Below are 57,671 nucleotides of genomic sequence, written 5' to 3' on the forward strand. Positions count from 1 at the left end.
ATCGACAAGGCAATGGTCGCCCTTGGAAACCATGATGATTACGCGGCGCGGCCGCTCGCTCGACACGATTTCCCAATCCATTGCATAGTCGCGCGCAATCTTTCCAAATTGAGCGCGAAGCTCATCGGCCCTCGTCCCAAGGGGATCAAATGCCACGCGCATGAAGAAACGATCGGATGTCTCATCACGAAACTGCTGCGCATCAAGAATGTTGCTTCCGCGCTCAAACAGGAAGGCGGTCACGCGCGCGGTGATGCCCGGCTGGTCAGCGCAGTCGAGCGTGAGGATCAGGGGGGCGCTCATATGGGCTTGCCTTACATTTTCATGCGCGCAGACTGACCGTCATCGACCTTGATAACCGCGCCGGTCACACACTCGCTTGCAGGGCTCACCAGATAAAGCAGCGTTGTGTCCATTTGCGCTGGCACGGGCACGCGTTTGCGCGCGAGCATCGGGCGTGGGTCGCCGATCCGCTCAAACATACCATCGGTCATTTCAGTCACGAACATACCGGGGCAGATCGCATTGACGTTGATGTTGGCATATGACCACTCAACGCTCAGCGTCTCTGTCATCCGGGCAAGCGCGGTTTTGGTCGTGGCGTAAAGAGCAGCGCCGCCCCCGTCATAGCGGTAATGTGCAGTCGAAGAGATATTGACGATCCGCCCGGGTTTCTTGGCGGCCAAGAGCCTGCGCGCCACTTCGCACGAGAGGATCCAAGGCGCGCGAAGGTTCACGCCCAGAACCCGATCGATCAGCTCCAGCTCCATCTTATGCGCGCGCTGAGCATCGGGAATGCCAGCGTTGTTGATGAGGATGTCGACAAGGCCAAGCTCGGCTTGCGCTGTCTCAACCGCATTGATCAAATCATCCGCGTCGGTCGCGTCCATTTTGATGGCGACCGCTTTGCCGCCAGATGCGTTGATTTCGTCCGCCAGCGCTTCCAAGCGATCACCCCGGCGCGCGCATAGTGCAACGCTTGCGCCCTGACTGGCTAAAACGCGGGCAAATCTCTCACCAAAGCCGGAAGATGCGCCTGTCACCAATGCCACATGGCCCGCAAGGTCCATCGACGTGTTAGGAAGGTCAAACTCTTGTGTGTGCTCCTCGCCCATATTGTCCAGTTATCTCCCCGAAAGCGCCGCTTCGCATTGTTCCATCAGCTCAGTGATGATGTCAGCCACAGGCTCTTCTTTCGTCACCATGCCGACGGATTGGCCCGCCATGATCGAGCCGTTTTCAATGTCGCCATCGACAACTGCGCGGCGAAGCGCCCCTGCCCAAAAGTGCTCAATCTCAAGCTGCGCGGCACCCATGTCGACCTCTTGGCGGTCGAGCATTCCAGCAACTTCAATCTGCTTTTTCGTAAACTCTTCTGTGCCCTTGTTTTTAAGAGCGCGCACGGGGATCACTGGCAAGCGCGGATCGACTTGGACGCTCGCCTCTGCATCGCGGGCCTTTGCGCGGAAGAAGGCTTTCTTAAAGTCCGGGTGCGCGATGCTCTCGGTCGCGCAGGCGAAGCGTGTGCCAAGCTGCACACCGCTAGCGCCCATCTCTAGATAGCTTGCAATCGCCTCTCCCCGGCCAATGCCGCCCGCGACAAAGACAACGTGGTCCTCAGCGAGCGCGGGCAGAAACTCCTGTGCCAGAACGCTGGTTGCAACAGGACCAATATGGCCGCCTGCTTCCATCCCTTCGATCACCAGAGCATCGCCACCGGAGCGCAGGAGCTTTTTCGCCAGCGCTAGTGTGGGTGCAAAAACGATGACTTTACCGCCAAACGCCTTGATCGCTTCGACCGAACCCTTAGGCGGAATACCGCCAGCAAGCACAACATGGGTCACACCGTATTTGTTGCAGACCTCGATCAGGTCGAACAATTGCGGGTGCATCGTAATGAGGTTCACGCCAAACGGCTTATCGGTCAGCTCTTTGGTCGCCGCGATTTCAGCATCCAGAAGCTCAGGCGTCATCGCACCGCAGGCAATCACGCCAAAACCGCCGGCATTCGAAATCGCCGAAACGAGGTTGCGTTCGGAAACCCAGCTCATCGCGCCGCACATAATGGCGGTTTCGCAGCCCAGGAAATCAATACCGCGCTGCATCATGGCGCGGGATTTTGAATAGTTTGTCATAGAAAGGAGCGATTAGGCCCGCCTTGTTGAAAGATCAATCAAGAGTAGCTGATACGCACGCAGCGTGCCGTAGCGGCGGCAAGCTTGCGCGCTTCATCGGTGTCTTTGCCGCGCGCAAGGGCAACCGCCATCCGGCGATAGGGCCGCGTTGTCGGTTTGCCAAAAACGCGCACGTCACTGCTTGGATCGGTGGCTAAAGCGTCAGCCAGTCCCTCGATTTTGAAGCTCTCACTCTCTTGCTCAGCAAGGATTACAGCAGAGGCCGCTGGCACAGCTTCGATTGTCTCTGGCACAGGAAGTCCAAGGATCGCACGCGCGTGCAGGTCAAATTCAGTTAGACTTTGGCTCGCCATCGTCACCATGCCCGTGTCGTGGGGGCGCGGGGATAGCTCAGAAAAGATCACCTCTTCACCGCGCACAAAGAATTCGACACCAAATAAGCCCCAGCCTTTGCCAGCGCCTTGCAAGGCCTCGACCACCTTGACTGCCATCTCTTGCGCCTTTGTGATGGAGCCATCCGACATCGCAATTGGCTGCCAGCTTTCCTGATAATCTCCGCGCTCTTGCCTGTGGCCGATGGGCGGGCAAAAGCTGATCCCGCCTTTATGGCGCACAGTCAGAAGCGTGATCTCATAGTCGAAGGCGATAAACTCCTCGACGATCACCCGCGCACGGTCGCCGCGCATATTGGCGCAGGCATAATCCCATGCCTCTTCGAGCCCGTCGGCATTTTCCACCTTGCTTTGACCTTTGCCCGATGAACTCATCACCGGTTTGATCACGCAAGGAAACCCTGCATATTGCGCCGCTGCGCGAACCTCTTCCAATGTCGTCGCATAGCGATAGCGCGAGGTGGTGAGGCCAAGCTCTCCTGCCGCCAGATCGCGTATGGCATCACGGTTCATGGTGAGCTGAGCTGCTCTGGCTGAAGGGACGACGTTAAAGCCCTCTGTTTCGAGCTCGCCCAGCACTTCGGTGCGGATCGCCTCAATTTCCGGGACGATGAATTCGGGTTTATGTTTCACGACTGCTGCGCGCAAAGCTGCGCCATCAAGCATGGAGAACACTTCGCGCTCGTCAGCCACCTGCATGGCCGGCGCATTGTCATAAGCATCGCAGGCAATGACCCGCGCACCCAAACGTTTGGCAGAGATGACAAATTCCCGGCCCAGTTCACCTGAGCCAAGAAGAAGAATGGTGGCATTAAAAGACATGGGACAGCCCTAGCAGGGGGGCCGCGCCACTCCAAGCCTTCAGGATGCGCGTTTCTTCGCCTGCCGGTCGAATTGTCCTCCCGCCTGGTGAGCCGCGCGCCCAATCGCCCTTGCAACCGAATTGCCATCCGAAAGGCGCGCGTTCGCACGGCAATATCCAGTTTGCATACCGCCTGCCGACCTTGCCATGATAAGGCCTAGTTCGGCTTGCCGAAGGCTCCATTCCGCGCTGACTTGAACCGACGAAATCCCTGCGCTGGCGCTCAGATCGCTTCCACGACCCGCTGGCGATACGGTGAGCCCGGCGAAAAGTTGGAGCACATCGGCGGCCCATTCGCGTGCTTCTCGCGGGGTCATTGCAGGCAGGATAACACCAAAGCGCTCCTCATCGACCTGAGCCAAAAAGTGCTGGCTTTCCGTCACCGCTTCAAGGAAGCGGGCAAAGCCCCAGCGCACTTCATCTGCGGTGCTTTGACCATAAGTCATGTAAATCGCCTTCATCCCGTCAACCGCAAACAATGCGATGGAGGCGGCCTTGGCATCCTTGATCGAGTGTGTGAGGCGGTCTGTAAATCCGCGCCTTGTGCAGATCCCCGTCACGCTATCGGTGGTAGCAGCGTCGGGGAAGGCTTCGCCATTCGAAACAGGAATGGCCGTTAGCGCGTATTTGTCCTGAACACACCGCAGCGTCCCAAGCGCCTCAAATTGTCCCGCTTCATCCGCCTCAACTCGCACCAGTTTCAAAGAGTACCAATGTTGGTTGGGAGCGCATGAGGCGGAAACTGTTTGTTTTGTATCTTCACCCAAACCATCTTGCGCGAGCAGATCATCACCCTGCAGGCGAAGGGGAAATTCCACCCCGGATGTATGCTTCGGCGTATCGTCTTTGCCCGCGATGACCTGATTGAAATATTGGGTAACCCCTGCATGAGCCTTTGCGTCGAAAACATCGGCGATGTGCGGCTTCACAAGCAGCGCATCCAGCTCCAACCCCAGACGCTCCGCATTTTGCGATGCATTGACAATGAAACCTGCATTATCGAGGCGGATCAGGATGTCATCCGCCGTGTTACATTTATTTATTGCCCGCATCTGAGCGACCGCATCTTTTGGCTGCATTGTCATGCATTCAGCCCCCGAAATATCAATAAAGACCCGAACGATCCGCAAGGTCAATCAGTCACCGGTCAACTAACAAAATTTTGCCTGGTTTTGAGAAACCCCCCGTTTCTCAAAGGCATAGGAAAAATGTCGTTATCCCCTGTTAAGTCACTGATATAATTTACGAATCACTAATGTTTTCGTTTACCATAAAATGGCAGAAGAAAGTGCGAAATTGATGGTGTCGGCCCATCGAATCGCGCCTCAGACTTCGATCATTATTCGTACATTCTCAGGGTCGGTTTCAAACTCCGAGGCGATACGTAAGCGACATTGCGCAAGTAGATTTTCACGGTTCCCCTGAGGCGCATTTTCTGCCAGCTCACCCGCCGACACTCCAAGCACTTCGGCGATCCCCTCGATCCTTTCAGGGATAGGGTTCGCCTTGCCTTTTTCCCATGCCCATACCGTCGGCTTGCTTACACCCAGAGCCGTTGCAACCTGATCAAGGGTAAGCCCTTTTTCGCGGCGCAAGCGATTGAGACGGGTGCCAAATGAGCCACCTCGCGCTTTGAAACCGGGCAAGGGAGCAGGCGTGTTTGGCTTGCGCGCCAAAGGCACACCGATTCGCGCCGGAGTGGCGGCAAGTTCACTTGCCGCAAGCGCGGCCTCGCCAAGTGCCTGTTCGAATGCGCATCCGTAAAGCCGCTCACTCACCCACACGATTTCAGCGCCAACCGGCCCCACATCGGGAAGCCCGATGGCAAGCCGGTCACCGGGCACAAGATCGAGATCGGTTTCGATCAGGAGGCCTGCGGCGGACAAATTGTGAATGGTAACATTGGCAGGCGCGCCGTTTGGCGCAATGCCGCTGGTGATGAGGGTCAAAGACCGGCGGGTGTGCCGCCTGTTCTCTACCGAGCCTTCTTGAGCAGTAGAAAGGGGTTCAAGGTGGGCTTTGAGCGCCATAACGTGCAGACTCCTCGTGTAGGAGCTTCACGATTTGGTAAAATGGCTTAGGAAAGTGTTGGCAGATATGCTTAACGCAGCCCAAGCACCTCGCCTATGCGGCGAGGCGTTAGCTGCCTTTGCTAATCGGCGTGACTAATCTTCGGCATCAAGCCCATAGGCTGTGTGCAAGACCCGCACGGCAAGCTCGGTTTCATCCTCATCGATCAGCACACTGACTTTGATCTCAGACGTGGTGATCGCAAGAATGTTGATCCCGCGCTCTGACAATGCGCTGAACATTGTGCTGGCAACGCCGGCATGGCTTTTCATACCCACGCCAACGACGCTGATCTTCGCAACTTTTGTGTCAGCGATGATGCGATTGAAGCCAATGCTCTCACGCTTGTCTTCCAGAAGCGCCTCTGCGCGCGCGAGGTCGGCACCGGGAACGGTGAAGGTCACATCGGTTTCGCCTTTGTCGCGCCCAACGTTCTGAATGATCATATCAACATTGATCGACGCATCGGCAAGCGGGCTGAAAATTTCGGCCACAGCGCCCGGTTTGTCAGGTACGCGGGTGAGCGTCACTTTTGCCTCGTTCTTGTCGTGAGCAATCCCGGTTACAAGTTGGCGTTCCATTTCGCCCCTTTCGACCATGAGTTCCATTTCATCATCCGACACGATCAGCGTGCCGGGCAGTTCATCAGCGGGCACCGCGTCATCGCCCACAAAGCTGGAGAGCACTTGAATGCGCACGCCCTCTTTCATCGCAAGGCCAACAGAGCGCGTCTGCAAAACCTTTGCCCCGACAGAAGCGAGTTCGAGCATCTCTTCGTAAGTGACGGCTTTCAACTTGCGCGCCTTGGCAACGATGCGTGGGTCGGTGGTGTAGACCCCGTCGACATCAGTGTAGATGTCGCAGCGATCCGCTTTTACTGCTGCTGCGACTGCGACAGCTGATGTGTCCGAGCCGCCGCGCCCCAATGTCGTCACGCGGCCTTCATCGGAAATGCCTTGAAAACCGGGGCACACCGCAATTTCGCCGGCCTCCATACTCGCGACCATTTCGGGCGCATCAATGCTGGAAATGCGTGCCTTGGCGTGCGCCTCAACCGTCTTTACCGGCATTTGCCAGCCGAGCCAGCTGCGCGCTTTGCAGCCGAGCGATTGCAGGGTGAGCGCGAGCAGGCCGCTCGTGACTTGCTCACCGCTGGAGACGACCACGTCGTATTCCGCCGGATCGTAAAGAGCATTGGCTTCGCGGCAGAAATTGACAAGGCGATCAGTTTCGCCTGCCATCGCGCTGACGACAACACCAACTTCGCTGTTCTGAGCCTGCGCGCGAACGATATTGGCGACGCGGCGAATCCGCTCGGTCCCCGCCATCGAGGTGCCGCCAAATTTCATCACAACACGCTGTTTTTTATTGGGCGTTTCTGAGGCCAAGGCCACTCGCTCCCCTTCGATGTGTTCCCGCTAGTTATGTGCTGCTGGCGCTGCTAACGAGGGTGGATGGGAAACGCAAACGTATCAAATGTTACTATCCGGCCCGAAGAGGCCGCGTTCTTCGCTGATCTTGCAAAAGATTGGTGGAATCCGAAGGGAAAGATGGCGAGCCTGCATCAGGTAAACCCTGTGCGGCTTCAATTCATTCGCGAGGCAGTAGATGCGCATTTTGATACCGACCCGCGCTCGATAAAGCCGCTTGGCGGTAAAACCGCGCTCGACATCGGCTGCGGTGCGGGCTTGGTTTGCGAACCTCTCGCCCGGCTTGGCGCTCAGGTGACCGGCGTTGACGCTGCAAGCGATAATGTGGCCGCAGCGAGCGCCCACGCAAAGGCAAGCGGGCTCGATATTCGATATATGGCAGGCGAGGTCGCCAGCCTCGACATCGGCACATTTGATCTCGTCACAAGCCTTGAGGTGGTCGAGCACGTCGCGGACAAGCGCGCCTTTCTTGCCGATGTGGCTGCGCGCCTTGCCCCTGGCGGATTGCTGGTGCTTTCCACCCCCAACCGCACGCCCGCCTCGCGCCTGCTTCTGGTCGGTGCTGCGGAAGCGGTGGGATATGTTCCCAAAGGCACGCACCATTGGGAAGACTTTGTGACGCCTGAAGAGCTGGAGGAACTGCTCGCAGAGGTCGGACTAGAAGTGACCCATCGGCGCGGCATCGCGTGGCGTCCGGGCAAGGGGCTGCACCTTAGCGATGATGAAGCGCTCAACTACATTTTGAGCGCGCGGGCTAAGGGTTAATCGCCTTCACCCACCAGACCTACAAACTCTTTCACATTGTCGGTGAAGAAACCGTCTGCGCCGCTTTTGATCGCTGCCCCCCATAGAAGACGCCATTGACCATCATCGGCAGGGCCCCCTTCGCCTTGCAGCGATGCTGGCAGAAAACCGTTTTCCTTGCGCAAGGTCCAGGGGTGAACCTTGAGGCCGAGCGCCTTTGCATCAGTGACCAGCGTCGTTTGCGCCATGGTTTGCGGGTCGAGAACATAGCCAAGCCAGGGGCCAATCCCGTCGGCGTAAGTTGCAAGTTCTTCCAAACCGCTTGGCGTCACCATTTCGGCATAGCGCATGTCGGGTTCATCCACCGGGCCACCTTCCGGGTGGATAAGCTGGATAAGCTTGTAGTCGCTGCGTTGATTGAGGCGGCGAAGCGTGGTCACTTCAAAACATTGGATGAATATCGGATCGGTGGGCTCAATCCCCAAATCGCGTAGCTCGCGAAGGATGAGATCGACCATATCGATCCCTTCGACTTCGAGCATGAAATTGGGGTGTTTAAGCTCAGGATAAAGGCCAATCTTTCGCCCAGTCTCCGCTTCTTTGGCGCGGACCAGCTTCACAATCTCTTTAAAGGTCGGCACCTGATATAGACCATTATACCGCGTGTTTGCTGGGCGGCTTGCGGGCACACGCTCCTTCGCGCGAAGGGTGCGCAGCTCAGCGAGGGTGAAGTCCTCGGCGAACCATCCCGCGACCCGTTGACCATCAATCGTCTTTTCACGGCGGAGGTGTTCGAACTCTTCCCGATTTGCGACATCGGTGGTGCCTGAAAGCTCATTCTCATGGCGTGAGACGAGTTTCAGATCCTTCGTCACAACAAGATCGGGTTCGATGTAATCGGCCCCCTGATCAATCGCGAGTTCATAGGCTGCCAGAGTGTGCTCAGGCCGGTCACCGCTTGCCCCGCGATGAGCGATAATCAGCGGATCGCTATTTGCCATCGCGGGAATCGGTGCAAGCATCAGCGCAGTTAACGCGGTTACAAAAGCGAAGCGGACCATTCATCTTCCTTAAAACCCACCAGAATACCGTTTTGGTGCTCGACCACTGGCCGTTTGATCATTGAAGGGTGCTGAACGAGAAGCGTGACCGCCTTATGACTGTCTGCGGCATCGGCCTTCTCTTGATCGGACAGCTTGCGGTATGTTGTGCCACGCTTGTTCAACACGGTGTCAACGCCCTTATCCGCGATCCACGCTGCAACCTTGGCTTCGTCCGCGCCCTCTTTCTTGTAATCGTGAAAGACATAGGCAAGGCCGTTTTCATCGAGCCACTTCCTTGCCTTTTTGACGGTGTCGCAATTGGGAATGCCGTAGAATTGAAGGGTCATAGGGAAAATGGATCCTGACGCTAAAGCTTTTCGCCAGCCGCCATATCCTACCCGCCACGCGCTGCACAGAGCCTTAGGCGACGATTTGCCGTGATATGATGGGGTTAACTCCCCCTTTAGTGTTTCCGCTTAGAGAGCGCTGAACTCTCAGGGATTTGCTATGTCACGCACTGTTTCAAAATTCGCGATTCTCTCCGGCGCAACAGCGCTTGCGCTTACCCCCGTGGCGGCCTCGGCTGGCACGCGCGCTGGCGATGATACGAGCGTTTATTCATCGAGCGCCGCTCAGCCCGGCATGGGCCGCGAAGCCAAAGGTGAGAGCGCGGTTGGCGGGGGCTTTTCCTTCGTTTCGATCCTGATCGGTGCCTATATCGGCGCATGGACGACTTTGTTCGTGAGCGAAATCACCGAAGACGATGAGTTCCAATCAGCTGGCATCTGATCGCTAGCCTAGGTGCGCATCGGCAATCGCTGCCGCCAGCGCATCGGCTGCATCGCTTCCTGCAACCTTGGCGCCGGGCAGCAGCACTTTGATCATGGCCGCGACCTGATCCTTATCCGCAGAGCCCGTTCCAACCACCGCCTTTTTGACGAGCCTTGCAGCGTGTTCATTGACGCTGAGCGAGGCCGCTCCGCAAGCTGCAAGCACAGCGCCGCGCGCTTGAGCGAGCTTGAGCGTTGATTTCGGGTTTTCGTTGACGAACACCTCCTCGCAGGCCGCGCGGTCGGGCTTATGCTCAGCGATAACCTTCGCCACTTCGGCATGGAGCAGCGCGAGCCGCTCCACCATAGGCGCTTTGGCGCTGGTTTTGATCTGCCCGTTGGCGATATGGGTGAGGCGCGAGCCCTGGCTGCGCACCACGCCCCAGCCCGTGCAGGTAAGCGAGGGATCAAGGCCCAAAATAATCATGGCTTTACAACCATCTAAAGCCCGATCATCCAATCTGGCAACCAGCCCAGCCGCCACACGATCGCAAGCGCGAAGGCAGCGAGAAGCGCGGCGAGAAAGACTGGCTCCAGCCTATTCAAACGTCGAGCTTGTCCATGACCTCGTCAGAGATCTCATAATTGCCCCAAACGGTTTGCACATCGTCATCATCTTCAAGCGTGTCGATGAGCTTCAAAAGCGTGCCCGCGCCTTTTTCATCCATCTCGACAGTGAGGTTCGGCTTCCATGCAAGCTTGACCTCTTTGGCTTCCCCCAAAGCTTTCTCAAGCTCGGATGAAACGGAGTGCAAATCCTCTGCTGCGGTCCAGATGATGTGACCGTCTTCGCTCGATTCGATGTCTTGCGCGCCCGCTTCCATTGCGGCCATGAGTACGGTGTCTTCATCACCAGCCTCTGCGCTGTATTCGATATAACCGAGGCGTTCGAACCCATGAGCCACCGACCCCTCAGTGCCCAGATTGCCGCCGTTTTTAGAGAAAGCTGTCCGCACAGCGGTTGCGGTGCGGTTGCGGTTGTCGGTTAGCGTCTCGACGATAATCGCGCTGCCACCGGGGCCATATCCCTCATAGCGCACTTCTTCGTAGTTCTCACCATCCGCCGCGCTCGCCTTGTCGATTGCGCGCTGGATATTGTCCTTGGGCATGGACTGCGCTTTGGCGGTGTTAATCGCGAGGCGCAGGCGCGGGTTCATGTCCGGGTCCGGCGTCCCCATCTTGGCTGCCACCGTAATTTCACGGGAAAGCTTGGAAAACAGGTTTGAGCGTTTCTTGTCCTGCGCACCCTTGCGGTGCATGATGTTTTTGAATTTGGAATGGCCTGCCATTGAAAAACTCTTCTCAGCGATTTTGCTTTGCGCCCGTATCTTTTTGGGCGTGCGTGTTTTCGCGACACGCTTAAGCTTGAATTAGTGGCACCGCCTTAACCCCATGAGCGACATGACGACAACCCCTATAACCGCAAGCGAATCGCGCATCCCCTCCGCTGGCACTGGCCCGGCTGCAAACATGACTGAGGAATGGCGCATATTCGCTGCCTTTCTGAGACGCCCGACCCTTGATGTGGGCACCAAAAGCGAGGGTGCATTGACCGTGCTTGCACGCATATATGCGCTCGATCTGTGTGCAATGGCGGTACTGATCGGGCTTGCCAGCCTTTTGATCGCGGCAGGCGTTTACATCCCTGCAACCGCCTTGGCGGGGATGGAGTTCACGCTGGGCATTGTCGCCATGGTCGTGATCGGAGCGCCGGTGATGGAAGAGATCGCCTTCCGCAGCTGGCTATCGGGAAAGCCCGCTATAATTGCCGCTTTATTGGTATTTTTGGCAGGCGCGCTTGGCTTTGGTCTTGCGCATATGGCTGTGCCAGCGCTTGGCCTCACACTTGCGGTCATTGGGATTGCAGGAGGGGGCGCTTCGCTGTTTTTCCTGCGCAACAAACCCACTTTGGGATGGTTCGCGCGCGGCTTTCCAGTGTTCTTCTGGCTTTCCACCGTGGCTTTCGCTCTGGTGCACCTTGCCAATTTCGACGAGGGATCTCTCGGTATTTTGCTGCCTCTCGTCCTGCCCCAGTTTATCCTTGGCTCGATGCTTGGCTTTGTTCGGGTACGCTTTGGCCTTTGGGCAGCGATAGCCCTCCACGCAGCGCACAACGCAACCGCGGTCACTATAGCCGCGCTGGCGGGACAGCTTAGCTAGAAGCCCGCCAACACCGCAAAATCACATCATGCCAAGCGCAGATTTGTAAGTTTCGAGCACCATATCCTGTTCGGACCGCTCATCAGGCTTCATTTTGCGAAGCTTGATGATCTGGCGCATGATCTTTGTGTCATAGCCCACCGCTTTTGCCTCGGCATAAACATCGCGGATGTCATCAGCGATGCCCTTCTTCTCTTCTTCAAGGCGTTCGATACGCTCAATCAGCAAGCGCAGGCGATCATCAGTGGCTTCGGCCAAGGTCATATATCCTTCTGTTCAGGAGAATCGGTTTGAAACTAAGCCAAGCGCTCTAACAGCCCTTCGCAGACTTGGCAGCTTTTGCGTGAGGCTTTCTCCACTAATCTACCCACAACTTGCGCGAAGACGCCGATCTTGTAGAGTTGGATCTGCAGGTGCGCGTGATAGGCGTCAGGGGGAAGCCAGTGGACAGGCCAGTCGAATTGACACCGGACGAATTGGAAGCCGTCCCCGAGGAAACCGGGGCTAGCGGCAATGTCGCGGTGTTTTGCGGTCATATGTTCAATTCGGGAAGCGATGCCGAAACCTCGCTTGCCCAGCGCATTTCAAACCATCTGGATGAGCTCGACATATCGGTTGGATACGGCCCGCTTGCGTGCGGGGCGGACATTGTCATCTCTGAACAATTGCTGGAGCGCGGTGCAGAGCTCAACGTCGTTTTGCCCTTTGCCGAAGACGATTTTATCGCTGAAAGTGTGGTGAGCGGCGGGCACGATTGGGAAGAGCGGTATTACGCGTGCCGCAACGCGGCAAAATCGATCAGCTTTGCAACGCCGTCGGACTATGTCGGTGACGACAATCAGTTTGCCTACAACACGCTTTACGCCATGGGCCTTGCCTTGCTGCGCGCAGGCAAACGCGATTGCGAGGCGTATCAGATCGCTGTTGTCTCGAACGAATTTGCCAGTTTCTCTTCGACCGGGATCGCAGGCACCAAAGCCGATATGAAGCTGTGGCAGGATTTGGGGCGCAAGAGCGTGACCATCCCTGCGGGCAATGTACCGCGAAACCTGCGCTTTCCGCCAAAGCCGCAGGTGGGCGATGGGACCAAGCGCGAAATCCGCTCAATCCTGTTTGCCGATTACAAGGGCTTCTCAAGATTGGGAGAGCGCGAGTTGCCTGCCTTCATGCACACAGTCATGGGACGCATCGGCCAGGTGCTTAGCGATTTTGGCGACCATGTTGAATTTCGCAACACCTGGGGGGATGCGGTTTACGCGATCGTCGATCAACCGCGCATCGCCGCCTCCATCGCGCTCAAATTGCAGGATGCATTGGCGGATATTCCGCGCGGGCTTGTGCCTTCTGGCGCGGTCGCGGGGATGCGGCTGGGAGTACACTATGGTCCGATCTGGGTCGGGACCGACCGGATTACCGGGAACAGGCTGTGGTACGGAGGCGAGGTTAACCGCACTGCGCGCATCGAACCTGTGACACCCGTGGGCGGTGTCTATTGCACCGAAAGCTTTGCCGCCGCCCTGTTGATGGACAATTGTCAGGAGTGCGCGTTCACTTCGGTTGGCCGGGTGCTCTTGCCTAAAAAATACGGCGAGGTTGAACTGTACCGCCTGGATCGGGCCGACTGTTAGCGTTAATCCGTTTTGTTTCTGGCAATGCTTGCTTCCATCGCAGCGAGCTGTTCCGGCGTTGCAGGTGTCTGCCGCGTCGCTTTCCACTCCTCTTGCGGCATTCCGTGAATAAGCTCGCGCGCGGCGGCTTTATCGCCCTCAAAGCCAGCGTCGCGGATCCAATCGGCAAGGCAATTGCGGCAAAAGCCTGCAAGCCCCATCAGCTCGATATTCTGGGCATCATGACGGTGTTGAAGATGGCGCACCAGACGGCGAAACGCGGCTGCTGCAACCGCGTCATCCAACTGGTCAAGATCAGGGGTGGTATTCGTATTCATGCGGGCTTTTCCTTGAGTTGCAATACGGCTGTGTCATAGCGAAGGTAGCGATGCAAAGGGCTATCGGATCTCAAGACAGGCCATGACGAAAAAAGATAATTCAAGGATCGACCCACGCGGGCGCAAGGTCAAGATTTTGGCCACAATCGGCCCTGCCAGCCGCTCGCCAGAGATGCTGCGCAAATTGTTCAGAGCCGGCGCGGATGCTTTTCGCGTCAACATGAGCCACGGCACCCACGCCGACCATGCCGAGGCAATCAAATCAATCCGCGCTCTTGAAAAGGAATTCGCGCGCCCAATCACCATCCTCGCCGACCTGCAGGGGCCAAAGCTGAGGGTGGGCGAATTTGCAGGCGGCGAAGCGGTCATACGCCATTCTGCGCACTTCACACTGGATCGCGATCCAGCACCGGGCGATGAAACCCGCGTCTGCCTGCCGCATCCTGAACTCTTCGGGATCATGGAGCGCGGGCAGCGCCTCCTTATCAATGATGGGAAAATCAGGCTGGTCGTTAAAGAGGCAGATGATGACCGCATCTTCTGCTCTGCCGAAGTCGGCGGCGTTATCTCTGATCGCAAGGGCGTGAACGTGCCCGATGCCGAAGTACCGATCCCGGCGCTCACCGAAAAAGATCGCAAGGATTTGGCCTTCGCCGTTCAACAAGGCGCAGATTGGATCGCTTTGTCCTTTGTTCAGCGCGCAGAAGATCTGGCCGAGGCGCGCAAACTTATGGCGAGCCACGGCGGGGCGAACACCGCCCTTTGCGCCAAGATTGAAAAGCCCATGGCGGTCAACCGCCTGCCAGAAATCATCGAAATGGCCGACGGCATCATGGTCGCGCGCGGGGACTTGGGCGTGGAGCTTGAACCGTTTGAAGTGCCGCCGCTTCAAAAGAAAATCGTCAATGCGACAAGGCGCGCAGGCAAACCGGTGATCGTGGCCACGCAAATGCTCGAAAGCATGATCGAAAGCCCCATGCCCACCCGCGCGGAAGTCTCTGACGTTGCCAATGCTGTCTATGACGGCGCGGATGCGGTGATGCTTTCTGCTGAAAGCGCGGCGGGCGATTGGCCGCAGGAATCGGTCGCCATGATGCACTCCATCGCTCGTCAGGTTGAAAGCGATGACGACTATAAACGGCGCGTTCGGATGCTCGAAACCGAGCCCGACGCGACGACATCCGATGCACTTGCTCACTCGTGCATGACCATTGCCGACACCGTCCCGATCAGTGCGATCACCGTGTTCACCTCGTCGGGCTCCACCGCCCGCCGCGTCAGCCGTGAGCGTCCCGACACACCCATCCTTGTCCTCACCCCCAGCACAAGGACCGCGCGCCGCGTGGGCCTGTTGTGGGGCGCACACGCAGTCGTGACCAAGGACATTGGCAGCTTTGAAGAGATGATCGCAAAAGGCAAACGCATGGCCCTGCGCCATGGCTTTGGTTCACCAGGATCGAAACAAATCGTGCTTGCAGGCGTGCCGTTCGGAACGCCGGGATCGACGAATCTATTACACGTGGTGACGCTAACCGGCGATGAGCTGGAAAAGCATGGGGGCTGAGTGAACTAATCTACTCTGACGGCGCCTCAGGCCGCTGCCCTCTCCAGCCGCGCTTTTGCCCTATCTTCGCCGATCAGCGGCAACAGCTCGCCCATATCAGGGCCGTGGTCCATGCCGGTCAGCGCTTGGCGCAGGGGCAGGAACAGCTGTTTGCCTTTGCGGCCCGTTGCTTCTTTCAAGGAGCTGGTGAGCGCGCCCCATGGGTCATCGCCCCAACCAAGCGTTTGAGCAGCCTGCGCGAGATAGGCTTTATCGTCATCCGTAAACTCTGGTTGCTCAATCGGGCCAGTCACGAGACGCCACCACTCGGCAACGTCGCCGACGGTTGCAATATTGGGCTGGACCGCGTGCCAGCCGGCCTCGTCCATGTCTGCGGGCAGACGATCCTTGACCGCCTCATAGGGCATTTGGTGGACGATCGCGGTGTTGACCCGCTCCAATTCCGCATCGTCGAATTTGGCAGGTGCGCGGCCAAAGGTGCCAAGGTCGAATGTTTCGAGCAGCTTTGCACGGTCCGCAATAGGCTCAACCGGGAGCGAGGTACCAAGGCGCGAGAGCAGCGCTATAATCGCGGCTGGCTCAATACCCTTTTCGCGGAAAGCATCGCAGCCGAGCGAGCCCAGGCGCTTGGACAATTTGCCCTCTTTACCAACCAAGAGCGCTTCGTGCGCGAAGGCAGGGGGCTCTGCACCCATGGCGGTGAACATCTGGATTTGAACGGCGGTGTTGGACACGTGGTCCTCTCCGCGAAGGACTTGCGTCACGCCCATATCGACATCATCAACCGTTGAGGGGAGCATATAGAGCCACGAACCATCGGCGCGGCGTATCACCGGGTCAGAGAGCAGTTTGGCGTCAAATTTGGTCGCTCCGCGCACCCCATCGACCCATTCGATTGCCTCATCATGGTCCAGCTTGAAGCGCCAGTGAGGCTGAATGCCTTCGGCTTCTTTGGCAGCGCGCTGTTCTTCGGTGAGCGCCAATGCGCCGCGGTCATAGATTGGCGGGAGGCCGCGTCCGAGCAGCACTTTGCGCTTAAGCTCCAGCTCCTGCTGCGTTTCATAGGCTGGATAAATTCGCCCGGCTTCGCGCAGTTTCTCAAATGCCGCTTCGTAAGCGTCGAGTCGTGTCGATTGCCGTTCTTCGCGGGTCCAATTGAGGCCAAGCCATTTGAGGTCCGCGCGGATGGCCTCCACATATTCTTCGCGGCTGCGCTCTGCATCGGTGTCGTCGATGCGCAGGATAAACTCACCCCCAGAGTTTTGGGCGAGCATCCAGTTGTGGAGCGCGGTACGGATATTGCCGACGTGCAGGCGGCCGGTGGGCGAAGGGGCGAAACGTGTTGTTACCATGGGCGCTTCCGGTAAAGCCCAACGCGCACCTCTGCAAGCAGGTTCAAACGTGTAGCCTAGGCCGCGCTCAATTCCGCCATAACCAGATCAGATGCGTTATCCCACACGCGCTCTATCCGATCAGGGCGCAACAGACCTTCAAGTGCACGGTCAAACGCCGCTCGATCCCGGTCCGCGACGGCTTCGATTGCGGTGGCTATCGTCACTTCATCGTGAGTGAGCTTGCAACAGCAAAAGCGCGAGACGTGAATATGCTCTGGCCACACCGCACAAACCGTTTGCGATAGCGCGAGCGATTTTGCCGCGACATTGACGCTGTGCAATCGCGCGGCCAGCTCTGGAACAGGATCACGCTTTGCCCTTTGGTGCAGAGCGATCAACCGCAGCGAATAGACAAAGCGCGCCGCGATGGGGTTGAGCGATGCGAGCGCGCGAGGCTCTGCAAGTTTAGCGATGACCGCCTTTGAAGCAGCAGTGGGGATAGGGCTTTGAGGCGTAGGGGGTTGCGGCATGGGGCTCCTTTGCGGGTCTGCGTAACTGATGCAGAGCACCATGCCTTATTTGCAAACGCTTCGCAATAGCGATTTAGGGCACCACCCCCTATTTGGGCGAAATCTCGAAGCTGTGCTCGATATAGAGAAAGACCTCGGTTTCGCTTGATTGCTGAAAATACAGATCGCCATCGAGGCCTGTGATCGTCACGCCGTAATCGTTGCCGAACGCCTTGGCGTAGCCGGTCGCTTCCTTGGCGATATGGCGCACGACATCGCCGCGATATTGCTCTGGGTCGTCGATCGCGAGGCCGGTTGAGCCCACATCGATGAAAGAGCGCCCGGTGGCCGGAATCGCTTTGACAAACGCCTGAATGCGCTCGGCCGTTTTGCTGACCTTGGGGTCGTTGCCTCGCAACGGGATGCGCGCGAAGATCTGAACCCGGTTGGTATCAGGGCGGTTTCCACCCATGAGAGGGAGTTCGCGCATATTTTCAAGCGTTACGGGCTCCAGACCATAGCGCCCTGCAACAATGTCGATCCCTTGCGCATCCGCCCGGCGCAGCGTTTCGCCGAGCATGGTGAAGAGCTCTTCGCGGCGCTCCTCGAAGTTTCGCGAGTCTGAGCTAACAAAAAGCGGCGTCACGAAATAATCCGCACGCCGCGTGACACCGATAGCCGACGATCCGCTGCCACCCCGGCTTGGCCCGAGATAGGCGTTGAGCGCGGAACGGTCCTGGCGAGAGCCGGTGACGACGACGGTGTCCTGCGCGGCAAGCGGTAGGATGGGCGCGGCGACAACGATGGCGGCGGCGAGTAAGATGAGTTTCTTCATGGATAGTCCCTCCCGTGGTGAATGCGAGGGAAAGTAAGAGGTGGAAGCCGACTGGGGGATGAACGCTAGGTTTCGTTCTGACCGTTCTCTTCACTTGCGCTTTCAGGTTGAGGCGAGAGCACAGGCACGCAAAGCGACAAAGTGCCGCTATCGTGGCGAAGGTCGTCCTCCTTGAAACGAGTGAGATCGCGGTCTTCGATCCCAAGCACATCCAACATCCAGTAAAGCCAGCTGTCATTTTCGGGAAGTCCGCCAGAGGCTCTGGCACTCACAATATAGCGGAAGTCATCACGGTCCTCTTCGCCCTCAAGGCGCGGCACACCAATCTTGAAAGAGCGCTGTAGCAAGTTGCCGGGATACAAACGCTCATTCACATCGAATTTGTAACTCCAATCGGGGTCGCGCGCGATCAATGCATCGGTTGAGTAATTGTACACCCCACTCACATCATCCGGTGCCTCGGTGCGTGAGCGATAGATCATGATCTCCACTTCATCGATTTCAAAGGCGAGCTCGCCTTGGTTCTTGATCTGATATTGACCCATGATTTCGCAATGGTCAGGGCGATCAATCGGGACGAAAACGTAAGGGGCTTCGGGAAAACTTGTATCAGGGTTGGCCATCCCCAGACGACCAAGGGACTTGCCCCGCTTGTCAACCAAGTCAGTGCCAGCGGACAGTAACCAGAAAGCAGCTAGCCCCAGCGCTAAACCCTTACCGACAAATTCGGCCTTCTTCCGCCATTCTTCATCCGACAACCTCGGCTTAGCGAGCCACTTTCTGAACCCCATAAAATCCCCCCCATTTCATTGCTCTGCCAACCTGCCACGGCGACCGCGCTGGTACAAACAAAAACCCCGCCGAAGCACTAGGCCTCAGCGGGGTTTTAAATGTTTGGCCTTCAGGAGAAGGCGCTAGCGTTTACTCTTCGCCTGTATCCGCTTCCGCAGCTGGAGCAGCGCCGCCGCCCATCGCTGCCTTCATGGCGTCTTCCGAAGACACCGGATCAGCGGCCGGCTCTTCTTCCTTGACGCCCGCTGCTGCCAGTTTCTCTTGCTGCTTTTTCCAGGCAGCTTTGAGAGCAGCATCACGGCTCGAGGCGGTCACGCGCATACGGTTCATGCCAGCGCCGGTCCCGGCAGGGATAAGACGGCCCACAATCACGTTCTCTTTAAGACCGATCAGCGTGTCCTTCTTACCTTCAACCGAAGCTTGGGTCAGAACGCGGGTCGTTTCCTGGAACGATGCGGCCGAGATGAAGCTGCGGGTTTGAAGCGATGCTTTGGTGATACCAAGCAGGATCGGCGTGCCTTCAGCAGGCTCCTTACCCTTTGCAAGCTTGGCGTTGACTTCGAGCATTTCTGCAAGGTCAACTTGCTCACCTGGAAGAAGCGTCGTGTCGCCGCCATTGGTGATCTCAACCTTCTGCAGCATCTGGCGAACGATCACCTCGATGTGCTTGTCGTTGATCTTCACGCCTTGGAGTCGGTACACTTCCTGAATCTCGTTGACGAGATATTCAGACAGCGCCTCAACGCCCATCACCTCAAGGATGTCGTGCGGGTTCGGCGCGCCGGAAATCAGGGTGTCCCCCTTCTTCACAAAGTCGCCTTCCTGCACGTCGATCACCTTGGTTTTGGGGATCAGGTATTCGACTGGATCACCTTCCTCCGGAACAATCGCGATCTTGCGTTTCGCTTTATATTCGCGAACGAATTCGATCTTGCCCGAAATCTTGGCGATGACCGACATATCCTTTGGCAGACGCGCCTCGAACAGTTCGGCCACACGCGGAAGACCACCGGTGATGTCGCGGGTTTTTGCCGACTCGCGCGATGCACGAGCCAAGATGTCACCCGCTTCAACCTGCTGACCGTCTTCGACCGAAAGGGTGGTACCCGGTGCCAGCATATAACGCTGTGCATCAGCTTCATCCTCGGATTGGCCTTCACCTTGAAGGATCATGCGTGGACGAAGTTCTTCCTTCTTCTTACGGCCCGTGGCGCGGTTTTCGGTGACCACGCGCTGCGCGATACCGGTGGCGTCATCGGTCTGCTCTTCGAGTGTCGTACCCTCGACCAGATCCTGATAGCGCACAACGCCCGATTGCTCGGTGATGATCGGCAGGGTGAACGGATCCCACTCTGCAAGACGATCGCCTTCCTTGACCTTTGCGCCATCCTTGAAGTGCAGCACGGTACCATAAGGCACCTTGTGCATTTCACGCTCACGGCCTTCGGCATCGATAACCGCGATTTCACCGTTACGGGCAAGCGAAAGGATGCGACCTTTCTTGTCCGTAATGGTCGGCATATCGCGAAGCTCGACTTTACCGTCGGAGGTCGCTTCGAGGTGCGAAGTTTCGTTAAGCTGAGCAGCACCACCAATGTGGAAGGTCCGCATGGTCAGCTGCGTGCCAGGCTCACCGATCGACTGAGCAGCGATAACGCCAACAGCCTCACCGATGTTCACAGGCGTACCACGAGCCAGGTCACGGCCATAGCAGGTTGCGCAAACGCCCTGCTCGCTTTCGCAAAGCAGCGGTGAACGGATGCGAGCAGACTGAACCTCAGCCGCCTCGATTGCCTTCACCATTGGCTCGTCAACCATCGTGCCAGCCGGAACGATCACTTCGCCGGTTGCGGCATTGGTGATGTCTTCGGCCACCGTGCGGCCAAGGATACGCTCACCCAGCGATGCGATCACGCTACCACCTTGGACGATGGCGCGCATTTCCATGGCGTTTTCGGTCTTACAATCCTGCTCGACGATGGTGCAGTCTTGCGAAACGTCTACCAGACGACGGGTCAGATAGCCTGAGTTTGCCGTCTTAAGCGCGGTGTCAGCCAGACCCTTACGAGCACCGTGGGTTGAGTTGAAGTACTCAAGAACCGACAGACCCTCTTTAAAGTTCGAGATAATCGGGTTCTCGATGATCTCACCCGATGGCTTGGCCATAAGGCCGCGCATACCGGCAAGCTGCTTCATCTGAGCTGGCGAACCACGCGCACCAGAGTGGCTCATCATGTAGATCGAGTTGATCTCTCTCTCACGACCATCTTCGTCGATTGGCGTCGCTTTAATCTCCGCCATCATCGCGTCAGCCACCTGGTCACCACACTTGGACCAGGCGTCGATCACCTTGTTGTACTTTTCTTGCTGGGTGATCAGACCATCCTGATACTGCTGTTCATAGTCAGCAACCAGCGCCTTCGTCTCTTCAACAAGACCTTCCTTCGCGTCAGGAATGATCATGTCATCCTTACCAAAGGAGATGCCTGCACGGAATGCGTGGCGGAAGCCCAGCACCATGATGGCGTCAGCGAAGAGGACCGTGTCCTTTTGCCCTGTGTGACGGTACACTTCGTCGATCACATCGCCGATGTCCTTCTTCGTCAGAAGGCGGTTGATAATGTCGTAAGGCACCTTGTGGTTCTTCGGCAGACATTCACCGATCAGCATACGGCCCGGCGTCGTGATGAAGCGTTTCATCACGATGTTGCCGTCTTCGTCGGCTTGCGGAACGCGGGCGATGATCTTCGAGTGAAGCGTCACAGCCTTCGTTTCAAGCGCCTGGTGCACCTCAGCCATATCGGCAAAGCGCGGCAGTACTTCGGTCTTGGTGCCATCTTCATTCTCGCGGAATTCAGGGGTTTTTTCCTGACGTTCCATCGAGAGGTAATAGATACCAAGCACCATATCCTGTGACGGAACGATGATCGGCTTACCGTTAGCAGGCGAGAGGATGTTGTTCGTCGACATCATCAGAACGCGCGCTTCGAGCTGAGCTTCAAGGCTAAGCGGCACGTGGACCGCCATTTGGTCGCCATCAAAGTCAGCGTTAAAGGCCGAACACACCAGCGGGTGAAGCTGGATCGCTTTACCTTCGATCAGCACCGGCTCGAACGCCTGGATGCCAAGACGGTGAAGTGTCGGTGCGCGGTTCAGGAGAACCGGGTGCTCACGGATCACTTCGTCGAGGATGTCCCAGACTTCCTTGCGCTCTTTCTCGACCCACTTCTTGGCCTGTTTCAGCGTCATGCTGAGGCCTTTGGCGTCGAGGCGAGCGTAGATAAACGGCTTGAATAGCTCCAATGCCATCTTCTTTGGAAGACCACACTGGTGAAGCTTCAGTTCAGGGCCGGTCACGATGACCGAACGGCCTGAGTAGTCGACGCGCTTACCCAGAAGGTTCTGACGGAAGCGGCCTTGCTTACCTTTAAGCATATCGGAAAGCGACTTCAGCGGACGCTTGTTCGCACCCGTGATGACGCGGCCACGACGGCCGTTGTCGAACAGAGCATCGACTGCTTCCTGAAGCATACGCTTCTCGTTGCGGACGATGATGTCCGGCGCGCGCAGCTCGATCAGGCGCTTCAAACGGTTGTTCCGGTTGATCACGCGGCGATAGAGGTCGTTGAGGTCAGAGGTCGCAAAACGGCCGCCATCGAGCGGCACGAGTGGGCGAAGCTCTGGTGGGATCACAGGGATCACTTCGAGGATCATCCACTCAGGACGGTTGCCTGATTCGATGAAGCTCTCGACTACTTTAAGGCGCTTAATGATCTTCTTGGGCTTCAATGCCGACTTGGTGGTCGCAAGCTCTTCGAGAAGGTCTTCGCGCTCTTGCTCAAGGTCGAGGTCCATCAGCATGACCTTGACCGCTTCTGCGCCAATATCGGCAGAAAAAGCGTCTTCGCCATACTCGTCTTGGGCTTCGAGCAGTTCGTCTTCGGTGAGCAGCTGGAATTTCTCAAGCGGGGTAAGGCCCGGCTCGATCACAACATAGCTCTCGAAGTAGAGGATACGCTCAAGCTGCTTGAGCTGAATGTCGAGCAAGAGGCCGATGCGCGATGGCAGCGACTTCAAGTACCAGATGTGTGCAACAGGAGCGGCGAGCTCGATATGGCCCATACGCTCACGGCGCACTTTGGTAACGGTGACTTCAACGCCGCACTTTTCACAGACGACGCCTTTGTACTTCATGCGCTTGTACTTGCCGCAAAGACATTCGTAGTCCTTTACCGGGCCAAAGATACGCGCACAGAAGAGGCCGTCACGCTCAGGCTTGAACGTACGGTAATTGATCGTTTCCGGCTTCTTGATTTCGCCGAAAGACCACGAACGGATGCGCTCTGGCGAGGCGATGCCGATCTGGATCTGGTCAAAGGTTTCCGGCTTTGCGAGCTGGTTGGTGAATTTTGTCAGTTCATTCATTTTTCAGTTCCCTCTTGGGAGTGAATTCTTCGGAAGCGGGTGAGTGGGAACGGGGCTCGCGCCCCTATTCCCCAACTACTCCGCAGCCTCCGCGAAGCCGTCGCCGTCCTCATCCTCGTCACCGAGAGATGTGAGTTCGACGTTCATGCCCAGCGAGCGCATTTCCTTGACGAGAACGTTAAAGCTCTCCGGAATGCCTGCCTCGAAGGTGTCGTCGCCTTTGACGATGGCTTCGTAGACCTTGGTCCGACCCACGACATCGTCCGATTTGACGGTGAGCATTTCCTGCAGCGTGTAGGCAGCGCCATATGCTTGCAGAGCCCATACCTCCATTTCCCCGAAGCGCTGACCACCAAACTGCGCCTTACCACCAAGCGGCTGCTGGGTGACGAGCGAGTATGGGCCGATTGAGCGAGCGTGGATCTTGTCGTCGACCAAGTGGTGCAGCTTGAGCATATAGATGATGCCAACGGTGACCTTGCGGTCGAAGGCTTCACCCGTGCGTCCGTCAAACAGGACCGACTGGCCTGAGCTGTCTACGCCAGCCTTTACAAGATAGTCGGTTACGTCCGCTTCGCGCGCACCGTCAAAGACTGGCGTACCCATTGGGACACCGGCCTTGAGGTTGGTTGCGAGTTCGACGATGCTTGCGGTCGAGCGGCTTTCGAGGTCCTCGAAGTACTGCTCACCGTAAACGTCTTTCAAACGCTCGATCACGGCCTCTGGCGGCTTGGCATCGGCGTAGTCTTCTTCGGCATTTGGATTGTCACGTTTCCACTCTTCGAGCTTCTCAGCGATATCCATGCCAAGACCGCGCGCTGCAAAACCAAGGTGGGTTTCGAAGATTTGCCCGACGTTCATACGCGAGGGCACACCCAGTGGGTTCAATACGAGGTCAACCGGCGTACCGTCTTCGAGGAACGGCATATCTTCGACAGGCAGGATGCGAGAGATCACACCCTTGTTCCCGTGGCGACCAGCCATCTTGTCGCCCGGTTGCAGCTTGCGCTTCACCGCGACGAAGACTTTGACCATCTTGAGAACGCCCGGAGCCAACTCATCGCCGCGCTCCAGCTTCTCTTTGCGATCTTCGAACTTGTCGTCGATCATCTTGGCCGCTTCGTCATATTGCGACTTGATGGCTTCCAATTGCGTTTGACGCGCATCGTCAGCAACCGCGAATTGGAACCACTCGTGACGCTCAACATCTTCGAGCACTTGCTCGGAGATATCGATGCCCTTCTTCACGCCTTTCGGACCTGCTGCGACCACTTGGCCAAGCAGCATATCGCGAAGACGGTTGTAGGTTGCACGGTTGAGGATGTTGCGCTCGTCCGCTGCGTCCTTGCGAAGACGTTCAATTTCTTCGTTCTGGATTGCACGGGTACGGTCGTCGATTTCGATACCGTGACGGTTGAAGACGCGAACCTCAACAACGGTGCCAGCCACGCCGGGTGGCAGACGCAGGGAGGTATCACGAACGTCAGAAGCTTTCTCACCAAAGATAGCGCGAAGGAGCTTTTCCTCCGGCGTCATCGGGCTTTCACCCTTTGGCGTGATCTTGCCGACGAGAATGTCACCAGGATGCACTTCTGCGCCGATGTAAACAATGCCTGCTTCATCGAGGTTGCGCAGAGCTTCTTCACCGACGTTCGGAATGTCGCGGGTGATATCCTCCGGGCCAAGCTTGGTGTCGCGGGCCATCACTTCGAATTCATCGATGTGAATCGAGGTGAAGACGTCGTCTTTCACGATACGCTCTGAAATGAGGATCGAGTCCTCATAGTTGTAGCCATTCCAGGGCATAAAGGCGACGAGGCTGTTCTTGCCCAGTGCCAGCTCACCCAGGTCCGTCGATGGACCGTCAGCGATAATATCGCCCGGCTCAACCGTCTCACCCACTTTCACCAGCGGACGCTGGTTGATGCAGGTGCTCTGGTTGGAGCGTTGGAATTTCTGCAGCGTGTAAATGTCGACGCCCGATTGGCCGGGTTCGACATCGCCGATCGCACGGATCACGATCCGGGTCGCGTCCACCTGGTCGACGATACCACCGCGTTTCGCAGCAATCGCAGCGCCAGAATCGCGCGCCACGGTTTCCTCCATGCCGGTGCCGACCCAAGGCGCTTCGGCCTTAACAAGCGGCACAGCCTGACGCTGCATATTCGAGCCCATCAGTGCACGGTTCGCGTCATCGTTTTCCAGGAATGGAATGAGCGATGCTGCAACCGAAACGAGCTGCTTTGGCGAGACGTCCATCAAAGTGATCTGATCGCTTGGCGCCATCAGGTTGTCGCCCGATTGACGCGCCGAGATCAGCTCTTCGACGAAGGTGCCGTCATCGTTGAGTTCAGCCGACGCCTGCGCAACGGTGTGCTTCTGCTCCTCCATCGCGGAAAGGTAGATCACATCACCGGTCACCTTGTTGTCTTTGACCTGACGGTAAGGCGTCTCGATAAAGCCGTATTTGTTCACCCGGCTGAACGATGCCAGCGAGTTGATCAGGCCGATGTTCGGGCCTTCGGGCGTTTCAATCGGGCAGATACGACCGTAGTGTGTCGGGTGAACGTCGCGGACTTCAAAGCCTGCGCGCTCACGCGTCAAGCCGCCCGGGCCAAGCGCCGATACGCGGCGTTTGTGAGTGACTTCGGACAGCGGGTTGGTTTGGTCCATGAACTGCGACAATTGCGATGAGCCAAAGAACTCACGCACCGCAGCAACAGCCGGCTTTGCGTTTATGAGGTCGTTCGGCATCACCGTCGACACATCGACGCTGCTCATACGTTCTTTAACCGCACGCTCCATGCGCAGCAGACCAACGCGGTATTGGTTCTCAAGAAGCTCACCAACCGAGCGAACACGGCGGTTGCCGAGGTTGTCGATGTCGTCAACTTCGCCCTTGCCGTCTTTCAGATCGACAAGCTCTTTGACCACGGCAAGGATGTCTTCCTTGCGCAGCGTCGTCACAGTGTCTTCGGCATCAAGGCCCAGACGCATATTCAGCTTCACACGGCCAACCGCAGAAAGGTCATAGCGCTCACCATCGAAGAACAGACCTTCGAACAAAGCTTCTGCGGTTTCCTTGGTAGGCGGTTCACCCGGACGCATGACCTTGTAGATTGCCTCAAGACCTTCGTCCCTGTTTTCAGCCTTGTCGACTTTGAGCGTGTTGCGGATCCATGGACCGGTATTGATCTCGTCAATGTCGAGAAGCTCAATCGCGTCAAAGCCCGCTTCATCAAGAGCCTCAACGTGCTCAAGCGTCACCTCATCACCCGCTTCGATATAGATCGAGCCGGTTTGCTCATTGATCATGTCATAAGCGGCATAGCGGCCTACAACTTCCTCTGTGGGCAAGAGGAGCGTTTCAAGACCGTCCTTTGCCGCTTTATTGGCAGCGCGCGGAGAAATCTTCTGGTTCGCGGGGAATACCTCTTCGCCGGTCTTTGCGTCCACCAGCGGGAAGGCAGGCTTCGCACCGCGCCAGTTTTCAGGGACGAATGGAATGGTCCAGCCATCCTTCGCGCGTTCCCACTTCATAATATCGTAGAAGTGGTGAAGGATGCCTTCGCTATCGAGGCCAAGCGCATAGAGAAGCGCAGTCACCGGAAGCTTCCGCTTACGGTCGATGCGAACGTTGACGATGTCTTTCGCGTCAAATTCAAAGTCGAGCCATGAACCACGATAAGGGATGACGCGCGCTGCAAACAGGAGCTTGCCAGACGAGTGCGTCTTGCCGCGGTCGTGGTCGAAAAGGACGCCGGGAGAACGGTGCATTTGCGAGACGATCACACGCTCGGTGCCGTTGACGATAAAGGTGCCGTTCTCAGTCATGAGCGGCATATCGCCCATGTAAACGTCTTGCTCTTTAATATCGAGAACCGAGCGGGTTTCGGTTTCCTGATCGACTTCGAACACGATCAGGCGAAGCGTGACCTTCATAGGCGCTGCGTAAGTGATGCCGCGCTGGCGACACTCGGTCGTGTCGTACTTTGGCTCTTCGAGTTCGTAGTGAACAAAGTCGAGCTCTGCGGTGCCGGCAAAGTCGCGAATCGGGAAAACGCTGCGCAGGGTCTTTTCCAGACCCGACACATAGCCCGTTTCCTTGTTCGAGCGCAGGAAGAACTCGTAGCTTTCCCGCTGCACTTCGATGAGGTTGGGCATATCGACGACTTCGTGGATGTCGCCAAAAATCTTACGGATGCGCCGCTTTGCGGTACCCTTTGCCTCGCGGCTGCGGGTTGCTTTCGCCTTTGTTGCCATGGAGGAATTGTGCCTCTTTGCTTGAATGCGCTGTTGAATTTTCAACAACACCAATTGGGTTCAGTCGTCACGCGAGACTGTGATGCCATATGAGACGCAAATAAGCCGCACTCCAACGTGAACCCTCACTGGGTCCAAAATGGATGCAGCTTAAGCATTCGCGAATATGGCAAAGCACCGATTTCTATTCTTGGGCCAATCCGTCGCGCATGAATCAGTCCGGCTCGAAAGCGGTGTGTGAGCGCGTATTTAAGAAGACTGTTGGATTTGTCAACGCTGGGCGCGAAGCCACTGCAATGCCTTTTGCCCTCTCAGGTTCAAGCCTTGGCACAACTACAGTTGACTAGAACGCAACTTTCGATCATCGCCAAGCCCCCGCATGGGACAATAGTTTTTCTAAATGAGGGCTTGAAACATGAAAAAATTTGCTTTCGCGATGGTCGCATCGTCACTTCTCCTCGCCGCGTGCGATGGTCCAGCAGAAGAAGTCGGCGAAGAGGTTGATGACGTAACCGAAGCTCAGGCTGAAGTGATCGACGAAGAAGCTGAACTTGCTGAAGCTCAGGCTGATCTCGCTGAAGAAGCAGCAGACGTTGCCGAAGCTCAAGGTGATGAAGCAGGCGCAGCTGGCATGGAAGCCAAAGCAGAAGAACTCGAAGCACAAGCCGAGGCGATGGAAGACAAAGCCGACGGAATGTAATCATAAGAGTTGACTCAAACGTCAAATCGCCTAAAGGCCCGCCACTGAACGGCGGGCCTTTTTGGTTTTGCCGCTCATCCGTCCGAGACAGTTGGTGAGAGGAATATGCCTCTCTTAATCTCCAGCCTAGACGGGGAAATGAGATTTCGCGGGTTTCATACCCGCTGGCGAGCATTGGCTCGCTCCCTCCTTCCCCATTGATGGACCTTGGCCTTTGTCGATGAACGGCAAGGGTTGATTTGAGCCGGTTGTGCGCAAGGCCCGCCTTGCAATCAGCCATAGTGAAGGAGCAAATGCATGGATCGTTCGCAAAAGACCGAAGCCGTTGCCCAGCTCAACGCTGTTTTCAACGAAGTTGGCGTGGTGGTTGTCACCCGCAACCTCGGCCTGACGGTGGACCAGTCCACTGATCTGCGCGGAAAGATGCGTGAAGCAGGTGCAACTTACAAGGTTGCGAAGAACCGTCTTGCAAAGCTCGCCCTGAAAGACACCGATTACGTTGGCCTTGAGGAATTCCTCACCGGTCCAACCGCGCTGGCATGGTCTGAAGACCCTGTCGCAGCTGCCAAAGCTGCTGTTGAGTTCGCCAAGTCGAACGACAAGCTGGAAATCGTTGGTGGATCGATGGGCAGTCAGGTTCTCGACGAAGCCGGGATCAAGGCGCTTGCCTCGATGCCAAGCCTCGACGAGCTGCGTGGCACGATTGTTGGTCTGGTCAATGCACCTGCGACGAAGATCGCTCAGGTTGCAACCGCACCTGCCAACAAGCTGGCCCGCGTTCTTGGGGCATACGCTGCCTCAGAAGCCGCTTAAGACGCCTCTCGCGAATACGAAACAAAACCATCCATTTTGGGGGACGCGTTTAAGTCCCGAATTTTATTGGAGTTAACATCATGGCTGATATTGCCAAGCTTGTTGAAGAACTTTCGAAGCTGACCGTCCTTGAGGCAGCTGAACTTGCCAAAGCACTCGAAGAAGAGTGGGGCGTTTCTGCAGCGGCTGCTGTTGCTGTTGCTGCACCTGCTGGTGGCGGCGACGCTGGCGGCGCTGCTGAAGAAAAAGACGAATTCGACGTCATCCTCACCGGCGACGGTGGCAAGAAGATCCAGGTCATCAAAGAAGTCCGCGGCATCACTGGCCTCGGCCTCACCGAAGCCAAGGGTCTTGTCGAAGGCGCACCAAAGCCTCTCAAAGAAGGCGTCTCGAAAGCAGAAGCCGAAGAGATCAAAGGCAAGATCGAAGCAGCCGGCGGTACCGTCGAGCTCAAGTAAGCCCTGCGCTTACGCGATCGAGCTTTGCTCAAAAAAAGGGGCAGTGCCGGCAATGGCGCTGCCCTTTTTCTTGCCACCACTCCAGAGGCCCACCCCGTCAAAACCCTTAGTGCTGCTGCGGGGAAGCTTAGGCTCCTCCGGGATAGGGCGCCGCGACAATTAGCGGTAAGGATGGCGCAAATGGAAGCAAATGACCTCATTGAACAAATAGATGCTGCAATCGGAGCGCACGGCTCTTGGAAGGTGCGACTTCGCTCCGCGATTGCATCTGGTTCAAGCGATGCGAACCCATATGCCGTAAGCTGCGATGATCAATGTGCCTTTGGCAAATGGTTATATGACGACAAGCTGCCCCCAGCTGTGAAGGCAGGCATACCCTATTCGGTGATCAAGCGACTTCATGCCGATTTTCACCGAACCGCCGGACGGGTTTTGCGCGAAGCCTTGGACGGCAACACCCAATCTGCACAAACTGTGTTCGAGGGGGAATTTGCCGACAAATCAGCAACGCTCGTCAGAGCACTACTGAAGTGGAAACGCGAGCTGTCCTAAGTGGCCTGACAGGCTGAATTGGAGCCGCTGAAAGCGTCCTATCGCGCAATCTGCTCAATCGCGGTGAGTTGTGGTCCAACCGGCGCGACGGAAATCTGATCGATCTGCACCTTTTTGGCGTTAGGCGCGTCCTTATAGTCGATGCCAAACTCCACCTCGTCATAGGCGGGATTGTAATTGATCGGTATGCCCGCAGCCTGAAGCTCAGCCAGCGGCACAAAGCTGTCAATCGAACGACCGCTCAAAATTTCGTCATATTCAGACTTGCTGAATTGCTCCCGCATCACATTGGCAACCGAGCGCAAACGGATCGCAATCGTGCCGCGTCCTTGTTGGAAATCGACTTTCCCAGTCAGGACGCCGTTCACCCGCGCATCCATCTTGGTCTTTGGCACAAGCGCAGTTTCCGCCGCCGCTGCGCCGCGCAGTTCGGGCGGAGGTGCGGCCACAGGGATGGCGCGCGCAGCGTCGCGCACAACTGGCTGAGCAGCTGTTGCGGTTCTCGCAATCGGCAGAGCGCTGCGCACCGCGTTCGAGGCATCAATCGCCCCTGCAAATGCGGCCTCGACCGAGCGGTTGGAGATCGCTTCAGTGCGCGCCGCCGCCGAGCCGACGCTCAAGGTCGTGCCTTGTTCGCCTGCATTTTCAGGGGTGGCTTTTACCACCGGGCCCATGTCTGTAATTTGGTCGATCGCGACGCTTGGCGTGCGAATGGTATCCTTGCGTTTACTCACAAGCGGCGCAGGCGCGGCTCCACGGCTGAGCGATGGAGGCGCGACGAAGCCAGTGGGCATCTCGACCCCGGCAAAGGCAAGGTCAAACTCCTGCGACCCGCTCGCCAGCACGGCCACAGGCATTTCGCGGTCAAAATCCGAAAGCCGCGTGCGCGCTGTCACTGGCGCGGCGTGTTCTTCGACAGAAATGGCCTTAGCGTAAATGGTTTCAGCAGATTGCTGGTCAGGCGACCACACTTTACTGGTGAGCGTGCGGGGAACCTCAAAAGTGGGCGTACTGATGGGCTCCGGCAGTGGTTCTGGCCCGCCAAAGTATGGCCCTGCAAAGCTTCCCGCCACCGCGCCAAGCGACAGATTGGGTAAGGCAACCGCGACCGCAACCGCAGCCGTGCCAAAACCCGCGCGCGTTTTGTTCGACATCCTGCTGCGCACCGGACGCACTGTCTTGTCCGCGACGCGCTTGGCGGCGAGCGCTGCTTTTTGCGAGGCAGTGGCTGGCGCAGGGATAAAGCGCGCAGGAACAGGCCAGCTAAAGCTTCCCGCGTGCGCGTCAAACGCCTCTTGATTGTCAGGCTTGCGGCTCACCCCCCAGCTCCTTTGATGGCTGCCTCAATCTTGCCAATAGCACCATTATGGAGCGTTTTACCTTACAGATAAAGGGATTTGTGGGGGCGAGCGCGGCGGTGCCCCAATACAACACAAGCGCAAGCGCTTGCCCGGTTGAGTTGAAATTCGCTTTGCCAACGCGAGGCTGGCTCCTATCCGGTGCGGCTCGCTATTGCGCGGGCGGAGTTGGCAAAGATGCAAGAGCGAGTGCAAAATCCTGCACCCCGGACGACCCCGACATGGGGCGAGGAACTGCGCGCAACATTCGCGCTTGCCGCGCCGCTTGCTGGTGCAAACTTGCTGCAAATGCTGACCTATGCGGTCGATGTGATCTTTATCGCGCGGCTTGGCGATGAACCCTTGGCGGCCTCGGCCCTGGCGGTATCATTGTTCGGGCTGGTGTTGTGGGCGATGACATCGCTTATCGGAGCGGTCGCCGCGCTGATCGCTGAGGCGGTCGGAGCGGGCGGACCGACGCTGCGACCTGTTCGGCGTTCGGTGCGCATGGCGCTGTGGCTCGCGGTCATCACGGGCGTTATCGGGATGGGGCTGTGCCTTTTGCTCGAACCGATTATGCGCGCCACCGGTCAGCAAGCGGGCATCATCACCATGGCGCGCGACTACAATTACATCATCATCTTCTCGCTTATCCCGATGCTCGCGGCAGGAGCTCTGCGTTATTTCGTATCTGCGCTCGGGCGGCCGATTTTTGCCACCGCGATCACGGGCCTTGGCATCTTTGTAAACGCCTTTGCTAACTACGCGCTGATCTTTGGCAATTTCGGCGCGCCGCAGCTGGGATTGATGGGCGCAGGCATTGCGACAATCATGACCTCTCTGGTTGTGCTTGGCGCTTATATTCTGGCCATCAGGTTCGATCCAAAACTTCACCGCTATCATGTGTTCGGGCGCTGGTGGTCGCCCGATTGGGATCGCTTCTGGCAGATTGTCCGGGTTGGGACTCCCATTGGCCTCACCGTCACCGCTGAGGCTGGCATCTTCGGTGCTGCCGCCTTTCTGATGGGCCGGTTTGGTGCAAGCGAGCTTGCCGGCCACACCGTCGCGCTGCAACTGGCTGCACTCGCTTTCCAAGTGCCGTTTGGAGTGGGGCAAGCGGTCACCATTCGCGTGGGCTATTTCTATGGCGCGCGCGATCCATTGGGCGTGATGCGCGCAGGCTGGGTAGCGCTTGCGATCTCGACCGGATTTATGGCCTGCACGGCAAGCGCCATGGTGATTGCGCCTTACACGCTGTTATCGATCTACGTTGATCCCTACGCCGCCAAGAACGCAGCCCTTGTAGGCTTCGCCTTGCAATACCTCGTTATGGCAGCCGCATTCCAGCTGGTCGACGGCGTTCAAGCGGTGGCTGCGGGCGCTTTACGCGGGCTTCAGGATACGCGCGTGCCGATGTGGATCGCGATTTTCAGCTATTGGGTGCCCGGTATTGGCCTTTCCATCGGGCTTGGCTTTTTCACCCCGCTTGAAGGCGTAGGCGTGTGGGTCGGCCTTGCCACCGGGCTAGCCACTGCCGCCGTCTTGCTGTTGTGGCGCTGGATGGCGCGGGAGCGTTTGGGACTTGTGAGACAGCCGCTTTAAGCAGCCATCGTCGTAACGACGCGCTGCGGGAATGGGATGCTGATACCTTTCTCGTCGAATGTGGCTTTCGCCGCTTCGGTAAGATCCCATGAAAGCGCAAGATAATCGTCCGTCTTGCACCAGACGCGAAGGCCGATACCGACCGAACTGTCATCAAGCGATGCGACGAATGCGGCAGGTTCCGGATCGTCCAGCACACGCTCATCAGCATGAGCCAGTGCAAGCAGGGCGTCACGCGCCTCTTTCATGGAATCGTCATAGCCAATGCCCACGACAAGCTCGAAACGGCGCACTGGATTGCGCGTGTAATTGGTGATCGGCTGATTCCAGATTTCATTGTTGGGCATCATGACAAAGAGCCCGTCGAACTGCTTTAACTTGGTCGTAAACAGACCAATCTCTTCGACCTGTGCAGTAATACCACCAACCATAATCGCCTCGCCAACACGAAATGGACGCTGCGTCATGATCATCACGCCTGAGGCCACATTGGAAAGCGTGCCCTGCAACGCCAGACCCACGGCAAGCGCCGCGCCGCCGAGCGCTGCGATGATACTGGTTGTCTCGACACCGAACTGTGCCAACACTGTCAAAAAGACGACGGCCCAGATCGCATATTTCACCACCTTCGCGATGATACGCGCGATAGAAATATCCATGCTGGATGAATTGCTGAGCCCGCGCAAAACCCAGCGGGCAATGACGCTCCCGATAAACAGGCCAATCACCAAAACCGCGATGCCGCCAGCAATGTCCGTTATATTTGTGCGCAGCCAAATCAGGCCCTGCTCGGCATAGGTGAGAGTAACAATATCCGGATTGATGGTCATAGGGTAATTCTCTGTAGAAACGCCTGATAGTCAGACTGGAGCGCGCATTCGCCTGAATGCAGCGCACATGAGCTGCTTGTTCGCGGTGCTCGTTGGCTTATGGCTTCCTACAATTCAAGCGTCTGTTGCGTTCCAAGCGGCCACTAAAATTTTTCGTGCATTTTTTTGTTCTGGACCTGTTGACTCTTGCGCGAGCGGCAACCATCTGCGCCCTCGCTGGCACTCTCGGGGTGAGAGTGCCAAAGACGTTTATCAACCAACTAAGAAAGGTCATAAACAATGGCATTTCGTCCACTTCACGACCGCGTTCTGGTCCGTCGCATCGAAGCCGACACAAAGACCGCAGGCGGCATCATTATCCCTGACAGCGCTCAAGAAAAGCCATCGGAAGGCGAAGTCGTCGCTGTTGGCGAAGGCGTGCGCGACGATGACGGCGACCGCATCCCTCTCGATGTGAAAGCCGGTGACCGCGTTCTGTTCGGCAAATGGGGCGGCACCGAAGTCAAAATCGACGGTGAAGACCTCCTCATCATGAAGGAAAGCGACATCATGGGGATCATCGGCTGAGCCGACTGACCCAAGCTTTCTGATTAAACCAAAGAATTCTCAGGAGAAACTATCATGGCTGCAAAGGACGTAAAGTTCGGCCGCGAAGCACGCGAAGGCATTCTTCGTGGTGTGGATACGCTCGCAAACGCTGTTAAAGTAACCCTCGGCCCGAAAGGCCGTAATGTCGTAATCGACAAAAGCTTTGGCGCACCACGCATCACCAAAGACGGTGTTTCGGTTGCCAAGGAAATCGAACTGAAAGACAAGTTCGAAAACATGGGCGCTCAAATGCTCAAGGAAGTTGCGTCGAAAACCAACGACCTTGCTGGTGACGGCACCACCACTGCAACCGTTCTTGGCCAAGCGATCGCTCGCGAAGGCATGACCGCTGTTGCTGCTGGCATGAACCCAATGGATCTGAAGCGCGGCATCGACACTGCGACTGCGAAGGTCGTTGAGAACCTCAAGAGCCGTTCGAAAGAAGTCGCTGGCTCTGCTGAAATCGCACAGGTCGGCGTAATCTCTGCCAATGGCGACAAGGAAGTCGGCGAGAAGATCGCTGAAGCCATGGAAAAGGTCGGCAAAGAAGGTGTTATCACCGTCGAAGAAGCCAAAGGTCTCGAATTTGAACTCGACGTTGTCGAAGGTATGCAATTCGACCGTGGCTATCTCTCGCCATACTTCATCACCAACCCTGACAAGATGACGGTTGAACTGGACAATCCATACATCCTCATCAACGAAGGCAAGCTCTCCAGCCTGCAAGCCATGCTTCCAGTGCTCGAAGCTGCGATGCAGTCGGGCCGTCCGCTTCTCATCATCGCCGAAGACATCGAAGGCGAAGCGCTGGCGACCCTCGTGGTCAACAAGCTGCGCGGTGGTTTGAAAGTGGCTGCGGTCAAGGCTCCGGGCTTTGGCGATCGTCGTAAAGCCATGCTGCAAGACATCTCGATCCTTACCAAAGGCGAGCTGGTCAGCGAAGAGCTTGGCATCACGCTTGATAAAGTCACGCTCGATATGCTCGGCGAAGCCAAGCGCGTCACAATCGACAAGGACAACACCACCATCGTCGATGGCGCTGGCTCGGAAGACGACATCAAGGCACGCGTTGGCGAAATCCGCGCGCAAATCGAAACCACCACCAGCGATTACGACCGTGAGAAACTGCAAGAGCGTCTTGCGAAACTCGCAGGCGGCGTTGCCGTGATCAAGGTTGGCGGTGCTTCTGAAGTTGAAGTGAAAGAGCGCAAGGACCGCGTTGATGATGCGCTTCACGCCACGCGTGCAGCGGTTGAAGAAGGCATCGTGCCTGGCGGCGGTACTGCACTTCTCTACGCAACCAAAGCGCTTGAAGGCCTCAAAGGCGACAATGACGACCAGACCCGCGGCATCGACATCGTTCGCCGCGCGATCATGGCACCGGTTCGTCAGATCGCTGAGAACGCTGGTCACGACGGTGCGGTTGTTTCTGGCAACCTGCTTCGTGAAGGCGACGAAACCCAAGGTTTCAACGCTGCGACCGACACTTATGAAAACCTCGTTGAAGCTGGCGTGATCGACCCAACCAAAGTTGTTCGCACCGCGCTTCAGGACGCAGCTTCTGTTGCTGGCCTTCTCATCACCACCGAAGCGGCGATCACCGACGCTCCGGAAGACAAAGCGGCTCCTGCAATGCCTGATATGGGCGGCATGGGCGGCATGGGCGGCGGCATGGGCTTCTAAACGCCCGCCGGTTCCTAGCTTACAAAAGGGCCCCGCTGGACTTCGGTTCGGCGGGGCTTTTTCTTGTCCATGGCTCTAGTGCTCGCGCAAAGCATTGATTCACAGAAGTTCACTCCACTTCGGCGAGAATTCGAAGGACGCAAAGGGCGAGTGAAAACTGCACTTGACGCAAATGGGTGTATATTAGAAAGTACATTTGCTTAGTTCGAGTAGAGTCGTGCGCCCCCGCGTCAACGCCTTGCCGGGCTAAGGTAAAGCATCGGGCCAGCTTATTGGATCTGGCGGACCTGATGTTTGAAGAATTTGTGTGGGCGGGAAAGCGTTAGGATTCCCGTAAAAATGGGATCTGCGGACGGGAGAGGTCGCAGAAATATCGCGCAAAGGGACAGCCGCAAAATCCGGCGCCTGATGCTTATTTTTGCACCTTTTGCTCTTCTGTAAACGGAGGGTTGATCTATGCAGGTGCACAATATTGAGTCAGGAGAGGCCGGCCTCTTCGGCTGTTTGACTTACCAAAGCATCGCGTCAGCGCCCCCGACCGATCAAGAACTCAACGCGCTTGTCGCGCAGGCCCGCCTTCGCAATCAGAGCGTGGGTGTCACGGGTATGCTGCTTTATGAAGACGGGCGTTTTTTGCAGACGCTCGAAGGTCCGCCCGCTGCCCTGTCACAAGTCTGGTCATCCATCCAACGCGACGAGCGCCACGAAGACATTGAGCTTTTGAGCGAGCACTATGTCGAAGCCCGTCTGTTTTCGGATTGGGACTTACTGCTTTATCGCAAACGCGAGCAGGCCCCGCCTTCCTTGTGGGAGCGGCTTCGCCGACGCCATCCTTTGAACCAGTATGTCAAAGGCGTGGTTCGCGATGCCTTTGACGCCAATGAAGCAGGGCTGGGCGAACTTTTTGCCCGGCTTGCAAGCTCGGGTTGGGACGGCGATGAGCTGGTGCGCGAACTGATCGAGCCGGCCGCGCGTGCCATGGGTGATGCCTGGCTTGCCGATGATTGCACCGAGTTTGACCTGACTCTGGGTCTTGGCATCTTGCAGATGGCAGGGCACGCTGTGCGCTATGCCGAGGATGTCGAAAGCCTGCGCTCCAAGACATATTCGATCCTTCTGGCTGCAGCGCCGGGCGAGGGGCATATTTTGGGCACGAGCCTGTTGGCCGACCAATTCAGCGATGCGGGCTGGAAGGTAGAAATGGCATTCCCCACCAGCGATGAAGCGCTTGCCAATCAGCTGAGCGCACAGCAGCCTGATGCAGTTGATATTGGATTGTCCGACGCAATTACACGGCAAGGACGCATTGCGCGCCTGCGCGAGACGGTGAAGCACTCACGCTTGGTCATGCCCGATCAGGCTCTGGTGGTGTCGGTTGGTGGCCGCTTGTTTGCCGAAGCCTCTGCCACGGCAGAGCACGTGGGCGCTGATCTCTCGCGCCAGAGCCTGGCTGGAACCCGGCTTCGCGTCGCAGAGCTTGTGGCACACGCAAAATCGGTCAAGCCGCGCGAATAGCAGGTCTAACGCGCCCCCTTCACAAGTTCGCCGTGCTCCTTCATGGACGCAGGCAATCCAAAATGAGGGTCAACACCATGAAAACCAAATTTGCAGCCCTGCTGCTTGCCTCTGTCGCGCTTGCCGGATGCGATGCGCTCACCCCGGTCGAAACGGTTGAATGTGGCACAGTTGCGCAAACCGAATGCCTCAACGCCTGGTTCGATGAGAAATTCGAAGAGGGTCTTGCCTTTTCGCCGATCAGCCAGACGGGCCTTGGTCGCAAGACCGATTATGACAAGATCGACGATTTCAGCGAAGAAGCCCAGCTTGAACAGCTCGAATGGATGCGCGCAGCAACCGCACAGATGGAAGCAAGCTTCGACTATGATGAGCTAACGCCTGACGCACAGCTTTCCTGGGATATGTGGAAGTTCCGCCTCGAGCAGGCAGAGCGCGCATGGGAGTTTCGCGAGCAAGCCTATATCCTGCACCAGATGGGCTCTGCGCAAAGCGAGTTGCCAACCTTCCTTTTGACCCAGCACAGGGTTGATGATGAAAGCGATATGCAGGCCTTTATCGCGCGAATCGGCGGTATTGGGGGCGCGATGGACCAACTGCTGGCCCGCGCAAAGGCGAATGCCGCTGCCGGCACTCGTCCGCCGCGCTTTGCCTATGATGCGGTTATTCTGGAATCGAAAAACCTCACCAGCGGCGCGCCGTTTGACAGGCCAAGCGAAAGCGGTGAGCCTTCGGCCATGTGGCAGGCTGTTGAGCGCCACCTTGCCAGCCTTACTGAAAGCGGCACCATTACCGCAGAACGCGCAGAGGAGCTACGCGAAGAGGCGCGCACGGCACTGACCGAACAATTTGCCCCCGCCTACGCGCGCGTCATTGCCTGGTATGAGGAAGACCGCCCCAACACCAGCGAACAGGCGCAAGGCGCAACCGCGCTTCCCAATGGTGAGGCATTCTATGCTGCCTCTTTGAAAGAGATGACCACCACCGACCTTACCGCCGATGAAATTCACCAGATCGGCCTTGATGAGGTTGAACGTATCCAAGGGGAGATGCGCGCCATCATGGAGCAGGTGGGCTTTGAGGGGACTTTGCAGGAATTCTTCGAATTCACCCGCACCGATCCGCAATTCTTCTATCCCGACAACGAAGCCGGGGCACAGGCTTACATTGCGCAGGCGAAAGAGCACATCGACACGCTGACCGAGCGCCTGCCAGAGTTTTTCGGCACGCTTCCCAAGGCGCCACTTGAAGTGCGCCGGGTCGAACCGTTCCGCGAACAGGATGGCGCAGCCCAGCATTATCAGTCCGGCACGCCCGATGGCTCGCGTCCTGGCATTTATTACGCGCACCTGTCCGACATGAACGCCATGCCGATCCCGGAACTTGAATCGATCGCCTATCACGAAGGCAATCCGGGGCATCATATGCAGGTTTCGATCGCGCAGGAGTTGGAAGGTGTGCCCAAATTCCGGTCGCAAGGCGGGTTCATCTCTGCCTTTGGCGAAGGCTGGGCTCTATATACCGAGACGCTGGCGAAAGAGATGGGTGGCTACAAGGATCCTTATTCCGACTTTGGCCGTCTATCGAGCGAGATCTGGCGCGCAATCCGTCTGGTGGTCGACACTGGCATCCACGCCAAGGGCTGGAGCGAGGAAGAAGCGGTGCAATATGCGCTTGAGAACTCACCTAACCCAGAGGCGGCTGTGCGCAGCGAAGTGCAGCGTTATTACGTGCTTCCGGGTCAGGCCACATCTTACAAGATCGGCATGATCCGGATTCAGGAACTGCGCGCGAAGGCTGAAGAAGAGCTTGGCGACAAGTTCGACATTCGCGGCTTCCACGATACGATCCTTGGCGGGGGCGCTGTGCCTCTGTCGATCATGGAAACCCGTGTGAACCGCTGGATCGAGAGCCAGAAAGCGGCCTAACGGGCTTACAAGGCGTTAGTAAAAAGGGCGCGCAAGGTGGATAGCCTTGCGCGCCCTTTTGCGTTTGGATGAGGCTGGAACCTACCCGCCTTTACGGCTGTTTGCGGCTGCCTCAATGACATCATCATCCCACGTTACCTGCGTTTGGGTTTGCGGGTTGAAGCGGGTGTTGGCGTAGCTTGCGCTTTCCGCTGCTGCGATTTCTTCGGCGGTCAGAAATTCAGATGGCTCCAGCGCAAAGACATCAAGCCCGCGCGTGATTTCGGTCGCGTAGATGCGGCCATTGTACCAGTATGACGACCAGTATCCGCCGACCACGAGCTGTTCATCATCAATCGGTCCGCGATCAAAGAAGGCGATTTCCTTGGGGTTCGCACTGTCGGTGAAATCCATCACGCTGATGCCGCCCTGATACCAGCTTTGCACAAACAGATCGCGGCCCGGAACGGGAATGATCGAGCCATTGTGCGCGACGCAGTTTTCGGTGTCGCTTTGCGGTCCGGGCATTTTGTAGTGGCTGCGGAATTCAAGCTTGCCATCGACAATGTCATAGATCGCATTCGCGCCCCAAGTCATCGGGTCCGATGCCTTGCAACGCGGACGACCGCCGCCGCCCCATTCGTCGGTGAAGATCACCTTGGTGCCGTCGTTATTGAACGTCGCCGAGTGCCAATAGGCAAAGCCCTTGTCGAACACGCTATCGGTGCGAACCGGGTTGTAGGGATCGGAAATATCCATGATGATCCCATTGCCCGAACACGCACCTGCCGCGATGTTCAGCGATGGGAAGACGGTGATGTCATGGCATTGGTTGGTTTCGCGAGTGTCTTGCGCATCATCGCTCGACTTGCCGCCATTCCAAAGGCCAGCGATTTCGCCCGTCTCGCTATCAGCGAAAACGCGCGGGCTACTGGTGATGCGGGCCGCCGCCGGATTAGCGATGGGGATTTCAATCACGTCGATGCTGAAAAGCGCGGTGCGGCTATCGGAACGATTGGGAACGCAGCGTGCAAGCTCTTCAGTTTCGCGCACTACTGAAGTGCCCGAGTTGTAAACGATGAGCTTTTCCTCATCGGCGCTGACGATGGAGTGGGTGTGGCTGCCGCGACAGGTCTGAACCTGACCCACCTGACGCACTGCGGAAAGGTCGGAAATGTCAAAGATACGAAGGCCGCGGAAGCGCTCTTCACTGACTTTGCCCTCAACTCCCTGTAAGCCGCAATCGACGCGCCCGCGCGTTTGTTCCACGCTCATGATAAGCAGGTTGCCAGCGACCGAGACATCGCCCTGCCCTCCCGGACAAACGACCGACGACATAAGAGTGGGTACACCATCATCGCCAAGCTTGTAGATGTTGAAGCCGTGATAATTTCCGGCAACCATGATGTCGTCGTAAAACGCCATATCGGTGTTAGCGAAATCGAGGAGCGGCGAACGCTCTGCGAACTGCGTCAGGCTTTCGCCATCCTCTTCTGGCTCTGCAACCTCCTCTGCGTCTTCCACTTCATCACTTGGCAAAGCAGGGCGAAGGTCAGCAGGGTTATCAGGGTTGAAGAAGCCCGCAGGCTTTGGCAGCGACACGACTTTGCGAAGGTTCATGATCGCCTCGCCCGCATCGGCAAAGCCAACCGCAAGCCCTGAGCGCGGATCGGTGGAAAGCCCTGCAAGAAGGGTATCCATGCGGTCGATTTCGCTTTGCTGATCAGCTTCGATATCGCCGACAAACTGGAACAGGACCGGGTCCGCAGCGCTGCCCGGTTGGTCAAGCAGATCCTCAACCATGGTAAGCGCGCCTTCGTGGTGCGCAATCATCAAGGTGAGGAACATCTTGTCAAAAGCAGCGCCTTCGAGGGTAGCAAGCTCAGCCATCTGCTCAGGCGTTGCCATGCCCGCCATTGGCATATGGTCCATGCCATGCTGGCCATGGTTGGCGTGCTGCGAGTGGTCCATCGCGGAATGATCCATGCCTGAATGGTCCATTCCGGCCATCACGGTTTTTTCACCGCGCGCGGACAGCCAGTTGTTCATAAACTCAATCTCGTCAGCCTGGCTCGACAAGATCCGACCCGCTGCGGTGACGACGTCTTCGTTATTGGTACGCCCTTCGACAAGCTCGGCCATATCGACCGCTTGTTGGTGATGGACGATCATGCCTTGCATGAAAGCAACATCGGCATCGGTGTAGCTTGATTTCGCGATTTCGCTCGCTTCACTTGCGCTAAGCGTTTTGCTCGCCTGGCCGGGTGCGCCGGGCAGGATGATGGGCGCCGTTTGGGCCAGAGCAAGGCTTGAACCAGTCAAAAGAAGGCCGGTAACAAGGCCGCGTGTTCCCAAAGCCAATTTGCGTTGCATGATCATTCATGTCCTCATGTGTTTGCGTTTGACGCCATTCCTGCCCGATTGCCTGTGCCAGTCAAGGCTCTAACCGAAAGCTTGCATACATACGCAACAAGGGAACAATCGAAGGGTTCCTCGCATTATTATTAGTGCGGGCTTTTTCATCCAAACCGAGAATCGGTCGCGAAGCCAGCACATCTCGCCGCAGTCACACCACGCTGTTCTTGCCGCGCTTCATCTAAGAGCCTTAGAACTGGCTTAAGCTCACGCTAACCCTGTTGGAAGTATATGCCCCCTATGGCCCTCCAATCTCTTTTTACTTCGCTCGCACGCAAAGCAGCCCCTTTCGCGCTTGCTTTGGCGATGTTTTCAACGCCCGCTTTCGCTCAGGATAACGCCCTTGAGGCGAGTTTTGACGATGCCTTTGGTACAGAAGCGCGCGCGCCCTCAACCTTTGAAGCGATTTACGCGAGCGGCTTTGAACAACGCATTGCGCAGCTCGCCGATGGCAGTCAGGGGCGCATTGGCGTTGCGGCATGGGACTTGGCAACCGGCGAGCAGGTCACCGTGCTGGGTGACCAATTGTTCCCGATGGCCTCAACCAGCAAAATCGCAGTCGCTGCCACCTATCTCGAAATGGTGGAGCAGGGGCGCTATTCACTCACCAGTGAGTTTCCGCTGCTTATCCCGGTGCGCTCTGCCAAATTCTCATCGCCAGCCGCACCTGTGCGCAAGGGCAATACGATGGCAGCGATTGACCTTATCGAGATTATGATCACCCGCTCCAGCAACCCGGCAACCGACGCGCTTCTCGCAGCTGTAGGCGGGCCGCCTGCTGTGAACAACTGGATGCGCCGTCAGGGGATCACTGACTTTTCCATCGACCGCGACATCGCAACTCTGGTGCGCGACGATGGCGAATATGATCCGGCCAACTGGATTGATGAACGCGATGCGGCCACTCCCAAAGCGATGGTGCGCCTTCTTGCAGGGCTTTATCGGGGCGAATTCTTGAGCGAGGAAAGCCGCCGCGTGCTGCTCGGCGCGATGAGCCGTACGGTTACCGGCAAACGCCGGATTGTCGCCAATATGCCCGGCGAAGCGCGGGTTAGCCACAAGACCGGATCGCTCAACAACACATCTTCTGACGTTGGTATTATCGAAAGCCCGGATGGCCGCGCGATTGCCGTGGCCATCTATGTAACGGGCCAGGGTGCACGCCGCGCGCGCGAGGCGCGGATTGCCGAGATCGCAAGAGCGATTTACGACGGGTTCAATGCCAAAGCGCGCGCAGATCGCACATGGACCAGCGCGCCGCGCATGGGTGGCGGCTAACCGCTCGCTTCGCTTTCAGGCAAAGAAAAAGGCGGCATCCCGAACGGGGCGCCGCCTTTTCTTTATGGCTCAGCGCAGAGCGCGAGCCAAAGTCACTTGCGAATTACTCGCCGTCGACCATTGCTTCTGCGTTAGCAGCTGCTTCGTCAGCAGCGCCTTCAACGGCAGCAGCCGCGTCGCCAGCAGCTTCTTCGGTTGCAGCAGCAGCATCGCCAGCAGCTTCACCAGCAGCAGCAGCGCCTTCTTCAGCAGCAGCAGTTGCATCGTCAGCGATCGAAGCAGCGTCTGCAGCCATTGCATCGCCGGTTTCGCCAACTGCGTCTGCGGTTTCACCGCAAGCAGCAAGGCCAAGAGCAGAAGTTGCAACAGCAGCGGCAAGAACAAACTTACGCATAATGATAATTCCTTATTCAGCGTAGAAGAAACGCACCCCCTCCAAAGGGAAAGCGCCGTAGCCTCGCGACTTCATTCAAAAGAACCCGCTCGGCACTGCTGTCTAAATAATGGCAGAAATGGGGCAAGACAAGTAAAATGTGGCAACACGCCTCATTTTGGCCTTATTGTCGCCACATTTGGGCGCGCAGTCCCGGCGATCTGATCTATCGGGCTAAAGCGTCCTAAGCGCTCTTACGCGGGCGCTCGCACGGTGCTAGCGATGGCTTCATGTCAGATAAGCAAAAGCACCTCTATCTCGTCGACGGCTCGGCCTATATTTTCCGCGCCTATCATCGCTTGCCACCGCTTACGAACCCGGAAGGGACCCCGGTGGGCGCAGTGTATGGCTACACCACCATGCTGTGGAAGCTGGCCTCTGATCTGGATGAAGCCGATGGTCCGACCCATATGGCGGTGATCCTCGACAAGGATTCGAAGAGCTTTCGCAACGACATTTATCCCGAATACAAAGCCAACCGGCCAGAGCCGCCTGAAGATTTGCGGCCACAATTCCCGCTGATCCGTGATGCGACCCGCGCCTTTAGCCTGCCGTGCATCGAGGAACAGGGTTTGGAAGCCGATGACCTCATCGCATCCTACGCCCGCGAGGCACAGCGCAAGGGGTGGGACGTCACCATCGTCTCTTCCGACAAGGATTTGATGCAATTGGTGGGCGAGGAAAACGGTGCACGCATCGATATGCTCGACACGATGAAATCGCAGCGCATCTATGTGGAGGAAGTCGAAGACAAGTTTGGCGTGACCCCTGATCTGGTTGGCGATGTTTTGGCGCTGATGGGGGATAGCGTCGACAATATTCCGGGCATTTATGGCGTTGGACCTAAGACCGCCTCGAAGCTCATCGCAGAACATGGCTCGCTCACCGCTGCGCTTGATCAAGCGCCGGATATGAAAAAATCCAAGCTCAAAGAGCGGCTGATCGAAGGCCGCAAGGATGCAGAACTATCGCGCGTTCTGGTGACGCTTAAAGAGGACTGCGACCTGCCCGTCGCGCTTGAGGATATGGAGCTCGGCAAAATCCCTGAGGAGCCGCTCGCAGAGTTTCTGCAGACGCATGGGTTCAATTCTCTTCTCAAACGCCTCGGTGCAGGTTCCGGTTCGCCCGAACGCGCGAACAATCTCAATCCTGCTAAAGCGGATACAAGCGGTGACAAGGGCACTGAGCAAGGTAACCGCCAGCCGCTTCCCGAAATGCCCAAGGTTGATCGAAGCGCCTATGAGACGGTACAAGCGCTAGACCGCCTTCAAGAATGGGTGGAGCGCGCCACGCTTGCGCGCCTCGTCGCGGTCGATACCGAAACCTCCTCTTTGGACGCGATGCAGGCCGATCTTGTGGGCGTCAGTCTCGCGCTTGGCCCTAATGATGCGTGCTACATCCCGCTGGCGCATTATACGAGTGAGGGGGGCGGCGACGATATGTTCGCCGAAAAGCCTGAACAGGTGCCGATGGACGAGGCGCTCGCCGCGCTCAAACCGATGCTTGAAAGCGATGCCGTTCTCAAAGTCTTCCAGAACGGCAAGTATGATTTGAATGTCCTTGTCCGCTCCGGGATCAGTGTCTCACCAATCGAAGACACGATGGTGATGAGCTTTGACCTCGACGCAGGGCGAGGTGAGGGTATCGGTGGCGGACACGGCATGGACGAGCTGTCCGAACGCCACCTTGGCCACACGCCTTTATCTTTCAAGGAGGTCTGCGGAACCGGCAAAAAGGCAATCCCCTTTGGCGAAGTGCCCTTGGACCGCGCGACCGAATATGCCGCCGAGGATGCGGACGTGACCTTGCGCCTTTATCGGATGCTGAAACCCCGTCTTTCCGAAGAAGGCGGCAGCAGCATTTACGAACGCGTTGATCGCCCGCTTATCCCGGTGGTTGCCGGGATGGAACGCGAAGGCATCAAGGTCGACCGCGCACGGCTTGCCAAGCTTTCAGAGGAGTTCGCCACCGAAACCGCGCGGCTTGAAAAAGACATCCACGAGGCGGCTGGTGAAGAATTCTCGGTTGGAAGCCCCAAGCAATTGGGCGAAATCCTGTTCGACAAGATGGGCTTCAAGGGTGGCAAGAAAGGCAAGAGCGGTGCCTATTCTACCGATCAGGCCACGCTTGAGAAACTGAGCTCAGATCCCGAAGCGGCCAAGATCACCAAGAAGGTGCTCGAATGGCGGCATTTGTCGAAGCTCAAATCCACCTATACCGACGCGCTTCAGGCCCAGATCAATCCCGATACAGGCCGCGTGCACACAAGCTATAGTCTGGTTGGTGCACAAACCGGGCGACTGTCCTCAACCGATCCCAACCTGCAGAACATCCCCATCCGCACGCCCATCGGGCGACAAATTCGCGAGGCTTTCGTGCCCGAAGACGGCAACGTCCTGCTCGCTGCCGACTACAGCCAGATCGAGCTGCGTCTGGCGGCGCATATGGCCGATGTGGAGACACTCAAGGAAGCCTTTGCCAATGGCGAAGACATCCACTCGCGCACCGCAACCGAGATGTTTGGCGAAGTCACGCGCGATACCCGCGCGCGCGCCAAGACGATCAACTTCGCAATCCTGTACGGCATTTCGCGCTGGGGGCTTGCCGGACGCCTTGAGGTCGAGCCCGACGAGGCGCAAGCCATGATCGACACCTATTTCCAACGCTTCCCCGGCATCCAGCGCTATATCTCCGAAACGCTGACCACGGTCGGCGAGCGCGGCTATTCCGAAACATTGTTCGGTCGCAAGACGTGGTTCCCCCGGATCAAATCCAAGAACCAGGCCGAACGCCAAGGATCAGAGCGCGCCGCGATCAACGCGCCCATTCAAGGGACCAGCGCCGACATCATCAAGCGGGCGATGGCGAGGATGCTGCCTGCGCTTCGTGATGCGGGCCTAAAGGACGTGCGGATGCTCCTGCAAGTGCACGATGAATTGGTGTTCGAACTGCCGGAAGGTGATGTCGCAGCCGCCTCTCCCATCATTGAGCGCGTAATGGCAGAGGCCGCGCTTCCCGCTGTCACTCTCGACGTGCCGCTCGCAATTGATATTGGCACGGGGTCAAGCTGGGATGCGGCGCATTGAGTTTAAAACTTGCACTAAGGGTGGCGGCGATATTGCTGTTCCTTGGCGCAGGGGTCTTGGCATGGATATGGAACGCGCGTCGCGCGCTCCCTTACAATGACGAGGGGCGCTATTTCGATCCGCTTGGCGGCGTTGTGATGCACGAACAGGCCGTCACCCCATACGGCCTGTCCGCGCTTGCACTCGCCTTACTCGGATCAATCTGCGCTTTCACCTCAAGCAGAGCCTAACGCGCTAATCGCCTTCGTTATCCTTGTGCTTGTGCAGGTTTTCAGGCGCGAAAAAGCCGATTGGCTGCGCTTCCACGGCGCGCTTTTTCAGCTCACCCCGCATCGCGCGGTACTCTGCTTCCATACGCGGTGTGACGGTGGCGCGGCTGTCTTCCAATGCATCGTCAAAGTCCTGCATCTCCACCGCAGACACTTCCCCGCCCATGCGCCGCAAAGCGCCAAGGCCGGCGCGGCGCACCACGTCTTCAAGGTCTGCGCCTGTGAAGCGGTCGGTCTTCGCCGCGACTTCATCAAGGTCGACATTGCTGGCAAGCGGCATATTCTCGGTGTGAATGCCAAGGATATGACGCCGCCCCTCAAGATCAGGTGTTCCGACATAGACAAGTTCGTCAAATCTGCCGGGACGAAGCAGCGCGGGGTCCATCAAGGTCGGGCGGTTGGTTGCCCCGACCACGACCACTGATTGCAGCTCTTCAAGGCCATCCATTTCAGCAAGCACGGTGTTAACGACGCGGCCCGTCACCTGGGGCTCGCCCTGCCCGCTCCCGCGCGCTGGCACGAGGCTGTCAATTTCGTCGATGAACAGGATGCAGGGCGCAACGGCTCTTGCGCGCGCAAAAAGCTTCGCGATCTGCTGCTCGCTTTCACCGTACCATTTGCTTAAAAGGTCGGAGGATTTCATCGAAATGAAGTTCGCATCGGCTTCCTTGGCAACAGCCTTTGCAAGCAAGGTTTTGCCTGTGCCGGGAGGACCGTAGAGGAGAAAGCCTTTAGCGGGGCGAATCCCAAGGCGTCGGAACCCTTCTGCGTTCTTTAAGGGCATTTCAATACCCTCTTTGAGCTTCTCAATCGCATCGCCCACACCGCCAATATCGTCCCAGCCGACATTGGGCATCTGCACCATCACCTCGCGCATGGCCGAGGGTTGGATGCGTTTAAGAGCATTGAGAAAGTCGCCGCGCGTGACGCACAGGTCTTCGAGCACGTCTGGTGGTATCTCGCGCGCATCAAGGTCAAGGCGCGGCATGATCCGGCGCACCGCATCAATCGCAGCTTCCCGCGCCAATGCAGCAAGGTCAGCGCCAACAAAACCATGCGTCATGCGAGAAAGCTCGTTCAGGTCAACCTTGTCTTCCAAGGGCATACCGCGCGTGTGAATAGCTAGAATTTCGCGGCGACCCGTGGGATCAGGCACGCCCACCACAATCTCGCGGTCAAAGCGGCCCGGACGCCGCAGCGCCTCGTCAATCGCATCGGGACGGTTTGTGGCCGCGATCACGACGATGTTGGCGCGCGATTCCAGCCCATCCATAAGGGTCAGCATTTGCGCGACGAGACGCTTTTCCGCTTCGCCCGGCACCTGAGTGCGCTTGGGCGCGATCGAGTCGATTTCATCGATAAAGATGATCGCTGGCGAGGCACGCGAGGCCTCTTCGAAAACTTCGCGCAGGCGCTTTTCGCTTTCACCATAGCCCGAGCCCATGATTTCCGGCCCGTTGATGATGAAAAACTCGGCGTCGCTCTCGCTGGCGACAGCCTGCGCAAGCCTCGTCTTGCCCGTGCCGGGAGGGCCGTGGAGCAGAACACCCTTGGGCGGATCGACACCCAGACGGGTAAAGAGCTCAGGATAGCGCAGCGGCAATTCGACCATTTCGCGCAAGGCCTGGATCGTCTCATCCATCCCGCCCACATCGTCATAGTTCACCGCACCGCGCGCATCTCGCGGCTCTTCAAATTCAGTGCGCAACTCGACTTCGGTGTTCTCATCGATATGAACCACGCCCTTGGGGTTGGTCGAATGAACGCACAGGCGGATTTGGGTGAGCGCATAGGCGGGCGCGCGCAGCAATTGGCGCACATCCGATGGCATATTTTGCACCGGCTGCTGTCCGGTGGTGGCAACCAGATCGCCCGCGACAAGAGGCTTTTTGAAAAAGTTACGCTTTAGCGCCTGTGTCGGTCCTTGCAGCCGCATATCGCGCTGTGCGGGGGCAAAGACCACGCGGGTTGCAGGGCGCGATTTACCCGCCGTTATGTTGACGTGTTCGCCAGAGCCAGCCTCCGCATTGCCGCGCTGCAACCCGTCAAGGCGGATTACATCGAGCGTCTCGTCTTCCTCATAGGCAGGAAGCGCAATCGCCGCGGTTGAGCGTTTGCCAGAAATTTCAACCACATCGCCTTCGGTAATACCAAGCTTTTGGAAGGCAGAGCGCGGCATACGTGCGACCCCCTGGCCCGATTCTTCCTGCCGGGCTGGCGCCACCTGCAAGCGCACGGCCGTGCGGGATGATCCAGTGTCGGTGTCGGCGTCTGCCATTGAACGTGTCCTTCGCGTTTAGCTTTCCGTTGGAAACTGGCTTGACTGCGGATTGATCCGCAATGCGCTGATTTAGCTAGGATGCGCGACGCGCGATTGCAAACCACTGCTTTGGCGAGGCTTACACAAAAAAGCCTTTGTGGCGGCGCATCGCTGACCAAAACCCATGGGCGAAAAAAAGCCCGGCACAAGGGCCGGGCTTGAAAGTTTGGGAGAGGATGCCTGAAAGGCATGAGTGATTACTGCTCCCGAACCACTTTTTGTGCAAGTGCGAAAGCCGCATTTATAGTTGCAGGAAACGCAACACAGGCTGCCTCATATATGACAGTTATGTTATTTCTCGCAAATATTGCAGCCTAAAATATAGGCTATTGCCTATTCTTTAGGCAAATCGGGGTGTCTAATGCCGGATTGCCCCATCCCTTCCACCTGACAAATTCGTGTCAGAGGCAATCCAAGCGAGTAGCCAGCGCCGCCCGGAGGCCATATAGAAGCAAGCGCGTGCGCTCTATCGGGCGCGCGCACCCATTCAATAGTCCCTCAAACCGACAGGCTAAGCTTTATGTCCAAGATTTATCCCAACGCCGCCGCCGCACTCGAAGGCGTGCTCAAAGATGACATTCTTATAGCCGCAGGTGGTTTTGGACTTTGCGGCATTCCCGAACGCCTTTTGGACGCAATTCAGGAAAGCGGGGTCACCGGGCTCACCTTTGCCAGTAACAATGCGGGCATCGACAATGAAGGGATCGGCAAGCTCTTGCGCACCCGGCAGGTCAAGAAAATGATCTCGTCCTATGTCGGCGAAAACAAGGAATTTGAGCGCCAATATCTCGCCGGTGAGCTCGAAGTCGAGTTTTGTCCGCAAGGCACGCTTGCCGAACGTATGCGCGCAGGCGGTGCGGGAATTCCCGGCTTTTACACCAAGACAGGCGTCGGCACCGAAGTTGCCAAGGGCAAGGAGCACGCCGAATTTCCCGATCAGGACGGGGTCATGTCCACCTATATTCTTGAGCGCGGCATTTTCGCCGATCTGTCTGTGATCAAAGCGTGGAAAGCCGATGAGACGGGCAATCTCATTTTCCGCAAGACCGCGCGCAATTTCAACCAGCCGGCGGCGACTTGCGGCAAGGTGTGCGTGGCCGAAGTCGAGGAAATCGTGCCAGCAGGCGCGCTTGAGGCCGACGAAATCCATCTGCCAGGCGTCTTTGTAAACCGACTGATCCTTGGCGCGCCATATGACAAGAAAATTGAGTTCCGCACAGTTCGCACAAGAGAGGACGCGTAAAGGGGCATGAGGGTCACACAACAAACTGCACGATTGGCGCTCCTGTCGGGGGCTGCGCTGGCACTGCAAGGCTGCGTCGCTGCAGCCATTCCGATTGCCGCTGGTGGGCTTATCGGGGAACAACAAATTTCACGCGGCAATTCTTCCGCCGAGGCTGCAACCAGCGTCTCCCCCGTGGTTGAGGTCGCCGCTAATACCCCAAGCAAGCCGCAAGCAAACGCTGACCTTGCGCCCAAAACAACCACATCGCCCGTTACCACACGGCGTACACCGCAATTGGCTCAAAGTGCGCAAGAACAGGGTCGTTTTGGTCGTGCACCGGAACTTGCTGGCCCCAATCTTCCGCCAGCCGAACCGATCACTGCCACAACACCGCCGCCAACGGTTGCCATAGTGCGCTCAGGCGTATCGGCGCGCCCGGCATCTGCACCCATGTCCCCGGTGACCCGCCTGCCAGAGCCTGCTCAAAGCGATCTGACACCATCTCCTGCAGCTGCGCCTGCGGCAATCCCGCCGGTGATGTCGGGCACAGCAACAACGCCGCCCGCAAGCGCGCCCGCTGCACAGCTTGGCGCTGGCACCACCATGCTGCCCGATGCAGTGCCCTCGGCGCGCGAGCCGCTTGAGGAGCCAGCAGTCGCCGCGATCCCTCCGAGCGAGCCGCCTGCGCCCGTATCTGGCCAGCCCCTAGGGCAGAGCGCCTTTGCCACTGCAGGCATCAATCAACTGCTTTCCTATGCCAATTCGCGCCAAATCAGCTCGGAGGAGACACCTGTGAGCGCGATGCTGCTGGACCGGATTGCGCTTACGCCTGAGCGTGCTGAGTGCAGCGGGATTGCCCCGACAATTCTGATCGACCTTGATCCGAAAGGTGGCCTGTTCGATTCAAAAACCGCTTCTCGACCACCATCAGGTCTTGCGCGCGGCCTTAACCAGCTTCGCTTGAACGGTATCTCGATTGCATGGATTTCGGGCAACAGCATCGACAAACTCGATGCGATCAGCCGCGCGCTCAGATATTCAGGGCTCGACCTCAATAATGAAGATCGTGTGCTGCTTGTGCGCTCAGGCGAGGACCGCAAGCAAACGCTTCGCGAAGAACTTTCGCAAATCAGCTGTCTGATCGCGATTGCAGGCGACACGCGCTCTGATTTCGACGAGCTTTACGACTATCTCAAGAACCCCGCCGATGCGCAAAGCCTCGAGCCTTTGATCGGCGATGGCTGGTTCTTGATCCCCCAACCCCTCATCTCTGCAGGAAGTGAACAATGAGCGATCAACCAAAGGGCTGGACCCGCGATCAAATGGCCGCGCGCGCAGCGCAAGAGCTCGAAGATGGCTATTATGTAAATCTTGGAATTGGCATCCCAACGCTCGTCGCCAACCACATCCCCGAAGGGATGCTGGTCACTCTGCAAAGCGAGAACGGGATGCTGGGGATCGGACCTTTCCCTTATGAAGACGAGGTTGATCCAGACCTCATCAACGCAGGCAAGCAGACGATCAGCGAACTGCCCCACTCCGCCTATTTCGATAGCGCGACGAGCTTCTCGATGATCCGTGGCGGGCATATTGACTTGACCGTGCTTGGCGCGATGGAAGTTGCCGAGAATGGTGACATCGCGAACTGGATGATTCCGGGCAAAATGATCAAGGGCATGGGCGGCGCGATGGATCTGGTCGCGGGCGTCAAGAAAATCATTGTCGTCATGGACCATACGGCAAAAGACGGCTCACCCAAATTTATCCCCGAATGCAGCCTGCCGCTCACGGGCGCTGGCGTGGTCGATATGATCATCACCAACCTCGGCGTATTCAAGCGCGCGGCGAAAGGCGCCCCCTTTCAGCTCATCGAGCTTGCTCCGGGTATCAGCGAAGACGACATCGCGGCGAGCACCAGCGCGGCCTATGAGGTGGCGCTCGAAGCGGCCTAGCCCTTATGTGGCTAAACGAACCCCGAAACCCAAATGCGCCGCTTGCCGGGCTTAAAGTGCTTGAGCTTGCGCGCGTGCTCGCGGGGCCATGGGCGGGACAAATCCTTGCCGATCTGGGCGCTGATGTCATCAAGGCGGAAAGCCCCGAAGGCGATGGGACGCGCGCTTGGGGCCCGCCTTGGGTCGAGCGCAAAGGGCCCGACGGCGAGGTACGACGCGAGGCGGCTTATTACCATGCAGCCAACCGGGGCAAACGCTCGATTGTCGCGGATTTCGGCGATGCGGACGATCTGGAACGGGTGCGCGATCTTGCGCGAGACGCCGATGTCCTGATCGAAAACTTCAAGACCGGTGGCCTCGCCAAATTCGGGCTCGACTATGTTTCGCTAGGCAAAGCCAATCCCGCGCTCGTCTACTGCTCCATCACCGGCTTTGGCCAGACGGGCCCGCGCGCGCACGAGGCGGGCTATGATTTCGTCATACAGGGGATGAGCGGCTTCATGTCTCTCACCGGAGAACCTTCCGGCGACCCTGTGAAAATGGGCATTTCAATCAGCGACCTTTCGACCGGCGTCTATGCCGCGAACGGTATTCAGGCCGCGCTTTTGCAGCGTCATCGAACAGGGCGGGGGCAGCATATTGATATGAGCCTGCTTGATTGCTCGGTTGCGCTTCTGGCCAATCAGGCGACCTATTTCTTTAACACAGGCCAAAATCCACCGCGCATGGGCAACACCCACGCGCAAGTGGCACCCTACGGTGTTTTCCCGGTGAGCGATGGGCACGTAATCCTTGCCCCCGCCAATGATCGACTGTTCACGCGGATTGTCGCCATGCTGGGGCGCGAAGATTTGGCCAAAGATCCGCGCTTTGCGAGCAATGGCGGACGGGTCGAAAACGCAGCCGCGCTCGACGCTGAGATCGCGAAAGCCACGGCCACTTGGAGCAAGGAGGCCCTGCTTGAGGCTTGCGCCAACCACGGCATTCCCGCTGGCCCCATCAACAAGCTAGACGAGGTCTTCGCCGACCCGCAAGTGATCGCCCGCGGCCTTCGCGTGGACCTTGGCGGGATGCCGAGTGTGCGCAGCCCCTTCACGTTCTCCGAGGGTGAATTGGCGCTCGACAATCCTTCGCCCATGCTCGGCGAGCACACGCCCAAATCAGGCGAGTAAGCCATCTTCAAAGCCGCCAGTCCTAAAGCTCAACGCGCTTGAGATCAGACCAAGCAAAAGGGCGCTCCGGTTAAACCAGAGCGCCCTTTTTGTTCGCGCCGCTGGCCTTAGTTAAGCAAGCGCTGCCTTCAAATCTTCAGTGAGGTCGGTGCGTTCCCATGGGAAGGTATCGCCATCTGCGGTGCGGCCAAAGTGGCCATAGGCTGCGCTGATTCGGTAAATCGGCTTGTTTAGGCCCAGATGGGTGCGAATAGCGCGGGGGGTAAGCCCGCCGAGCTTGTCGATGGAATGGATCGCTTCTTCGAGTTTTGCATCGGTGACGCCCTCTGCTGCGGTCCCGTGTGTGTCGACATAAAGCGAGAGCGGCTCTGACACACCGATGGCATAGGCGATCTGGATCGTACAGCGGGTCGCAAGCCCCGCAGCCACCACATTCTTTGCAAGGTAGCGGGTGATGTATGCCGCACTGCGGTCCACTTTGGTTGGGTCTTTGCCGCTAAATGCGCCGCCACCGTGTGGGGCCGCGCCACCGTAGGTGTCGACAATGATCTTGCGCCCTGTGAGCCCCGCATCGCCATCGGGTCCGCCAATCACAAAGCTGCCGGTCGGGTTGATGTGCCATTGGGTTTCGTCGGAAATAAAACCATCCGGCAAAATCTCGCCGACAACATTCATCACATAGGCGTGCAATTCTGCCTCGTTCGCGCCCTCGTCATACCCTTCGGCGTGCTGAGTGCTGACCACAACAGCGGTGCAGGCAACCGGTTTGCCGTTCTCATAGCGCAGAGTGACCTGGCTCTTCGCATCAGGTTCAAGGAAAGGCGCAGCGCCCGAATGGCGGTCTTTTGCAAGCCGCTCCAGAATTTTGTGGCTATAATCGAGCGTTGCCGGCATCAGATCAGGCGTTTCGTCACAGGCGAAACCGAACATAATGCCTTGATCGCCCGCGCCTTCGTCCTTGTTTGAACCTTCCGCGCCTGCATCCACGCCTTGTGCGATGTGAGCTGATTGGCCGTGAAGGTGGTTTTCGAACGCAAGCGTCTTCCAGTGAAAGCCATCCTGTTCATAGCCGATGTCGCGCACGGTCGAGCGCACCGCCTGTTCGATTTCTTCCTTCGCACCCGGAGCCCAGCCGCCGTTGACGGCCCAGTCCTCGTTCTCGCTGTCATACATTGGCTTACAACGGATTTCGCCTGAGAGGATAACGCGCTGGGTCGTGGTCATCGTCTCGCACGCAACCCGCGCCTCAGGGTCTTTGGACAGCATGAGATCGACAATGGCGTCCGAAATCTGATCCGAAACCTTGTCGGGGTGACCTTCGGAAACGCTTTCAGAGGTGAAAAGATAGTTGCTGCGCATTGTGTACGTGGCCTTCCAGAACGGGGGTCCAATGGACTAGGGAGACAGGATTCTGACGCCCTTATCAAGATATAAGGAAGTCTTTATGTCTAACTCGTGAAGTCCTAGCTGCGTGCGCTCCGCAAGGCAAGTAATCTTGGAAGACCCAGCCCTAGAGTGGCTAGCACTGCTGCCCATATCAAGGGCAGCGCATTGCCAAGCTTGGAGAAAAGCGTTGGCGCTTTAGCCTCCGGGATTTGGCCATGAATAGCGTCCGCTTCGCCGCTCGCGATGTGTTGGGTGACATTGCCGTTGGCATCGATCACCGCGCTGATCCCGGTGGTGGTGGAGCGAAGGACGGGGAGCCCCTCTTCAATCGCGCGCATCCGGGCTTGGGCGAGGTGTTGCGGCGGCCCCCAGCTGCCAAACCAGCCATCGTTGGACGGGTTGAAAAGGTAATCGGGGCGATTGTCCTGATCGACCACCTGGCCGGAGAACACGATCTCGTAGCAGATTTGAATGCCCGCTTTGCCGTGTATGCCGAGGTCCAGCGTCTCAGGGCCCGGGCCGGGGATGTAGGGAATCGTGCCCGAGGTTAGCCGCGACAGGCCAATAGCGCCAAGAATGTCTTCCATCGGCAGATATTCGCCATAGGGCACCAGATGCTCTTTGGCGTAGTGGTCGGTGATCTCCCCCTCACCGTTGATAGCGAGCACCGAATTGCGGGCCGAAAGCGCGCGCGGGATGCCGTCTTCGCCTTCGCCAATGTTGAGGTTCACAACGCCTGTCAGCAGGGTCGATTGCGGGCCGATCACCGTGCCGATCCGCGCCCTAGCGAACGCCGGGTCAGCGCCCGCCGTCATGCGGGTGTAGTAGCGCTGCGGATAACCGTCTTCGAGATAATCCGGCACCGCGCTTTCGGGCCACAGGACGAGGCGCGATTGGTCGGAATTCTTGGCGGTGAGGCGGGCAATGCGCTGAAACTGCTCCTCGAATTTGGAGCCGTCGTTGATTTCCTCTTGCGGGATCAGCGGCTGGACGAGGGTGTAGTTGATGTCGGTCTTGTCGATAAGATCTAGGCGAACTCGCCTATCATCCCTTTCCATAAGGAAAGCTAGATTGCCGAGGAATGCAGCTGCTACAAGCACCATCTCCCAACGCCTCTTGGACCATGGGGCGCTTGGCAGAAACGCAAGAAATGCAGCGTAGAACAAAGTTAATCCGGACAAGGCGTAAGTTCCAAGCCACGGAAGTAATGTAGCCATGCCGGCGGAATCCCAATCCCCCAGCAATATCAGCCCCAAAGGCGGCCATGGATAACCCGTAAATACCCAGCTCCTCAGCCATTCGGTCACAATCCAAGCGCTTGCGAGCACTGCGCCAAACGCCAGCACACCACTTCGCCGCGCGAGCAAATGCGCTACCAGAGCCGCCAGCGCGGGATAGACCGCGAGGTAAATGCACAGAAGCGGCACCGCCACCCAGCCGAGCAACTCGGGCATATCGCTTTGATAGGTGAAGGCGGTCGCGATCCAATTGTTGGCGAGCGTCAAATGCGCCCAGCCGAAACTCCAACCAATCCATAAAGCGCCGCGCCAGCCGCTCGCTTGGCGCAAATGCGCGATCCACAGCGCAAGTGCGGGAAGCGCGATCCACCAGCCATGCACGGGGGGATAGCCAAGCGCGGCCACCAGCCCAAGAAACGCCGAGGTCAACCCCGGCCATTTGCTCGCGAATTCAGTGATACGGCTCCAAACGGAAGCCAGCCTGCTATCACCAGGGTCCAGCGCCGCGTCGCTCATACCCGCAACCCCCTCAAGCCTAGGGTAGCTGCTTAGCCGACCGCTTCGAGGTCGCTGTCGTCATCGGACGCAGCGCCGATGGCGGGGGGAAGAACCGAGGTGTCGATTTCACCCTGATCATCCGCCTTTTTGCGACGGGTCCGCTTTTTCGGTGCCTCATCGCCATCACCCTTGTCCGCTTTTGGTTTGCGGGCGCGGCGCTTGGGCTTGGCGTTTTCTTCATCGGCGCTTGCCGGTTCGCCCTCATTGCCTTCTTCGCCCTGATCGTCTGAGGCGTTTTCGTTCTGGGCATCATCCTGCTGATCGTCGCGGCGCGAGCGGCCACGGCGATTGTTATTCCGGCGACGGTTGTTGTCGCCATCCTCATCGTCGCTGTCGTCATTATTGCCGCCGCGCTCTTCATTGCGCTTTGCGCGGGCCTCTTCCTGACGCGCCTTATTGTCGGCGATCACGCGGAAATAATGATCGGCAAACTGCAGGTAATATTCGGCCTGAACACGGTCGCCATTATGCTGTGCGTCCTGCGCAAGCTTCTTGTACTTGTCGAGCAGCTGGGGCGCATTGCCCCGTGCGCGGCTGTCGATCCGGTTCTGATTGTTGCCGCCGCCCTGGTTGCCACGGTTGCCGCGGCCACGACGACGATTGTTATTGCGATTGTTATTCAAGGAAAATCTTCCTGTTTATGGCCGAGATGCTTTGTTCAATCTTGCACCTGAGGCCAGCAGACCTTTCGTCTAACGCGCCGCCAACGCGGCTTTCTCAAATCCTGTTTTGCCTGACCCGTGGGGAGCCCCCGCTAAGGTCGTTCACAAAGAATTTGGAGCTTGGTTCAGCGTTTCGCGTCGATGCGCGAAGCGGTGTTCCGACTCGATAGCTAGCGAGCCTTATTGCTTTTGCCAAGCCCTGATGACTTTTTCGTCAACGAAGGATTAGCGCACGCGGCCTTCCCGCAAGGTCATTGCGTACCGTAACGTCAAAGCCATGAGCTTTGGCAATGGTGGTAACGGCCTTTGATTGCGCGGCTCCGATCTCGAAAACCGCGATTGCGTTTTCAGTCATCAAC

Annotated in this window: 49 protein-coding genes (2 of these 49 only partly in view); 21 read left to right on the plus strand and 28 right to left on the minus strand. The window is 57.6% G+C overall.

All coding sequences use genetic code 11. From position 1 onward, the window contains the following. The 7 genes from purU to INR77_RS00330 all read right to left on the minus strand — a co-directional run. Nucleotides 1–303, minus strand: the 5' portion of a protein-coding gene (gene purU, locus INR77_RS00300; RefSeq protein WP_223071987.1) for a formyltetrahydrofolate deformylase. The gene continues 552 nt to the left of window position 1, outside the view; the window shows 303 of its 855 coding nt (coding positions 1–303); the start codon lies at nt 301–303; its stop codon lies beyond the left edge, outside the window. Between the two features lie 11 nt (nt 304–314). Next, nucleotides 315–1,115: an SDR family NAD(P)-dependent oxidoreductase gene (locus INR77_RS00305; RefSeq protein ID WP_223071988.1), complete on the minus strand. Its 801-nt coding sequence runs from the start codon at nt 1,113–1,115 to the stop codon at nt 315–317. Between the two features lie 9 nt (nt 1,116–1,124). Beyond that, a complete protein-coding gene (locus tag INR77_RS00310) occupies nt 1,125–2,135 on the minus strand; it encodes a nitronate monooxygenase family protein (protein ID WP_223071989.1) in 1,011 nt (336 codons plus the stop codon). A 38-nt stretch (nt 2,136–2,173) separates the two neighbouring features. Further along, on the minus strand, nt 2,174–3,349 hold the full coding sequence (purT, locus tag INR77_RS00315; RefSeq protein WP_223071990.1) for a formate-dependent phosphoribosylglycinamide formyltransferase: 1,176 nt from the start codon (nt 3,347–3,349) through the stop codon (nt 2,174–2,176). Nucleotides 3,350–3,388: 39 nt separating this feature from the next. Continuing rightward, the gene (locus INR77_RS00320; RefSeq protein WP_223071991.1) at nt 3,389–4,474 is read right to left on the minus strand and encodes a diguanylate cyclase domain-containing protein; all 1,086 of its coding nucleotides are present in this window, start codon (nt 4,472–4,474) and stop codon (nt 3,389–3,391) included. Between the two features lie 240 nt (nt 4,475–4,714). Beyond that, entirely contained in the window at nt 4,715–5,419 is a 705-nt protein-coding gene (locus INR77_RS00325) for a helix-turn-helix domain-containing protein (protein ID WP_223071992.1), read from the minus strand. 135 nt (nt 5,420–5,554) lie between these two features. Beyond that, nucleotides 5,555–6,808 carry an aspartate kinase gene (locus INR77_RS00330; RefSeq protein ID WP_223073325.1) on the minus strand — a complete coding sequence of 418 codons (1,254 nt, stop codon included), beginning with the start codon at nt 6,806–6,808 and terminating at the stop codon, nt 5,555–5,557. Nucleotides 6,809–6,913: 105 nt separating this feature from the next. Between INR77_RS00330 and ubiG the strand changes: the two genes are divergently transcribed. Beyond that, entirely contained in the window at nt 6,914–7,654 is a 741-nt protein-coding gene (ubiG, locus tag INR77_RS00335) for a bifunctional 2-polyprenyl-6-hydroxyphenol methylase/3-demethylubiquinol 3-O-methyltransferase UbiG (RefSeq protein ID WP_223071993.1), read from the plus strand. On the opposite strand, the gene INR77_RS00340 is transcribed toward ubiG, so the two are convergent. Next, entirely contained in the window at nt 7,651–8,694 is a 1,044-nt protein-coding gene (locus INR77_RS00340) for a glycerophosphodiester phosphodiesterase family protein (RefSeq protein WP_223071994.1), read from the minus strand. The two genes, ubiG and INR77_RS00340, sit on opposite strands and share 4 nt — an antisense overlap. Then, nucleotides 8,673–9,023 (minus strand): ArsC family reductase, encoded by a 351-nt coding sequence (locus tag INR77_RS00345; RefSeq protein ID WP_223071995.1) that lies wholly within the window; start codon nt 9,021–9,023, stop codon nt 8,673–8,675. Before INR77_RS00345 ends, INR77_RS00340 begins: the two co-directional genes overlap by 22 nt. A 160-nt stretch (nt 9,024–9,183) precedes the next feature. On the opposite strand from INR77_RS00345, the gene INR77_RS00350 reads away from it, so the two are divergent. Next, nucleotides 9,184–9,465, plus strand: coding sequence for a hypothetical protein (locus tag INR77_RS00350; protein ID WP_223071996.1), 282 nt, complete (start codon nt 9,184–9,186; stop codon nt 9,463–9,465). A gap of 3 nt (nt 9,466–9,468) precedes the next feature. On the opposite strand, the gene ruvC is transcribed toward INR77_RS00350, so the two are convergent. Together ruvC and INR77_RS00360 are read right to left on the minus strand one after the other, a co-directional pair. Next, nucleotides 9,469–9,933: a crossover junction endodeoxyribonuclease RuvC gene (gene ruvC, locus INR77_RS00355; RefSeq protein WP_223071997.1), complete on the minus strand. Its 465-nt coding sequence runs from the start codon at nt 9,931–9,933 to the stop codon at nt 9,469–9,471. Nucleotides 9,934–10,048: 115 nt separating this feature from the next. Further along, the gene (locus INR77_RS00360) at nt 10,049–10,795 is read right to left on the minus strand and encodes a YebC/PmpR family DNA-binding transcriptional regulator (RefSeq protein WP_223071998.1); all 747 of its coding nucleotides are present in this window, start codon (nt 10,793–10,795) and stop codon (nt 10,049–10,051) included. A gap of 112 nt (nt 10,796–10,907) precedes the next feature. Here INR77_RS00360 and INR77_RS00365 point away from each other — a divergent pair, with 112 nt between their 5' ends. Continuing rightward, nucleotides 10,908–11,666 carry a type II CAAX prenyl endopeptidase Rce1 family protein gene (locus tag INR77_RS00365; protein ID WP_223071999.1) on the plus strand — a complete coding sequence of 253 codons (759 nt, stop codon included), beginning with the start codon at nt 10,908–10,910 and terminating at the stop codon, nt 11,664–11,666. Between the two features lie 21 nt (nt 11,667–11,687). Here INR77_RS00365 and INR77_RS00370 read toward each other — a convergent pair whose 3' ends face one another. Further along, nucleotides 11,688–11,924, minus strand: a complete 237-nt coding sequence (locus INR77_RS00370) for a DUF2312 domain-containing protein (RefSeq protein WP_223073326.1) — start codon at nt 11,922–11,924, stop codon at nt 11,688–11,690. 185 nt (nt 11,925–12,109) lie between these two features. On the opposite strand from INR77_RS00370, the gene INR77_RS00375 reads away from it, so the two are divergent. Continuing rightward, nucleotides 12,110–13,294: an adenylate/guanylate cyclase domain-containing protein gene (locus INR77_RS00375; protein ID WP_223072000.1), complete on the plus strand. Its 1,185-nt coding sequence runs from the start codon at nt 12,110–12,112 to the stop codon at nt 13,292–13,294. Between the two features lie 2 nt (nt 13,295–13,296). On the opposite strand, the gene INR77_RS00380 is transcribed toward INR77_RS00375, so the two are convergent. Then, on the minus strand, nt 13,297–13,611 hold the full coding sequence (locus tag INR77_RS00380; protein WP_223072001.1) for a DUF1244 domain-containing protein: 315 nt from the start codon (nt 13,609–13,611) through the stop codon (nt 13,297–13,299). Between the two features lie 82 nt (nt 13,612–13,693). Between INR77_RS00380 and pyk the strand changes: the two genes are divergently transcribed. Then, the gene (pyk, locus tag INR77_RS00385) at nt 13,694–15,175 is read left to right on the plus strand and encodes a pyruvate kinase (protein WP_223072002.1); all 1,482 of its coding nucleotides are present in this window, start codon (nt 13,694–13,696) and stop codon (nt 15,173–15,175) included. A gap of 26 nt (nt 15,176–15,201) precedes the next feature. Here the strand turns inward: pyk and gltX are convergent, their stop codons facing one another. From gltX to rpoB, 6 genes are all read right to left on the minus strand, one after another. Continuing rightward, nucleotides 15,202–16,527: a glutamate--tRNA ligase gene (gltX, locus tag INR77_RS00390; RefSeq protein ID WP_223072003.1), complete on the minus strand. Its 1,326-nt coding sequence runs from the start codon at nt 16,525–16,527 to the stop codon at nt 15,202–15,204. Nucleotides 16,528–16,583: 56 nt separating this feature from the next. After that, nucleotides 16,584–17,039, minus strand: a complete 456-nt coding sequence (locus INR77_RS00395) for a DNA-directed RNA polymerase subunit beta' (protein ID WP_223072004.1) — start codon at nt 17,037–17,039, stop codon at nt 16,584–16,586. A gap of 88 nt (nt 17,040–17,127) precedes the next feature. Then, a complete protein-coding gene (locus tag INR77_RS00400) occupies nt 17,128–17,853 on the minus strand; it encodes a hypothetical protein (protein ID WP_223072005.1) in 726 nt (241 codons plus the stop codon). Nucleotides 17,854–17,918: 65 nt separating this feature from the next. Then, entirely contained in the window at nt 17,919–18,644 is a 726-nt protein-coding gene (locus INR77_RS00405; protein WP_223072006.1) for a hypothetical protein, read from the minus strand. Between the two features lie 130 nt (nt 18,645–18,774). After that, nucleotides 18,775–23,070: a DNA-directed RNA polymerase subunit beta' gene (gene rpoC / locus INR77_RS00410; protein WP_223072007.1), complete on the minus strand. Its 4,296-nt coding sequence runs from the start codon at nt 23,068–23,070 to the stop codon at nt 18,775–18,777. A 75-nt stretch (nt 23,071–23,145) separates the two neighbouring features. After that, entirely contained in the window at nt 23,146–27,333 is a 4,188-nt protein-coding gene (rpoB, locus tag INR77_RS00415; protein WP_223072008.1) for a DNA-directed RNA polymerase subunit beta, read from the minus strand. A gap of 415 nt (nt 27,334–27,748) precedes the next feature. Here rpoB and INR77_RS00420 point away from each other — a divergent pair, with 415 nt between their 5' ends. The 4 genes from INR77_RS00420 to INR77_RS00435 all read left to right on the plus strand — a co-directional run bounded on the left by INR77_RS00420 (nt 27,749) and on the right by INR77_RS00435 (nt 29,856). Next, nucleotides 27,749–28,033 carry a hypothetical protein gene (locus tag INR77_RS00420; protein WP_223072009.1) on the plus strand — a complete coding sequence of 95 codons (285 nt, stop codon included), beginning with the start codon at nt 27,749–27,751 and terminating at the stop codon, nt 28,031–28,033. Between the two features lie 297 nt (nt 28,034–28,330). After that, entirely contained in the window at nt 28,331–28,846 is a 516-nt protein-coding gene (gene rplJ / locus INR77_RS00425; RefSeq protein WP_223072010.1) for a 50S ribosomal protein L10, read from the plus strand. Nucleotides 28,847–28,926: 80 nt separating this feature from the next. Further along, the gene (gene rplL / locus INR77_RS00430) at nt 28,927–29,304 is read left to right on the plus strand and encodes a 50S ribosomal protein L7/L12 (protein ID WP_223072011.1); all 378 of its coding nucleotides are present in this window, start codon (nt 28,927–28,929) and stop codon (nt 29,302–29,304) included. A 180-nt stretch (nt 29,305–29,484) separates the two neighbouring features. After that, nucleotides 29,485–29,856 (plus strand): CZB domain-containing protein, encoded by a 372-nt coding sequence (locus tag INR77_RS00435; protein WP_223072012.1) that lies wholly within the window; start codon nt 29,485–29,487, stop codon nt 29,854–29,856. 38 nt (nt 29,857–29,894) lie between these two features. Here INR77_RS00435 and INR77_RS00440 read toward each other — a convergent pair whose 3' ends face one another. Next, entirely contained in the window at nt 29,895–31,175 is a 1,281-nt protein-coding gene (locus INR77_RS00440; RefSeq protein ID WP_223072013.1) for a hypothetical protein, read from the minus strand. 228 nt (nt 31,176–31,403) lie between these two features. On the opposite strand from INR77_RS00440, the gene INR77_RS00445 reads away from it, so the two are divergent. Next, the gene (locus INR77_RS00445) at nt 31,404–32,795 is read left to right on the plus strand and encodes an MATE family efflux transporter (RefSeq protein WP_255573840.1); all 1,392 of its coding nucleotides are present in this window, start codon (nt 31,404–31,406) and stop codon (nt 32,793–32,795) included. Here INR77_RS00445 and INR77_RS00450 read toward each other — a convergent pair. After that, nucleotides 32,792–33,625, minus strand: coding sequence for a mechanosensitive ion channel family protein (locus INR77_RS00450; RefSeq protein WP_223072014.1), 834 nt, complete (start codon nt 33,623–33,625; stop codon nt 32,792–32,794). The two genes, INR77_RS00445 and INR77_RS00450, sit on opposite strands and share 4 nt — an antisense overlap. Nucleotides 33,626–33,904: 279 nt before the next feature. Here INR77_RS00450 and groES point away from each other — a divergent pair, with 279 nt between their 5' ends. From groES to INR77_RS00470, 4 genes are all read left to right on the plus strand, one after another. After that, nucleotides 33,905–34,192 carry a co-chaperone GroES gene (gene groES / locus INR77_RS00455; RefSeq protein ID WP_223072015.1) on the plus strand — a complete coding sequence of 96 codons (288 nt, stop codon included), beginning with the start codon at nt 33,905–33,907 and terminating at the stop codon, nt 34,190–34,192. A gap of 54 nt (nt 34,193–34,246) precedes the next feature. Beyond that, complete coding sequence (gene groL / locus INR77_RS00460) at nt 34,247–35,896, plus strand: chaperonin GroEL (protein WP_223072016.1); 1,650 nt, start codon at nt 34,247–34,249, stop codon at nt 35,894–35,896. A 504-nt stretch (nt 35,897–36,400) separates the two neighbouring features. Next, nucleotides 36,401–37,411 (plus strand): BLUF domain-containing protein, encoded by a 1,011-nt coding sequence (locus INR77_RS00465; protein ID WP_223072017.1) that lies wholly within the window; start codon nt 36,401–36,403, stop codon nt 37,409–37,411. Between the two features lie 77 nt (nt 37,412–37,488). Next, nucleotides 37,489–39,339: a DUF885 family protein gene (locus INR77_RS00470; RefSeq protein ID WP_223072018.1), complete on the plus strand. Its 1,851-nt coding sequence runs from the start codon at nt 37,489–37,491 to the stop codon at nt 39,337–39,339. An 81-nt stretch (nt 39,340–39,420) separates the two neighbouring features. On the opposite strand, the gene INR77_RS00475 is transcribed toward INR77_RS00470, so the two are convergent. Next, nucleotides 39,421–41,691, minus strand: coding sequence for a DUF305 domain-containing protein (locus INR77_RS00475; protein WP_223072019.1), 2,271 nt, complete (start codon nt 41,689–41,691; stop codon nt 39,421–39,423). 282 nt (nt 41,692–41,973) lie between these two features. Between INR77_RS00475 and INR77_RS00480 the strand changes: the two genes are divergently transcribed. Further along, nucleotides 41,974–43,011: a serine hydrolase gene (locus tag INR77_RS00480; RefSeq protein WP_370632251.1), complete on the plus strand. Its 1,038-nt coding sequence runs from the start codon at nt 41,974–41,976 to the stop codon at nt 43,009–43,011. A gap of 103 nt (nt 43,012–43,114) precedes the next feature. Here the strand turns inward: INR77_RS00480 and INR77_RS00485 are convergent, their stop codons facing one another. Beyond that, entirely contained in the window at nt 43,115–43,405 is a 291-nt protein-coding gene (locus tag INR77_RS00485) for a hypothetical protein (RefSeq protein ID WP_223072020.1), read from the minus strand. Between the two features lie 269 nt (nt 43,406–43,674). Here INR77_RS00485 and polA point away from each other — a divergent pair, with 269 nt between their 5' ends. Together polA and INR77_RS00495 are read left to right on the plus strand one after the other, a co-directional pair. Then, nucleotides 43,675–46,530, plus strand: a complete 2,856-nt coding sequence (gene polA, locus INR77_RS00490) for a DNA polymerase I (RefSeq protein ID WP_223072021.1) — start codon at nt 43,675–43,677, stop codon at nt 46,528–46,530. After that, complete coding sequence (locus INR77_RS00495; protein ID WP_223072022.1) at nt 46,527–46,760, plus strand: hypothetical protein; 234 nt, start codon at nt 46,527–46,529, stop codon at nt 46,758–46,760. Before polA ends, INR77_RS00495 begins: the two co-directional genes overlap by 4 nt. 4 nt (nt 46,761–46,764) lie before the next feature. Here INR77_RS00495 and INR77_RS00500 read toward each other — a convergent pair whose 3' ends face one another. Continuing rightward, a complete protein-coding gene (locus tag INR77_RS00500) occupies nt 46,765–49,077 on the minus strand; it encodes a CDC48 family AAA ATPase (RefSeq protein WP_223072023.1) in 2,313 nt (770 codons plus the stop codon). Between the two features lie 562 nt (nt 49,078–49,639). Here INR77_RS00500 and INR77_RS00505 point away from each other — a divergent pair. The 4 genes from INR77_RS00505 to INR77_RS00520 are packed head-to-tail and all read left to right on the plus strand — an operon-like array spanning nt 49,640 to nt 53,468. Next, nucleotides 49,640–50,362, plus strand: a complete 723-nt coding sequence (locus INR77_RS00505) for a CoA transferase subunit A (RefSeq protein WP_223072024.1) — start codon at nt 49,640–49,642, stop codon at nt 50,360–50,362. A gap of 6 nt (nt 50,363–50,368) precedes the next feature. Next, nucleotides 50,369–51,634 (plus strand): hypothetical protein, encoded by a 1,266-nt coding sequence (locus INR77_RS00510; RefSeq protein ID WP_223072025.1) that lies wholly within the window; start codon nt 50,369–50,371, stop codon nt 51,632–51,634. Next, entirely contained in the window at nt 51,631–52,296 is a 666-nt protein-coding gene (locus INR77_RS00515) for a CoA transferase subunit B (protein WP_223072026.1), read from the plus strand. Before INR77_RS00510 ends, INR77_RS00515 begins: the two co-directional genes overlap by 4 nt. A 5-nt stretch (nt 52,297–52,301) precedes the next feature. Next, entirely contained in the window at nt 52,302–53,468 is a 1,167-nt protein-coding gene (locus INR77_RS00520; protein ID WP_223072027.1) for a CaiB/BaiF CoA-transferase family protein, read from the plus strand. Nucleotides 53,469–53,579: 111 nt separating this feature from the next. On the opposite strand, the gene metK is transcribed toward INR77_RS00520, so the two are convergent. From metK to prmC, 4 genes are all read right to left on the minus strand, one after another. Further along, nucleotides 53,580–54,827: a methionine adenosyltransferase gene (gene metK / locus INR77_RS00525; protein ID WP_223072028.1), complete on the minus strand. Its 1,248-nt coding sequence runs from the start codon at nt 54,825–54,827 to the stop codon at nt 53,580–53,582. Nucleotides 54,828–54,931: 104 nt separating this feature from the next. Further along, nucleotides 54,932–56,608 (minus strand): apolipoprotein N-acyltransferase, encoded by a 1,677-nt coding sequence (gene lnt / locus INR77_RS00530; RefSeq protein WP_223072029.1) that lies wholly within the window; start codon nt 56,606–56,608, stop codon nt 54,932–54,934. 32 nt (nt 56,609–56,640) lie between these two features. Continuing rightward, complete coding sequence (locus INR77_RS00535; RefSeq protein ID WP_223072030.1) at nt 56,641–57,273, minus strand: DUF4167 domain-containing protein; 633 nt, start codon at nt 57,271–57,273, stop codon at nt 56,641–56,643. Between the two features lie 253 nt (nt 57,274–57,526). Next, nucleotides 57,527–57,671, minus strand: partial view of a peptide chain release factor N(5)-glutamine methyltransferase gene (gene prmC, locus INR77_RS00540; protein ID WP_223072031.1) — the 3' end only. It continues 680 nt past the right edge of the window; only the last 145 of its 825 coding nucleotides appear in the window; the start codon falls outside the window, past its right edge; its stop codon occupies nt 57,527–57,529.

The sequence above is a fragment of the Erythrobacter sp. SCSIO 43205 genome (assembly GCF_019904235.1).
In the GTDB taxonomy this organism is placed as follows: domain Bacteria; phylum Pseudomonadota; class Alphaproteobacteria; order Sphingomonadales; family Sphingomonadaceae; genus Erythrobacter.

Coding starts and splice junctions, on each gene's coding strand:
- INR77_RS00305 (WP_223071988.1), bottom strand. CDS start 1,115: ATGGGCGAGGAGCACACACAAGAGTTTGACCTTCCTAACACGTCGATG.
- INR77_RS00310 (WP_223071989.1), bottom strand. CDS start 2,135: ATGACAAACTATTCAAAATCCCGCGCCATGATGCAGCGCGGTATTGAT.
- purT (WP_223071990.1), bottom strand. CDS start 3,349: ATGTCTTTTAATGCCACCATTCTTCTTCTTGGCTCAGGTGAACTGGGC.
- INR77_RS00320 (WP_223071991.1), bottom strand. CDS start 4,474: ATGACAATGCAGCCAAAAGATGCGGTCGCTCAGATGCGGGCAATAAAT.
- INR77_RS00325 (WP_223071992.1), bottom strand. CDS start 5,419: ATGGCGCTCAAAGCCCACCTTGAACCCCTTTCTACTGCTCAAGAAGGC.
- INR77_RS00330 (WP_223073325.1), bottom strand. CDS start 6,808: ATGAAATTTGGCGGCACCTCGATGGCGGGGACCGAGCGGATTCGCCGC.
- ubiG (WP_223071993.1), top strand. CDS start 6,914: ATGGGAAACGCAAACGTATCAAATGTTACTATCCGGCCCGAAGAGGCC.
- INR77_RS00340 (WP_223071994.1), bottom strand. CDS start 8,694: ATGGTCCGCTTCGCTTTTGTAACCGCGTTAACTGCGCTGATGCTTGCA.
- INR77_RS00345 (WP_223071995.1), bottom strand. CDS start 9,023: ATGACCCTTCAATTCTACGGCATTCCCAATTGCGACACCGTCAAAAAG.
- INR77_RS00350 (WP_223071996.1), top strand. CDS start 9,184: ATGTCACGCACTGTTTCAAAATTCGCGATTCTCTCCGGCGCAACAGCG.
- ruvC (WP_223071997.1), bottom strand. CDS start 9,933: ATGATTATTTTGGGCCTTGATCCCTCGCTTACCTGCACGGGCTGGGGC.
- INR77_RS00360 (WP_223071998.1), bottom strand. CDS start 10,795: ATGGCAGGCCATTCCAAATTCAAAAACATCATGCACCGCAAGGGTGCG.
- INR77_RS00365 (WP_223071999.1), top strand. CDS start 10,908: ATGACGACAACCCCTATAACCGCAAGCGAATCGCGCATCCCCTCCGCT.
- INR77_RS00380 (WP_223072001.1), bottom strand. CDS start 13,611: ATGAATACGAATACCACCCCTGATCTTGACCAGTTGGATGACGCGGTT.
- pyk (WP_223072002.1), top strand. CDS start 13,694: ATGACGAAAAAAGATAATTCAAGGATCGACCCACGCGGGCGCAAGGTC.
- gltX (WP_223072003.1), bottom strand. CDS start 16,527: ATGGTAACAACACGTTTCGCCCCTTCGCCCACCGGCCGCCTGCACGTC.
- INR77_RS00395 (WP_223072004.1), bottom strand. CDS start 17,039: ATGCCGCAACCCCCTACGCCTCAAAGCCCTATCCCCACTGCTGCTTCA.
- INR77_RS00400 (WP_223072005.1), bottom strand. CDS start 17,853: ATGAAGAAACTCATCTTACTCGCCGCCGCCATCGTTGTCGCCGCGCCC.
- INR77_RS00405 (WP_223072006.1), bottom strand. CDS start 18,644: ATGGGGTTCAGAAAGTGGCTCGCTAAGCCGAGGTTGTCGGATGAAGAA.
- rpoC (WP_223072007.1), bottom strand. CDS start 23,070: ATGAATGAACTGACAAAATTCACCAACCAGCTCGCAAAGCCGGAAACC.
- rpoB (WP_223072008.1), bottom strand. CDS start 27,333: ATGGCAACAAAGGCGAAAGCAACCCGCAGCCGCGAGGCAAAGGGTACC.
- INR77_RS00420 (WP_223072009.1), top strand. CDS start 27,749: ATGAAAAAATTTGCTTTCGCGATGGTCGCATCGTCACTTCTCCTCGCC.
- rplJ (WP_223072010.1), top strand. CDS start 28,331: ATGGATCGTTCGCAAAAGACCGAAGCCGTTGCCCAGCTCAACGCTGTT.
- rplL (WP_223072011.1), top strand. CDS start 28,927: ATGGCTGATATTGCCAAGCTTGTTGAAGAACTTTCGAAGCTGACCGTC.
- INR77_RS00435 (WP_223072012.1), top strand. CDS start 29,485: ATGGAAGCAAATGACCTCATTGAACAAATAGATGCTGCAATCGGAGCG.
- INR77_RS00450 (WP_223072014.1), bottom strand. CDS start 33,625: ATGACCATCAATCCGGATATTGTTACTCTCACCTATGCCGAGCAGGGC.
- groES (WP_223072015.1), top strand. CDS start 33,905: ATGGCATTTCGTCCACTTCACGACCGCGTTCTGGTCCGTCGCATCGAA.
- groL (WP_223072016.1), top strand. CDS start 34,247: ATGGCTGCAAAGGACGTAAAGTTCGGCCGCGAAGCACGCGAAGGCATT.
- INR77_RS00470 (WP_223072018.1), top strand. CDS start 37,489: ATGAAAACCAAATTTGCAGCCCTGCTGCTTGCCTCTGTCGCGCTTGCC.
- INR77_RS00475 (WP_223072019.1), bottom strand. CDS start 41,691: ATGCAACGCAAATTGGCTTTGGGAACACGCGGCCTTGTTACCGGCCTT.
- INR77_RS00480 (WP_370632251.1), top strand. CDS start 41,974: ATGGCCCTCCAATCTCTTTTTACTTCGCTCGCACGCAAAGCAGCCCCT.
- INR77_RS00485 (WP_223072020.1), bottom strand. CDS start 43,405: ATGCGTAAGTTTGTTCTTGCCGCTGCTGTTGCAACTTCTGCTCTTGGC.
- polA (WP_223072021.1), top strand. CDS start 43,675: ATGTCAGATAAGCAAAAGCACCTCTATCTCGTCGACGGCTCGGCCTAT.
- INR77_RS00500 (WP_223072023.1), bottom strand. CDS start 49,077: ATGGCAGACGCCGACACCGACACTGGATCATCCCGCACGGCCGTGCGC.
- INR77_RS00505 (WP_223072024.1), top strand. CDS start 49,640: ATGTCCAAGATTTATCCCAACGCCGCCGCCGCACTCGAAGGCGTGCTC.
- INR77_RS00510 (WP_223072025.1), top strand. CDS start 50,369: ATGAGGGTCACACAACAAACTGCACGATTGGCGCTCCTGTCGGGGGCT.
- INR77_RS00515 (WP_223072026.1), top strand. CDS start 51,631: ATGAGCGATCAACCAAAGGGCTGGACCCGCGATCAAATGGCCGCGCGC.
- INR77_RS00520 (WP_223072027.1), top strand. CDS start 52,302: ATGTGGCTAAACGAACCCCGAAACCCAAATGCGCCGCTTGCCGGGCTT.
- metK (WP_223072028.1), bottom strand. CDS start 54,827: ATGCGCAGCAACTATCTTTTCACCTCTGAAAGCGTTTCCGAAGGTCAC.
- lnt (WP_223072029.1), bottom strand. CDS start 56,608: ATGAGCGACGCGGCGCTGGACCCTGGTGATAGCAGGCTGGCTTCCGTT.